The organism is Lactobacillus sp. ESL0261, from assembly GCF_003693025.1.
Taxonomy (GTDB): Bacteria; Bacillota; Bacilli; order Lactobacillales; family Lactobacillaceae; genus Lactobacillus; species Lactobacillus kullabergensis.
Genome location: NZ_REHN01000012.1, coordinates 57,672 through 115,342, shown reverse-complemented (window position 1 = coordinate 115,342; position 57,671 = coordinate 57,672). Strand labels below are relative to the sequence as shown.

Below are 57,671 nucleotides of genomic sequence, written 5' to 3'. Positions count from 1 at the left end.
GTAAAAGAAAATATACTTTAGTTACAATTAAAGATTAGTCTAAAACAGTCTGTTGCAAAGATGGCAATAGACTGTTTTTAGTTGTGAATTATAAAGTGTATAATAAAAAGCACTTTAATTTCTGTTCTGAATTTAAAGAGGAGGATAAAAATGCGTGCACGCGTAATACTTTATAATAAAGAAAATAAGGCTGTTTTATTAATCCACAGATTTAAAAATGGTCGTAACTACTGGGTAATACCTGGTGGTGGAGCTAAAGGACATGAAACTCCAGTTGAAACTGCAATCAGAGAAATTGAGGAAGAGTTAAATATTCAGCTAAGACCAACTGATCTGATACATTTTTTTAAATATGAAGAAAAAGAGTATGAGGAATTCTATTATGCTAAAATTCCATATATTGTTGCTCCTAAAATCAGTGGTGAAGAAAGAGAGCGGTCGAGCAGCAATAATGTTTATCAACCAGAATGGGTGGCCGTTAAAGAGCTGCCAAAGATTAATTTAATGCCTCCTGAAATTGCTGCCAAAATAGTAACTCTGATTTGACAAAAAAATTCTGTAATTTCATACTATTATGTTAGTGAAATATTTATCTGAATGCTCAGATAGGAGAGTAAAAATGGCTGACAGAGAAATGTTAGTAACTACTACCGAAAATATACCTGGTAGAAAATATGAAATTATTGGTGAAGTGTTTGGTTTAACGACTCAGTCCAAAAATTTTGTTAAAAATTTTGGTGCAGGATTAAAATCTGTAGTTGGTGGTGAAATTCACAGTTATACCAAAATGCTTGAAGATTCACGCAGTCAAGCTGCAGAGGATAAGGGTGCAGACGCAATTGTAATGATGCGTTTTGACTCTAGTTCAATCAGTGGCGACATGCAGTCAGTGGTTGCTTACGGTACCGCTGTGAGATTTATTGCAGACAACGAATAGATATAGTATTATTTGAAGTATTCGCTCTATAAGAGATGGATGCTTTTTTATTATTGTTGATTTGCCACTTTAGCTCAGAAGGTAGAGCACCGCCGTGGTAAGGAGGAGGTCCTCAGTTCAAATCTGGGAAGTGGCTTATTTTTTTGGCAAATAATTATGGCTAATGTTTCTATTCGTATGTGATGCAAAAACATAAAGCAGCTTTTAAAGCTGCTATGATAACATTTATAAACCACTTTATGTATAAAACTTTGTCTTAAATAAGTTGAAATAAATCAATAATCTTATAATTTTATGTTGCCTAAATTACGCGCTAATTATATAACTAATAGTATAAGACGTGAAATTTATAATAGGAAAAATTATTGACATGTATATTAAAGTAAGGAAGTTTATTTGCTATGAAGAAAGTTAAATTATTTAAGAAAATGTTAATTGCAGGAGCGATGTTAACTATCGGTTCTGCTTCATTAGGTGTAAGCGCTCAGCCTATTTTGGCAAAATCTCTGCCAGTTGCCACGACAAAGGATTATAACAAGTTGCAGAAGCTTTCTAAAAAGCCTGGTGCTCATTACATTAAAAAGAGGAAATGGTACGCCAGCTTTGTCCCGGGTGATAATGTCCAAGCATATCGGCATTTAACGTCACATAAACTATTGGAAACTAGATCCGATCCTGGAGTTGATGATTGGGATATTTTTATAGGTGCTGGAACAATTAATGGTACTCGTTATTTCATTAGCAATATTAAAGAAAAAGATGGTAAAACGAAATATATAATTCCAGCAGCATATTGTCAGGTGCCTTACGGATACCAACTTAAAAAAGGACATGCCGTAGTTCACGATTACAATGGGTCTTTAGCCAATGCTTATAATGGTTATAGTGAAACTGATCATCAATATGGTAAGACATTAACTAAAGAAAATATTATTTATAGTAATAAGGAAGATGCCACATTTACTGTTTCCTTGAAGCAAGATGGTCAAACTAAAGGAAAACACAAAGGCTTTTGGATTGGGCGTACACCGATTAAATTCAGAGTTGATGGCACAAATACTTATGAAAACTATTACCCCCTTTATAACTATGTCGCAAATGGTGAATTGATTGTTAGTTATATTAAAACCAAAGATTTGAGTCAATTTAAACGCGCAACAGTTAAATATGATCACATTGGCACAATTACTAAGAGCCATAAATTCAAGCCTGCTCATAAAAAACTAAATATTTAATACGAGTTAAAAGAGAATTAATTTAACAGTATTGTTAGCTCGTTATGAAATAAATTTGGTCAAATTAAAAAAAAGAGATAGACTATTAAACTAGTAGTATAAATTACTAAAGTTAATAGTCTGTTTTTTTATAATATAAAGGGTAATAAAGCTAGTAATAACTGTTGTCGTATTCATAAAAATTAAAATAACTAAGCATTTTGGTGCCTAAGGGACTTTAAATTTGCTTAAGTAGAAACCAAGTCTTTATTGGAACTGCTTATTTTATGAAAAAGTATTTTACAAATTAGAAAGGAAATTAACTTGGATTTAACTAAAGTAACTGATTTTGTTAAAGAGCAGCTGAAAAATGAAAAAACAGGGCATGATTTTTATCATGGACAACGAGTAGCTCATCTGGCCAGCAAAATGTATTTACAAGATAATCCTGATGCACATGAAGATAGCCGCGTGGTGGCTATTATTCAAACTGCGGGATATTTACACGATACTATTGATGAAAAAATCTGTGCTGATCCTGATCAAGTTCTTGCCCACATTAAAGAACTGCTTCCTAAGGTGGGTTTTACTTCCCTAGAAGTCAAAGATATTTTATTCACTATGCAACATATGTCTTTTTCCGCTAATATAGAGCATCATTATCAGTTGCCAGTATCAGGAGAGTATGTGCAAGATGCTGATCGCATTGAAAGCTTGGGTGCAATTGGCATTGCCCGTGCGTTTACATATGGCGGTGCTCATGGCAATGTTATATACGATCCCAGAATCAAGCCACAGAAACTTGTAAGCCATGATCAATATCGTGAACATACAGAAACAACAATTAACCATTTTTATGAAAAACTGTTTCAATTGGCTGATTTAATGAATACTGCTGGAGGTAAAAAAGAAGCGCAAAAAAGAACGGAATTTATGCGTGATTATGTGAAAGAATTTATGACTGAATGGAATGTTTAAGCTGCATGTAGTCGCATGTGGCTTTTTATTTTGCTCTTTTTAAAAACACGAACATTAAAAATCACAGCAAGTCTAACTGACTGGAAAATTTGATTTGGGGATTTTCCATTTTTAACAGTGCCCTCTTGCGTTCAAGACCACCGGCATAACCAGTTAAAGACCCATCACTGCCAATTACACGGTGACAGGGAATAATTAAACTAATTGGATTATGTTTGACTGCATTGCCAACAGCGCGCGCCAAATTTATCTTATTTTGTCCTTTTTGTACGCGATTAGATAATTCTTTATAAGTGGTTACTTCACCATAAGGTACTTTTTGTAGTTCTTTGAGCACTTTTTGGCTAAAAGTAGACACATTGGGTTTAATTGGTACAGCAAATGGATCAGGAGTTTGGCCAGCAAAATAGTTCGTTAGCCATTTTAGAGCTTGTTTAATAGGTCTAGTTGCAAAAACTTCGGCAACATTCAAATCATAGCCGGCACCAAAATATTTTTGACCGTTAAACCATAATCCTAATAAATTATTTTCGTTACTTAAAAGCGTTAATGTTCCTAATTCTGATTCGAAAAATTCTTTATATAGCTTCATTTTATTTCTTCTGTAATAAATAAATTTTTTACTGTATTATACGTTAATTCCTGAACAATAGGTGATTTCAATTTTTAGCACTAAAGCTTACTCAAGATTTAGCAGCTTAACCAGTTCTATACGAAAATTTTAACTTTTTTCATTGTTGTATACAAAACATTATGAATAAAGCTTAGTTTCGCTTTCATGAAAAAATAGGAATGCTATCAGATCAACACTTTATCTTGTAGTGATTTTTTGACAATGGTACCAGATGTGGTATGTTAATTAATGTAAAAAAATAGGAGGTCACAAGATGAAGTCAAAATTTAGAAAGTTCTTTTCCATTAGTGCGGTGGTAGTCGCTGCAGGATTAGCGCTTACAGCATGCTCAGGTAAAAAGCAGGGAGGTAGTAGTAATTCGAGCAGCAGTGCCAAGCACTCCATTGCGCTAATTACTGATACTGCTGGGGTCAATGATAATTCTTTCAATCAGTCTGCATGGCAAGGATTTAAAGAATACGGCAAAGATCACAGTCTTAGTCGTGGACGTAATGGCTACCAGTATTTTCAATCTGGCAGTGCTGCAGATTTTGAACCCAATTTTGATCAAGCAAGCAAAGCTGGCTATCAGACAATTTTTGGTATTGGCTATAGCTTAAAAGACGCTGTCAAAGCAGCTGCTAAAAAGAATCCTAAAAAGAACTACGTTATTGTTGACGAAGTAATTAAGGGGCAGAAGAATGTGGCCTCCGCCAATTTCAAGAGTGAGCAAGCTTCTTACTTAGCGGGTGTTGTAGCAGCAACTGAAACAAAGACCAACGTAATTGGTTTCATTGGTGGTGCTCATGGCAATATTATTGACTTGTTTGATGCTGGTTTTACTAAAGGTGTTAATGATCAAGCCAAAAAGCTGCATAAAAAAATTACACTGCTAAATCAGTATGTGGGTGATTTTAAGAGTGCAGACAAAGAAAAAGCCATTGCTCAGTCAATGTACGCTAAAAAAGCTGATATTATCTTTCATGCTTCTGGTTTAGCAGGCAATGGTCTGTTCCAAGAAGCTAAATCTATTAATCAAACTAGAACAGGTGCTAAAAAAGTCTGGGCTATTGGTGTTGACTCTGATCAATCACATTTAGGCAACTATAAAACTAAAGATGGTAAAAAAGATAACTTCGTTTTGACTTCTGTGATTACTGGTGTCAATGTTGCTACCCGAGATATTTCTAACCGTGCTTATGAAGGTAAATTCCCAGGTGGCCAGCAATTGGTTTATGGCCTAAAAACCAATGGTGTCTCAATCAAACGCGGACAAATAAGTGCTAAAGCTTGGCAATATTCACGTCAGGCACGTAATGAAATAATTAAGGGCAATATTAAAGTGCCAATTCACCCAAGTAAATAGTTCGTTGATAATCCGATTTCTTTATCTAAATCTTACTAAAAAAATAATTATCTTGAATTAATACGTATTTTATTATAATATTAGTTATGAAAAGTTCGTATTTTGTGGAGGGTAATATAAATGGGTAAGAAATTTACGAAATTTTTGTCATTAGGAATCTTAATGGCTTCATTTACTTTGTTTTTGAATGCTTGCTCGGGAAAAAAGCAGGGAACAAGCAGTCAAAACAAGAAGGACAGTATTGCGTTAATTACGGATAGCAACGGTATTAACGATCAGTCCTTTAATCAGGCTGCTTGGGCCGGTTTTAAAGATTATGGTAAAGAACATAACTTTAAACAAGGCAAAGGCTACCAGTATTTTCAATCTAGCAGTGCCACTGACTATACGCCTAATTTTAATCAGGCTGCCAAGTCTGGTTACCAAACAATATTCGGTATTGGCTATATGTTAAAAGATTCAGTTAAGGCTGCTGCCAAGAAGAATCCTAAGAAAAATTTTGTAATTGTTGACGATGTGATAACTGGTCAGAAAAATGTAGCTTCTGTTACTTTTAAGAGTAACGAATCATCATATTTGGGTGGTGTAGCTGCAGCTTATTCAACTAAAACTAATAAAGTTGGTTTTATCGGCGGAGCAAAATCTGCAATCATTGATACTTTTGAAGCAGGTTTCAAACAGGGTGTAAAAGACGCTGCCAAAGCTCAACATAAAAAGATCAGTGTCAGCACGCAATATATCGGAAACTTTACTTCAAATGATAAAGCTAAGTCAATTGCACAATCTATGTACGCTGACAACTGTGATGTAGTCTTCCAAGCTGCCGGTTCTGCCGGTAGTGGAGTTTTCCAAGAAGCTAAAGCACTTAATCAAACTAAGTCGGAAAATAAAAAGGTTTGGGTAATTGGTGTTGATGTTGATCAGGAAAACCTGGGAAACTACAAAACAAAGGATGGTAAAAAGGCTAACTTTACTTTAACTTCTGTATTGAAGGGACTAAATGTTGCAACCAAATCTTTAGCTGATGATGCAGCCAAAGGTAAGTTCCCTGGAGGAAAGCACCTGGTTTATTCATTAAAAGGCAATGGTGTTTCAATTACTAAAGGCAATCTGGCACCAAAGGCATGGATTGCAGTACAAAAGGCTAAGCAGCAAGTAGTTTCCGGAAAAATAACAGTAGCGCAGAATTAAAGTAAATTAACGTTTAAAACTCTTTGTGTAAATTTATGCAAAGAGTTTTTTTAGAAAAAGGAAATTTACGCAAAATGAAAGATATGACGAACGTAATAGAGATGCGCCATATTGTGAAGGATTTTAACGGTTTTAAAGCCAATAATGATATTAATTTGACTTTAAGGAAAGGTGAAATTTTAGCTCTTTTGGGAGAAAATGGTGCAGGTAAATCAACTTTAATGAGTATTTTATCTGGCTTGATTACCCCTACCGCAGGTTCAATTTTGGTTCGGGGGAAAAAGGTTAATATTAAAAATCCAACTGTCGCAAAAGATTTGGGTATAGGCATGGTACACCAGCATTTTATGTTGATGGATTCCTTTACTGTTTTAGAAAATATCATTTTGGGTCATGAAACTACCAAGGGTCCTAAACTGGATTTTAAAAAAGCAGAAAAGCAAATAATGGCCTTGTCTGAGCGTTATAACTTAAATGTTGACCCATTGAAAAAGGTCAGTGAGATTACGGTTGCTCAACAGCAAAGAGTGGAAATTTTGAAAGTTCTTTACCGTGGAGCAGACATTATGATTTTTGATGAGCCCACTGCTGTTTTGACCCCCCAGGAGATTACAGAATTTATTCAAATACTGCATGAACTGGCAAAAGAGGGCAAATCAATCATTTTAATTACACATAAACTGGAAGAAATCGAACGAGCAGCTGATCGTGTAACTGTGATTCGTGCTGGTAAAAGCGTAGGAACTTTTGATGTCGCTAATGTTGATAATAATCGTCTGGCAGAATTAATGGTGGGACGTCACGTTAACATGCAGGTTAATAAGTCCACAAAAAAAGGTGGACGCACAATGTTGCAAGTTGAAGACTTACATGTTAAAAACAAACAAAATGTTGCGGTAATTAAAGGTTTGTCTTTTGAATTGCATGCTGGAGAAATATTGGGAGTCGCTGGTATTGATGGCAACGGTCAGGATGAACTTGTCAGAGCTTTAACCGGTTTGCAACATATTGATTCTGGCAAAATTTTGATTGATGGTGAAAATATGACTAATCGTAAGGTACGGCAAATAACCGAAAAGGGCGTGTCATATATCCCTGCTGACCGACAAAAATATGGTTTGATCCTGCCTTTTTCAGTTTCTGATAATTTGGCTTTACAAACTTATTATAAGGAACCATTTTCTCGCCATAACGTGATGCATTATGATGTAATTCATGAACATGCCAAGAAATTAATTAAACAATTTGATATCAGAACTACAAGTGAAAGAATGCCTGTAAGTGATTTATCTGGAGGTAACCAGCAAAAAGTCATTATTGCCCGTGAATTGAGTCGCGACAGTAATTTAATTATTGCTTTTCAGCCGACTCGTGGCCTTGACGTTGGTGCCATTGAATATATTCATAATCAGCTCTTAAATGAGAGAGCTCAGGGCAAAGCAATTTTGTTAATATCTTATGAGCTTGATGAAATTATGCAATTGTCAGACAGAATTATTGTGCTTCACGATGGTAGAATTTCTGGTGAAGTCAAGCCAGAAAATACTAGTGATGAAGAATTAGGTTTGTTAATGACCGGCGTTAAGAAAGAAGGTAATGCACTTGCTTAAAGTTACACTAAAAACCAAGAAAATCTTAGTGCCAATCATTTCTATTTTGGCAGGCTTTTTAGTCGGAGCAATCATCATGCTGGTTTGGAGTTACAATCCGTTTCAAGCATATGCTTCAATGTTTTCCAGTGCGTTAGGAAACATGAACGGCATAGGTGAGACGATCCGTGAAGCTACCCCGCTGATTTTTACCGCTATTGGTTTTGCTATAGCTTCTACTGCCGGTTTTTTCAATATTGGCTTGCCTGGTCAGGCTCAAGCTGGCTGGTTATCTTCTATCTGGGTGGTTTTGGCTAATCCTAATATGCCTAAGGCAATTTTGCTACCTTTGGCAGTAATAACAGGCATTCTGGCTGGCGCACTTGTTGCTGGTATTGCTGGTTGGCTCCGTGCACAATTTGGGACTAATGAAGTCATAACAACCATTATGATTAACTATATTGTGCTTTATTCGTGTCAATATTTAATGCAACAGGTTATGTCATCTAAATTGCGTATTGATACTGATACTACTAAAACAATTGCTGATAATGGCAGCTTGAAAATTGGATGGCTTAGCACAATGTTTGGTGATTCACGCATTAATGCAGGTGTTTTTATTGCTTTGGTTGCAGTTTTTTTATATTGGTATTTAATGAGAAAAACTACTACAGGTTTTGAAATTCGTTCAGTTGGTACCAATGCTGAGGCGAGTCGTTATGCAGGAATGTCAGCCAAAAAGAATATCATGCTTTCTATGTTATTATCTGGTGGATTTGCTGGCTTAGGCGGTGTTGTTCAAGGTCTTGGCACATATCAAAACTATTTCACCCAAACGACCAGCTTAGATATCGGGTGGGATGGTCTGTCCGTTGCTCTTCTTGGTGGTGGGACAGCTGTTGGCATTTTACTGGCTTCACTATTATTTTCAATTTTAAAAATTGGCGGTCTAGGGATGCAAACCATTGCCGGTATTCCTTATGAAATTGTCTCAATAGTAATTGCTGCTATCATTTTCTTTGTTGCTATTCAATATGTAATTGGATTATTGTTTAAAACTAAAAGGGCTAAAGAAATCCAAAAAGATACAGCGACTGAAGAAACTGAACCAAATAATGTTACAGTGAGTTCTACAAAGACCCAGGGAGGACAAAATTCATGAATTTAGTTACAATTTTAGCGTTAATTGTGTCATCGACTTTTGTCTATTCAGCACCATTAATTTTTACCGCTTTAGGCGGTGTTTATAGTGAAAATTCAGGTATTACCAACATTGGCCTTGAAGGAATAATGACAATGGGGGCTTTTTCTGCCATTGTGTTTAACCTGACTTTTGCTTCTACTTTTGGTAAAGCAACTCCTTGGATTGGTCTTCTTGTCGGGGGCATTGTTGGCTTATTGTTTTCGCTGCTTCATGCTGTAGCGACCATTAATTTTCACGCTGATCACATCATCAGTGGGACTGTCCTCAATCTTATGGCGCCACCATTAGGAGTGTTTTTAGTCAAAGCTATATATGATAAAGGTCAAACTGAAAACATTACTCAGAGTTTCGGCTACTTTAGTTTTCCTGGATTAGCAAATATTCCTGTCATTGGACCAATTTTCTTTCAAAATACTTCTGCACCTGCCTGGCTGGCAATAATTGTGTCAATCGCACTATGGTGGATTTTGTATAAAACTCGCTTTGGCTTGCGTCTGCGTTCCTGTGGTGAAAATCCCCAAGCAGCTGATACTTTAGGGATCAATGTTTATGGTATGCGCTACGCTGGCGTGCTAATATCCGGCTTTTTAGGCGGAATTGGCGGAGCAGTTTTTGCGGAAGCAATTTCAGGCAACTTTTCAGTTTCTACTATCGTGGGGCAAGGTTTTATGGCGTTAGCAGCCATGATTTTTGGTAAGTGGAATCCATTAGGTGCAATGCTAGCGTCACTCTTCTTTGGTTTTGCCCAAAGTATCAGCATTATTGGCAATCAGCTACCATTCTTTAGTCACATTCCTGCTGTTTACATGCAGATTGCTCCTTATGTAATTACCATTTTAGTTTTAGTTTTGTTCTTTGGAAAATCCGTTGCTCCAGCAGCAGATGGTCAGAATTATATTAAGTCAAAATAGGAAAGAATAATGAAAGAAATATATTTTAATCACGATGGTAATATTGATGATTTAGTATCATATTTGTTACTCTTGCAAGCACCGGATATTAAATTGCTAGGTGTTAGTGCAATTGATGCTGATGGTTACGTTGACCCGGCTGTTGAGGTGTGTCGAAAGATGACAGACCGGTTTAACCTAAGAGGCGATCAATTAGAAATTGCCAAATCAGATTCAAGAGCTGTCAATCAGTTTCCGGAAGCCTGGCGTAAAGCAGCATATTCATTTAATTACCTGCCGTTATTAAACGAATCTGGGAAAGTGATTACTAAAATTGCAGTAAAACCGGCTCATTTAGACATGGTTGAAAAAATTTTGGCAGCAAAGCAGCCTGTCACGTTAGTTATGACGGGACCTTTAACCGACTTGGCTCGTGCGCTGGATACTAATCCCAAAATTGCGGATAAAATTGAGCAGCTATACTGGATGGGCGGCTCTCTTGATGGTCATGGTAATGTTGTTCAGGTTAATGTTGATGGTACGCAAGAATGGAATGCCTTTTGGGATCCGTTTGCTGTCGATAGGGTTCTGAAATCAAATATTCCTATGCAAATTATTGGTCTTGAAAGTAGTGAAGAATTACCATTAACTGATGAATTAAGAATGCATTGGGCCAGTTTGCGTGAACATCCAGCTGTAGACTTGGTTGCGCAAGGCTATTGTCTGTTGGTTAATCCCCCAATTCCAAGCTCGCAACTTTATTTTTGGGATGTATTAACGACAATTAGTGCTCTTTATCCGGAAGTCGTTTTGGTCACTGAAAAGCACAAGGTAAAGGTGGTTACACAGGGATTGGCTGCAGGACGAATGGAAGATGATCCTAACGGACGCGAAATTACTTTGGTAACTAAAGCAAATAAAGATTTATTCTTTAAAAAATTTGATGAGCTATTATTACGTGGCAAGTAAATAATTATTTGTAATATAAAAAAGACGAAATTCGTTTTTGAATTTCGTCTTTTTATTAGTTATAAATTCGCTTAAGCTAGTGAATCCCAAGCTGGTAAGTCTGTAATTGGACCTTCAGCAATAGCTACTTGTTCTGGTGTCAAGTACTTTTTGTGGACAACAACTTCATAAACATAGTCATTGAACCAATCATTATTCATAACAAAGAAACCCTTGTCGCCGTTCTTTTCGCCCCAGGAATTTTCAACTTTCCATTGACGCACATGGCCACCATCTTCATCAACACCAACAAAAGCCATAGCATGAGTTGAAGCGCCAGCACCGGTACGCAAGCGGTCAGCTTTGGACATCTTGAGGTCAACACCAAAGAGATCACTTAGTTTATATAAGTCGCTGTCAAGATATCCCTTTTTACGATCGCTTTGTTCACCAACATCATTACCAAACCAAACAGCTTCACCATCTTTTAATTGGTTAACAGCTGCAGTTTCCAAGTATTCCATTGGGACATTCAAGAATTTGATGCGATATGACCCTTCAACGTTATCTTCAAATGGCAACCCATATAATTTATCATATTCATGATCTGGTGCATTAGACAATACAACGTAATCATTAAAGTCAACATCGCCCATGTATTTATGCAAAAATTCTAGTGGGGTTAGATCTTTATCCAAGTGATATTTCTTGTCATCATCACGGTATTCCAAGTCAAATTTCTTAGGTGGTTCTCCAACAGCAATTGCTGTTATTTGGTAAATTTCACTTAAGAACTTCTTACGGGCTTTTTCTATTTCATCATCTTTACCGTCTTGCTTTAATTTGCGTAAAACCAGAGCGTCTTTTTTCAGTTTATCGCCCAAAGCTTTACCTAAACCGGCAGTGTTATTGGTATTAAAACTTTCAGGCATTGCATAAGAAGGCACAACACCGTATTTTTCAATTAAAGCTGCACCCATGTGGAATTGACCACCGTCTCCGCCAGCGCCGTTTAAATAAGCTTTTACTGTACGGGAATCAAGTGGTTCATCGGCAGTAGCTAAAATATTGTCGTAAAAAATATTTGCCCGTTCAACTTTATCCCAGAAAAAGTTGTAGCTTTGTGAGAAAGTAAAATTCTTGCAGTGATATTTTTTACCAAAATAATGCCGTAAAATATTAAGGGTGGCAAATTCCCAGCAACGACCTGATTGGCGCTGGTTAGTAACATTTTCAGTATCCAGCTCTGTTGAAAACACACGGGTCAACTCGCCTTGAACACGTTCATTGTAAGACGCTGCAAGAACACCGCTTTTTTGAGCAGCTCGTGCAACAACTTGATTTTGCGGTTTTTCATTAAAGTTTTCCGCAAACTTTTCCAGTTCTTGGACAGTTAATTTATGAGCCATGAAATATATTCTCCTTTTTTAATCTATTTTTAAATTACTTTATATTTTAAGCTAAAAGAAAAGCGAGTTCAATAGCTGAACCCACTTTGGCTTTATAATCCTAAAATTTGCTTCTTCTTAGCCGAAAATTCTTCTTCAGTCAATATTCCCTCATCAACTAACTCTTTTAATTGCTTTAACTCTGCAATCATATCTTGAGTATTTTCTGTTGTATTTTGTACTGGGCACTTTGAATACTTTGTTGATAATTTTTCGACCTGCTTTTAATAGTATCTGCTAAAATTGGTGCAGCAGTTTTATCTAAATCGTTAAGAAAAATATTTGTTGCTCCATTAGTTATTTGAATGTCAGATAAGAAAAGTCGCGTTTTTATTGATACACCATTAATCATATTAAGTGGTATATCTGTAAAATCTCCCCCAATAAACATGTTCTTATTAATTATCATTACACGCATGTTTGTACAAATTATCAGTGCAGTATGATTATCGTAATTGCCACTAGCTGCATACTGGATACTCTCACCGCCTGCGATATCAATATTATCTGACAGGGCTCTTAATTCTTTATTGTTAAACCAAAAATCAAAAACTTTCTTATCAATTAATTGTTTTTTAATTTCATCTGGTATGTTCAATTTATTTATTTTTTTAGCAGCACTCGAAGCTCGATTTTCTATGTATATGTCATTATTTTTGCTCAATTTATACTCCTCCTAAGGAAAACTTGCCCTAGGTTTAACGTCACTGGCTGTGGTGGACTGGGCAGCTATTATTTGAGGTTAATAACTAATAATCTTGAAATTGGGAAAAGAAGAGAAGAAAGAGTTAAGCCTAAACTTTAGCAGTCCTAGTATTAACAATGACAAAGGTGCAAAATTTTAAATATTAAATTTTACTAATATTATTAGATTAAAACTATTGCAAATAGATATCAATTGTCTTTGCGAATTTTAAATACTGCATAAAAGAATCTATAGAAGGAAGTACGTGCAAAAATAATATTTAAAATAACAGGTTCTGTTAATAATCCTGGAATTTTAAATGAAACATAGTCTCAAAACTTTACTACTAAATCTGCTGCTAAAGAAAAATCTAAAAAGCAGCTGGAAACAAAATAAGCCATCCCGACTTTGATCAGGATGGCTTATTTTGGTGCTTCTGATATGTTTTATTTTAAAAACAGTTCAGACAAATTTAAATAGACTTTCTGCTATTTCAGTGAGTTAATATACTTTGATAATTTGAAGACAATTAGTCAATTTGGATTGAGTTATCGCTTGCGCCAGCTTGTTGCTTTGGCAGGGTAATTGTCAATACACCGTTATCGTATTTGGCATGAATATCACTTGCAACTACGTTTGGTAATCTGAAGCTGCGTGAAATGTGACCTTCACTTCTTTCACGGTGAATAATGCTGTTATCCTTGGACATATCTTTAAATGACTTTCTTGAACCTGATACACTTAAAATACCATTATTGTAATTTAGGTGAATTTTATCCTTGTCCATTCCAGGCATGTCAACTTTGATTACATATTCTTTGTCGTTTTCAACAACATCTGATTGCATTAATTTTGCTACTTCGTTATCATCGAAAAATTTTCTTGGAAGATCAAACCAATCGTTCATCGCATCGAATAAATCATTGTGCCGATTCATCATATCATTTGCCATAGTAAAAAACTTCCTTTCAAAATTTATATATTTGTAACAGAAGACTTTCATTTCTTCCTTACAATTATTATTATAGTATGCAGATTCATAAAAAGGAAATATTTAGCACTATTATTTTTAGAGTGCTAATTTATAAAAATTAGAACCTCCATAACAGTAATTATAGCTTGTGGATAATATTGAAAAGAAAAAATTAGGAGAGAATATTTTGGTTTATTATCAAAAAATGACGCCTCAAGGCTATCAAAAAATTAAAGATGAAATTGCTGATTTGAAAAAGGATAGACCTAGAAAAATTAAAATTTTGCAGGAAGCACGCTCCTTGGGTGACTTGTCTGAAAATACCGAATATACAGAGGCAAAACGTGATTTAGGACACCTTCAGAGTCGTTTGCGTTATTTGGAAAAGCAGTTGAAATATGCAGAAATTGTTGAAAAAACAGCTGACGGCAAGGTAGATCTGGGCAAAACGGTTACATTAAAATTTGGTGATGATGCAGAAACTGAGATTTACCAAGTTGTTGGCCGAATGGAGGCAGATATCAGTGCTGGTAAAATAGCTTTCGACTCGCCATTAGGTCAGGCTATCATGAAAAAGAAAGTTGGCAAAACTGTTAAAGTGGAGGCTCCGGCAGGGGAATATCAGGTAACGATTGAAGCAATTGAATAATTTTTCACTTGATTATTCGAACTGGTGTTTGTATAATTTATTTTAGCGAACATGAGTTTGCATTAGGAAGTGAAAGCAATGTATGATTATCGTTATGAGCCCCATCGTTTAATTTTTATGATTGATAACAAATCATTTTTTGCCAGTTGTGAGGCACTTCAATTAGGTCTAAACCCAATGAAAGCTGTGTTAGCAGTTGTTTCGCATCAGCCACATACAAATTATGGCTCGGGGCTAATTATGGCAGCCTCACCTTTAGCAAAGAAAAAATATGGGTTAACTAATGTTATGCGGGTACGTGATTTACCTACGAAAAAAGAAGCGCCAGACCTTATTTTGGCAGACCCACATATGAATTTGTATATTAAACGTAGCATGCAGGTATTGAAAATTTTTCAGAAATATGCATCAGATGAAGATATCCATGTTTACTCAATTGATGAAAGTATGATTGATATGACCAAGTCTTGGCGTTTGTTTGGGGATGATCCTTATCTGGTTGCTCGCAAAATTCAGGTAGAAATAAAAAATAAGATTGGTCTTTATACTACTTGCGGAATAGGAGAAAATCCCCTGCTAGCTAAACTGGCAATGGACATTTCTGCTAAACATCGGTGTTCGATGATTGATTATTGGCATTATATTGATGTACCCGATACAATTTGGCAAATTAAAGATATGGAAGAAGTTTGGGGGATTGGCAAAAGAATAGCTGCACGTTTGCGCCGCCTGCATATTAACAATATGTATGAATTGGCTCATACTGATCCAGCAATTTTAAAAAATGAGTTTGGCGTGATTGGCGAACAGCTATTTGCGATTAGCTGGGGAGTTGATCGTAGCATTATTAGTGAAAAATATTTTCCCATAATGAAAAATTACGGCAATTCACAGATTTTAAACCGTGATTATACGAATCAGCGAGAAATAGAAATAGTTTTACGTGAAATAGGCGAGCAGGTGGGTGCCAGAATAAGGGCACACCGTTTACAAGCAGGCTGTATCAGCTTGTTTGTTGGCTTTTCTAAGTACGAACAAGATGGCAGTCGTAAGGGCTTTAATGTGCAGCAAAAAATTTGCCCTACTAATGATAATGATTTATTAGTTGAAGAAATACTGGCTCTTTTCCGTAAAAACTGGCATGGAGAAACGGTCCGAGCCTTAGGAGTCAATTGTAGTCGCTTAGAACCTGATAATTGCCAGCAATTAACTTTTTTTGTTTCGGCCACTGAACAGATAAAAAAACGTACTATAAATATAACTGTTGACAAAATCAGAAAAAAATATGGTTTTACCAGTTTAGTCAAAGCCTCAAGTTTGTCTAAGGGCGCTACGGCAATAAGGCGCAGCAGTTTAGTTGGTGGACATAATGGTGGAAATGCATATGAATGATTTTGATAAAGTAGTTCAAGACTTTTTTAAGAATTACCAAGATCGCAAAATGAAAAAGTGGCAGGGTTTCTTTTTGAGCGATCATACTATGGCAATTAATAAAGATAAGCAAAAGCGCAGCGTGAAGCATCCCGTTAAAGATACTATGAGTATAGAAGAAATAAGCTTGCAGCTGCTCAAAGCATATGGCAATCACCGCATGGTACATCTGCAGGTTAAAGTTATGAACAGCGATAATCAATTACCAGCTGATATTTGCGGCTTTGTCAATGGTTATAGTGAAGACGGCATTATTGTTGACGGACAAAAAATTGCTTTAGAAGATATAAATAATATCAGTGTAGATTAAGAAAAATTACCTTGATATTTTATATAGATATCTTTTTTTGCTATAATATGGAACTTGTAAGGTACATAATAGTATAGAGGTAATTTTTGTGAATACACCAGCATCAAGGCAAGGCAATATCATACGCTATCTTATTTATTTCATTAGCTATTTGATGGTTGCCGGGGTGATTAAGTTAGTTACTGCTAATTCACCAATTCATATTTGGGATCTAATTTTATTTGCAACTATCTCATTAATGGTTTCACTGTTTTTTATTTATCGCTTTAATAGGGAACAACGCTTTTTTGACCGTAGTTTCGCGGGATCTTGGCTTAGCAATTTTGGCTTGATCGTTGGTTTGACTGCTGTGGTAACAGCATTGCGTATCAGTGTTTCCTGGTTGCAATCCTACGGCAGACTTAAATTATATAATTTTCAAATTGCATATTTGCATCATGAAACAACAATAACTTACTGGTTTTTAGTAGTTGCAATTGGTATCGTTTTACCAATACTACAAGAATTTTTAATTACCGGCTTTTTATTCAATTATGCTTTTAGGAGCAACACTGTTTTAACTGCAATTCTAGGAATATTGACTTCGGGAATTCTGTTTAGTTTACTTAATTGGCAAAGCTCACTGCCACTATTATTAATTAATATAATTTTTGGAGCACTTTTTGCTTGGTCGTACCTTTATACGCAAACTTTATGGATGCCAATCTATTTAGCAGTGCTAAATGGAATTATTTTACTGATTATGACTTAATAATCGAAATTAGAAAAAGTCAGGAAATAATGTTTCCTGGCTTTTATTTTTTATTCAAAAGTTGTTATCACCCTGTTAAGTTCTACAAATTATTTTTTGCAATACAAGGGAACTAATCTTGCACCCTAATGATTGCATTGGAGATCTTGATTATTTATTTGCACATTTTAATGCCCAGCTAACAAGAAAAAGTGCAATTACCTTTTAAAAAGATAGTTGTAATAATTTATAATTAAAAGTTAAATTTATTGCTGGTAACTAATAATTCGGCAGCTAAAAAGCAATGACTTTGATGGCCATTGCTTTTTAATTAAGCGGATAGCGTGAATCGAACCCGCATCTTCAGCTTGGGAAGCTAACATTTTACCATTAAACTATACCCGCATTACTCAAACAGTTTACCATGTTTCGTTTTCGAAACCAAGTTTTGTTTTTTAAAATTTTACAAGTAAGCTGCTAGCTGAAGGAAAAATTTCCTAAAGCAGCGTCATTTTTTAAGAGTTCCAGTCTAAATTTGCGTAATAATAAATAGGAGCAAGAAGTTATTTGAATTAAGTTGGAGATATAGTTGTCACTTTTTAGGTGGTAACTTAACAGAATTAAGACTTAACTGGCTGCGATCAACTAAAGATGAAAAGTTCTGGAATAGCCATTGGCGCAACTCAGCAGCTTGAATGACTAAGGGCATCCGGTCATGGACTGGGGCATAGGAAGCATTAGGTTTAGTAGTAACCATTGAAAAATGATCCTTTTGGTAAATCCCGGCAATTAGTGTCAGAGCAGCATTTGCATTCTTGAAACTAAAGCGTTCATGATACCTGTGTTCATTTCCAGCTTCATAGGTATCATGACCAGATTCAAAGAATTGACTGGCAATAATAATGCAGCGAGACTTGGCAAAGGAAGAGTCCCACATGGAATGTTTTTCTTCAAAAAAACGTTCAATACGGGCATTAAAAACTACTTTTTTGTGATCATACGGACTCGGATAACCCCAAGATTTAGGCAACAATTGTAATTGATTATCTGTGTAGACTAGTACCGGGGCAATTCCCTTAGGAAAAATATTTTGATTTTGGGGCAAATTACTTGCTGGTTCTATTAGTGGTAAATTTAAGTCGTTTGCTAAGTATTTTTTAATTTCTGCCAGGCTTGGCAGCTGAAATTGATTGCACATTTTTTCCTCCGTGTTTAATCATTACGTGATTTTTGGTAGAATTATTATATTAAAAAGATTTTAATTATTTAAGGAAGGCAGATTATGATGAAAAAGAAAGTTATCCTTACAGGTGACCGCCCAACAGGAAAATTGCACGTAGGACACTATATTGGCTCACTAAAAAACAGGGTCAAATTACAAAATTCCGGTGAATATCATCCTTATATTATGATTGCTGATACGCAAGCACTGACTGACAATGCCCGTAATCCTGAAAAAATTCAAAAAAGTTTAATTCAAGTAGCGTTGGACTATTTAGCAGTTGGCATCGATCCTGAAATTTCTACAGTTTTTATTCAATCACAAATACCGGCTTTGTTTGAATTGACAGCCTATTATATGGATTTAGTTACAGTTAGCCGCTTAGAGCGTAATCCAACTGTTAAAGCTGAGATCAAGCAAAAAGGTTTTAACGATTCCATTCCCGTGGGCTTCTTAAATTATCCAGTATCACAGGCAGCTGATATCACAGCCTTTAAGGCAACTTTGGTACCCGTTGGGGATGACCAAGAGCCGATGTTAGAGCAAGCACGTGAAATTGTGCGCACTTTTAACCGCGTTTATAACTGCAATGTCTTAGTAGAACCTAAAGGCTACTTCCCAGAAAAGGGTGAGGGGCGCTTGCCTGGTCTAGATGGTAATGCCAAAATGTCCAAATCCTTAAATAATGCTATTTATCTGTCTGATGATGCCAAGACCGTTGAACAAAAAGTAATGTCAATGTATACTGATCCCCAGCACATCCATGTTGAAGATCCAGGCAAAGTAGAGGGCAATACTGTCTTTACCTACCTTGATATTTTTGATCCTGACAAGAATAAGGTAGCGCAATTGAAGGAAGATTACCAAAAAGGCGGCTTGGGTGATGTCAAAATTAAGCGTTATTTAAATACAGTCTTGGAAAATGAATTGACTCCAATACGTGAACGGCGCGCTAAGTACGAACAGAATACATCTGCTGTCTATGATATGTTAATTGAGGGCTCTAAAAAAGCAAACGAAGTAGCAAACCAGACCTTACAAGAGGTAAGGGATGCAATCGGTTTGAATTATTTTAAGAGGTAAAAAAATGCGTAAGCGAATTCCTTGGAAGCAGTACTTTATGATGCAGGCCTTAGTAATTGCTCAGCGCTCAACATGTGATCGGGCATTAGTAGGCAGTGTTTTGGTAAAAAAGAATCGGATCATTGGCACCGGTTATAACGGTTCTGTTACGGGACAACCTCATTGCGATGATGTTGGACACCAACTGGTTGATGGGCACTGCGTGCGCACCATTCATTCTGAAATGAATTCACTGATTCAATGTGCGCGTAACGGCGTTTCAACCGATGACACAGAAATTTATGTCACACACTTTCCCTGTTATAATTGTGCTAAAGCATTAGTGCAGGCTGGAGTGAAAAAAATCAATTATTACTTTGATTACAATGACAGCCCACTTGCGATTAAACTTTTTAAAGACTGCGGGGTTCCTTATGAACAAATTAAGATCGATCGGCAATATGTGGAGCAACTGGCCCATAAACTGGAAGACGCTGAAAACTAAACTAGTATTATTTACTGCTTTAATTGGTATTTTTCTAACAATGACCGGTTTTTCAAGTCCTAATATTAAAGATAACAGCAATCTGCTTGAGCGTGAAACCAGCAAATTAATTTTAGCGAAAAATGATCGTTATTTTCAAACTAGTGAGCAGCCACAAATTATTGTAAAAACGGTGAATCGCACTGATCACTTGACACCAGCAAAGTTAAATAAGTATAAGCGGACGGTTTTTATTGTTGTTGGCACTAAAAATAAAAAGCGCAACGTGCAAATTTATTCCAGTAAAGACTTGCACAGCGCATTTTCGGCCGATGTGCGAGGCAATATCATTCGATCGCAATCAGATAAATTGCGTAGCACTAATAAAAAGAAATTTAATGAAGGCTTGCGTTTCGTATTTAGAGCATGTGCCACTACTATTGATCAACGTTACCAATATTCACTGGATAAGTATGATTTGACCAGTGATGAGCGGGCACAGCTTTCTCACCCTCACAGGTTGGCCTTGCCTATAGCCTTGGCGCTTGCTTTATTAATTGGCGGTTTGATTTATTTCTTCAAAAATAATTTGAACCTAAAAAAAGAAAAATAAAAAAAGATAAAAATATTGACTTTATCATGTGTTATGTATTACACTCACAATGCAAATTAAATAAACAACAAATAAACTGTTAGGTGAGACTCCTACGTGAACAAATGCTATCGCCCGGAAACATCCAGAGATGCCAACGGGTCAAATAGTTTTCGTCGATATAAGGCGAAAACCAGATAGCTAGCTGTAAGACTTACGTCACGTAGTGTTAAAACTGAACGATGAGTATAATAATACCTATTGAAAAGGGACGCCAAGCGGTTAGCATGGGCGGCTCTTTTTTAGTTTGTTTGAATAATTCTGTGATGAGGAGTGGGGATAATGCTAAAAAAACCAAATGGCACAACTAGCAACAAAGATTTGGCATTGGTAAAGGCAATAGCCAAGGAAAGCAGATCAGAGACTTTAGCGAGACTACATGCGAGCAGTAACGGGTTAACCAGCAAGCAAGCTGAAGAAAATAGAGAAGAGTACGGATCAAATACTATTGCTTCAAATAAGCATAACTCTAAGTTACGTTTTTTAGCTGAAGCTTTTATTACACCTTTTACACTAGTTTTATTGGTTTTGGCAACATTATCTTTGTTTACTGATTATATTTTTGTGCCAGCTGGTGAAAAGGATTTGACAACCGTTGCAATTATGCTAACGATGGTTTTAATTTCTGGTATTACCAGTTTTGTCCAAAACGTTAGGTCTTCAAATGCGGTAGATTCACTATTAAAAATGGTTTCTGTCACAACAGATATTATTCGTGATGGCAAAGACCAGGAAATTGATACTAGTGAAGTAGTGGTAGGTGATGTGATTCGCCTGGCTGCTGGAGATATGGTACCGGCCGATATGCGCCTTTTGACTAGTAAGGACCTCTTTTGTTCATCTAGTTCTTTAAATGGTGAATCAAATCCAGTAGAAAAGATTGCTACAGAAAAACCTAAACTTGGTGCTGATCGCGACTATCTTGATTACCCCAACATTCTCTACGAGGGCACGACAATCGTATCCGGCTCAGGTTTGGGCATTGTCTTTGCTACTGGTGAGAGAACTATATTCGGCAAACTGGCTCATGATATTTCACATAATGATGTTAAGAATACTACCTTTGACATTGGTATCAAAAATGTTTCTAAATTATTGATTATCATGACTGCGATCATTGCACCTTTGGTCCTTATCATTAATGGCATTACCAAAGGTGACTGGGTCAATGCTTTAATTTTCTCAATTGCTACAGCTGTTGGCTTAACCCCTGAGATGCTGCCTGTAATTGTGACCACCAATCTGGTCAAGGGGTCAATTGAGATGTCCAAAAAAGGCACAATTGTTAAAAAGATGAATTCAATTCAAAACTTTGGCTCTGCTGATATCTTGTGTACGGATAAAACGGGAACATTAACGCAGGATAAAGTAGTTTTGGAACGTCATTATGATCTCAACTTAAGAGAAAATCCGCGTATTTTGGAATTAGGTTATCTTAATTCTAATTATCAAACGGGAATGAAAAATCTGATTGATAAAGCAATTATTGAAGCTGCTGGCGATGAACTAGACATCAGTGAAATTCAGCGTGATTACAATAAAATTGATGAAATTCCCTTTGATTTTTCCAGAAGACGCATGAGCGTAGTGGTGGAAAACTCTGATGAGCAACATGGTGAGCACCTGTTAGTAACTAAGGGTGCTTCAGAAGAAATGATGGCTGTGGCCACTAAACTTGAAGTTGACGGGCAAATTTTACCTTTAACTCCTGAACGGAAACAAAAAGTAATGGCCAAAGTGAACGATATGAATGATGATGGTTTGCGCGTTATCATGCTGGGCTATAAGCGTAATCCTGCTCCTGTTGGCGAATTTTCGGTTAAAGATGAGAATGACCTTATTTTATGTGGTTATCTGGCCTTTCTTGATCCTCCTAAAGAGAGCGCTAAAGATGCATTAGCTCGTCTAAAATATGACGGCATTAACGTTAAAATTTTAACAGGTGACAATGAAGCTGTTACCAGAACTGTAGGTCTGCAAGTGGGTTTGAATGTTGACACAGTTTATTCAGGTGCAGATTTAGAGGGTAAGAAACCAGAAGAATTAGCTAAAATGGTGGAAGAGTGCAATATTTTTGTCAAACTATCACCAGAAGATAAAACCAAAATTATTAACCTGCTAAAGCAAAACGGTCATACAGTAGGCTACATGGGTGATGGCATCAATGATGCTCCAGCGATGAAAGCGGCTGATGTCTCAATTTCTGTTGATACTGCTGTGGATATTGCCAAGGAATCAGCTGATATTATTCTGCTGCATAAAGATTTGAATGTACTAGAAGAAGGCGTGAGAATCGGGCGCAAAGTATTTGGCAACACTATGAAATATATCAAGATCACGCTTTCTTCCAATTTTGGTAATATCCTGTCAATTATGGTAGCTTCTTCTTTCCTGCCGTTCCTGCCAATGCTGCCATTGCAGCTGTTAGTTCTTGACCTGCTCTATGGAACTAGTTGTCTGTCACTGCCATTTGATGATATGTCTGATAAGTTTTTAAAAGAGCCACGTACCTGGTCAACCAAAAAGCTGCCTAAATTCATGTTTTATTTCGGCCCAACTTCATCTGTTTTTGATATTTTGACATTTGCCTTATTATTCTTTGTGATTTGTCCCCAATTAACAGGTGGAAATTACAGCGCACTGGGAGCAACACAAAAAGTGGCATTTGTGGCACTTTTCCATACTGGTTGGTTTATTGAATCACTTTGGACTCAGGAAATGGTGATTCATGCTTTGCGTGATCCACGTTTGCCGTTTATTAAACAGCATGCTGCACCTGGAGTAACTTTAGCTACATTTGGAGCTGGAGTAATTGGAACATTGATCCCATTTTCATTTTTAGCAACAAAACTGGGTTTTGGCAAGATGCCAATTGAATTCATGTGGGTAGTATTTGGTATACTTGTTCTATATATTTTACTGACTACAGTTATCAAGCATTTCTATTTAAAGAGTGAAAAATTTTTAATCTAAAAATAAGCCTAAAATGCTAAATATCTACTAAAAAAGAGGACTCCGTAAGGAATTCGCTTTTTTATTGGTGTAGTATAATATAATATAATTAAACAAAAATTAAGGAGAAAATGAATATGGCTGATAAAAAAACTTTTTATATTACAACACCAATTTACTATCCATCTGGCCGATTGACTATCGGTAATGCGTATACTACTATCGCTGCAGATGTAATGGCGCGCTACAAGCGTAGTCAAGGATACGACACCTTCTTTTTAACCGGTACTGATGAGCATGGGTTAAAAATTGAGCAGAAAGCTGAGAAGCAGGGAGTTAAACCGCAAGAATTTGTAGATAAAATGGTAGTTATTTATAAAAAGTTGTGGAAAAGCCTTGATATTTCTTATGATAAATTTATTCGTACTACTGACAAAGAGCATGTAAAAGGCGTCCAAAAAATATTTGAACAGTTGCTAAAACAGGGGGATATCTACCTTGGTGAGTATACTGGCTGGTATTCCGTAGAAGACGAAGAGTACTTTACAGAATCGCAATTGGCTGAAGTTTATAAAGACGATGATGGCAATGTGATTGGTGGTAAGGCGCCATCAGGTCATGAAGTGCAGCTTGTTAAAGAGCCTTCATACTTTTTTAAGATGAGTAAATATGCTGATAGACTTTATCAATATTATCAAGATCATCCTGATTTTATTCTTCCTCACACTCGTGAAAAGGAAATGGTCAACAACTTCTTAAAGCCAGGTCTTGAAGACCTTTCAGTTACTAGAACTACTGTTTCCTGGGGTATCCCTGTACCAAGTGATCCTAAGCACGTTGTTTATGTTTGGATTGATGCCTTATCTAACTATATTACAGCTTTGGGATATGGTTCGGATGATGATTCGCTATTTAAGAAATACTGGCCTGCAGATGTTCATCTGGTAGGTAAAGAAATTGTGCGCTTCCATACTATTTACTGGCCAATTATGCTGATGGCCTTGGGATTACCGTTACCTAAGCATGTTATTGGTCACGGCTGGGTTTTAATGAAAGACGGCAAGATGTCCAAATCAAAGGGTAACGCTGTTTATCCTGAATCTATTATTAACCGTTATGGCGTGGACGCATTGCGTTACTATTTGATGCGGGCCTTACCGTTTGGTTCTGATGGTGTCTTTACTCCAGAGGACTTTGTTGAACGGGTTAACTATGACTTGGCCAATGATTTAGGCAACTTGCTTAACAGAACTGTTTCAATGATCAATCAGTATCAAAATGGAAAAGTTGAACCCGTTGCGCAAGAGCAGGATGACTTGGGTAAGGATTTAGCCCAAACTGCAGCAGACGTCATTGCCAGCTACAAAAAAGAAATGGATACTCTGCACTTTACTCAGGCAATCGAGGATATTTGGAAGTTTATTAATCGTGCTAATAAGTATATTGATGAAACTATGCCTTGGAATTTGAATAAGGAAGGCAAAACAGCTGACTTAACTCGTGTAATGTCAAACTTAGCAGAAAGTTTGAGAATTATTGCTTTGTTGATTGCTCCAATTATGACCAGAACTCCAGTTGAAATGTTCAGACAATTAGGTCTTGACTGGAAGAACGATGAAGAAAAGAAATTTGAATTTGGTGCATGTGCTTGGAGTATTAATGTTATTTCTGATCCAAAACCGATTTTCCCAAGAGTTGAGCCTAAAGAAGAAATTAAATACATTCAAGATGAGATGGCTAAAGCTAAGCCAAAGAAAGAAAGCCGCAATGAACAAGGTAAAGATAAGGAAATTTCAATTGACGCTTTCGATAAGGTAAAAATTCAAGTTGGCAAAATTTTATCTGTTGAGCCTGTTCAAGGGTCTAAGAAACTGTTGCAATTCCAAATGGACTTTGGCAATGGTGATGAAAGACAGATTTTAAGTGGTATCCGGCAATATTATCCTAATGCCAGTGAATTATTGGGTAGAAAAGTTTTGGCTGTAACTAATCTTAAGCCGCGCAAGATGCTGGGTCATTTGAGTCAGGGTATGCTCTTGTCCAGTGAGAAAAATGGCAAAGTAAAATTAGCTTTAGTTGGTGACGAGCATGAAGTCGGGGCACAACTAAGTTAATGGAGTTAATTGATAACCATACTCATTTACAGGATGAGCCGTTTCGCGGTAAAGAAGAATTTTATCTTGAACGTGCGCAAAAACTGGGTGTGACTAAAATAATTTGTGCAGGGCAGGATCCTGATTTTAACAAGCGTGCCATTGATTTAAGTCAACGTTTTACGCAAGTCTATGCGATGGTGGGCTATTGTCCTGATGTTGCCAAAGATTATGACCAAAAAGCAGAAGATTTACTGATCGAGCAAGTGCAGCTTCCCGGGGTTGTGGCCGTAGGTGAAGTAGGACTTGACTATTATTGGGATGAATCTCCGCGTGACAAACAAAGAGAAGTTTTTGCCAGGCAGGTTGAACTGGCCTATAAATTAAAAAAGCCAGTTGATATCCACACTAGAGATGCGTTTGGGGATTGTTACGAAATACTAAAAAACAGCAATTTGGAATATGGTGCAATTTTGCATAGCTTTAACGGTGACATTTCATGGCTGACCAAATTCTTAGATTTGAATGTATATTTTTCTTATTCTGGGGTTGTTTCCTTTACTAAAGCGGTGGAGGTACATGAAGCAGCTCAAAAAACTCCTTTAGAACGGTTATTGGTTGAAACTGATGCACCTTATCTCACTCCTAAACCATACCGCGGCAGGCAAAATGAACCGGGTAATGTTTATTATGTGGCACGTGCAATTGCTGAATTAAAAGGTCTTCCGCTAGATGAGGTTGCTCAGGCAACATATGCAAATACAATGAGGGTCTATGGACTTAACTAAAAAACATTTTGATGCCGTCGTAGTCGTTGAGGGAAAAGACGATACAATTCGGCTTAAGCAATTTTTCCCAGGTATTGAAACAATTGAAACCAATGGTTCAGATGTTCCTGAAACTGTACTTGCGGAACTGCAGGAATTGGCATGCAAAAGAGAAATTATTGTTTTGACTGATCCTGATTTAAATGGTGAGCGAATAAGGCGTCTGGTGACTCAGGCAGTACCAACAGCTAAACAGGCTTTTATTACTCGTAAAGAGGGAGAGCCTCATAAAAAAGGTTCCCTTGGCGTTGAACATGCATCAAAAGAGGCTTTAAAAAAAGCTCTGAGTGATTTACATGAAAAAAAGGTGCCAAATACTGATTTAACAAGAGAAAAGTATCAAAAATTGGGTTTAGCAAGTGGCCCTAATTCACGCAAAATACGTGAAAAAGTTGGCAATAAACTGCGTATTGGTTATGGAAATGGTAAGCAGTTTTATCACCGTTTACAAACTTTTGGTATTTCACTTTCTGAACTTAAAGAAGCAGTTGAGGAGGTACAAGATGAGCAGTGAGATTCCCATTGGTTCCCCTGTTAGAACCCAGGCAATTATTAATCGCTATTTTATGAAAGTTAAAAAGAGCCTGGGTCAGAATTTTTTAGTAGACCTGGACGCTCTTCATGGTATTGTCAAAGCGGCAGCAATTAAACCCGATGACCAGGTAATCGAAATTGGCCCTGGGATTGGCTCCTTAACTGAGCAATTACTGGATGCCGGCGCAAAGGTTTTTGCTTATGAAGTTGATGAAAATCTTTTTAAAGTATTACAAAATGAATTACCGAAAAAAATAAACGGTTATCCTTTGGATCAACGTTTTAAATTAAAGATAGAGGACATACTGAAGGCTGATTTTAAGCAAGATTTGAAAGATTTTTTTGATTTAAGCAAACCGGTCAAAGTTGTAGCGAATTTGCCTTATTACATCACAACGCCAATTATTTTCTTCCTTAATAATTCTGAATTAGAATTTGCTAGTTTAACGCTGATGATGCAAAAAGAAGTGGCAGATCGTTTAAGTGCTCATTCAGGAACAAAAGAATATGGGCCTTTAACAATCGCCGTTCAAACAGAAATGGCCGTTAAGTCATTTATGACTGTAACAAGTTCTTCCTTTATTCCCAGACCAAAGGTTGACTCTAGTGTCGTGGTTTTAACACCTTTGCCCGCAGAAAGTAAAATCGATATAGCTGATTCTAAGCACTTTAATTGGGTAGTTAAGATGTGCTTTGCACAAAGGCGGAAAACATTAAATAACAACTTGAAAGCACTCATACCGAACAATGAAGATCGAACACATTTAATTAAGTCGTTAGGCGTCGATTCCCGAGTTCGTCCTGAACAGCTGACTCTTAAGCAATTTGTCCAAATTGCTGCAAGTGTCCCAGTTAAAAATTGACGAAAATATTCTGTGGTTGTTTTTAAAAAGAATTGAAAAAATAATAATAAAGTGGTATAATTCACTCCAAAGGAGTTGTTTTCATTGCCAACATCTATTATGACCATTAAGAGTAAGCTGGATTCACATTTGGGTGATTCGTTGACTGTAGTTGCAAGAGCCGGACGTAAGAAAGTTACAAAAAGACGTGGAATTTTAAAGAATACTTTTCCCGCAGTTTTTGTAGTTGATTTAGACCAAGATTCAAACAATTTTGAACATGTTTCTTATAGTTATACGGATTTGTTAACCAAAAACATTACATTAAAATTTGATAACGCTGTGCAGTAAAACTAAAGCGATATCTAAATAATACTTTTTGGCATTAACATTTGGTAAAATGTTAGTGCCTTTTTTTATGGTTAAGTGTATAGTAGTAACTGGCAAAAGACAAACAATAGGAGGGTAATTCTATGAAACGTTCAGAGAGATTAGTTGACATGACTAAATATTTGATGGAACGACCACATGACTTAATTCCGCTGCCATTTTTTGCAAAAAGATATGGTGCAGCAAAGTCTTCGATCTCGGAAGACCTTGCCATTTTGAAACACACTTTAGCAAATAATCAAGATGGTATTTTAGAAACTGTAGCAGGTGCGGCCGGTGGTGTGCGCTATATTCCTTTTTGGGGTAAAAAGCATGCTCAGAAGTATTTAAATGAACTGGCCAGTCGTATTGAAGATCCTGACCGTATTTTAGCGGGAGGTTTCGTTTACCTGTCCGATATCATTGGTAATCCGCAAGACTTAGACAAGATAGGTAAATTAATTGCTACCAGGTATGCATATTCTGACATTGATGTTGTAATGACTATTGAAACTAAGGGTATCGCTTTAGCACAGGCAGTTGCACGCTATTTAAATGTGTCATTTATCATTGCACGTAAGCGTTCAAAAGTCACAGAAGGTGCAACGGTTTCAGTAAACTATATTTCTTCCTCACTTGATCGTGTTTCTAAAATGGAATTGCCAACTAGAGTGTTAAAAGAAAATTCTAATGTTTTGCTGATAGATGACTATATGATGGCCGGCGGTACTTTAACAGGAATGCAGCAATTAGTTAGAGAATTTAATGGTAATATTGCTGGTGTTTGCGTTTTATGTGAAGCTGATTTTGATGATGTTAAATTAATTGAGGGCCATCTTTCTTTAGTAAAAATCAAAAGAATTGACGACAAGAAGAAAGTCATTGTGGCAGAGCCAGGTTCGTTAATTGCGCACACCGATTTTGACCGCTTTTAGTTTATAAGATGATATACTAAAATATAATAATAATCTAGGAAAATAAAAGAGGCTAAAATTAATGAAAAAGTTTGTAATTGTTCTGGCAGCAGGCAAGGGGACCCGGATGAAATCAAAATTGTACAAGGTCTTACATCAAGTATGCGGCAAGTCAATGGTCGAATACGTTGTTGAAGCAGCGCAAGCAATAAAACCAGACAAAATAGTTACAATTGTGGGTAATGGTGCAGAAGAAGTTAAAAAGGTTCTTGCTGATAAGTCTGAGTTTGTTTTACAAAAAAAGCAGCTTGGTACGGGCGATGCAGTTTTAACTGCTGCAGATGAGTTAGCAGCAGAAAAAGGTGCTACTTTGGTAATTACAGGTGATACGCCATTATTTACAAGCCAAACTTTTCAAAAATTATTTAATTACCATCAAAGCAAAGGCAATGCGGCTACTGTGTTGACAGCCCAAGCTCCAAATCCTTATGGTTATGGTCGCATTATTCGAGACGATCAAGATAATGTTTTAAGGATTGTTGAACAAAAAGACGCCACAGCAGATGAATTAAAAATCAACGAAATTAATACCGGTGTTTTTTGTTTTGACAATCAGTTGTTATTTAGTGCCTTAAAAAAGGTCGATAATCAAAATGCTCAAGGAGAATATTATTTAACTGACGTGCTAGAAATTTTGCGTAATGAAGGTCAAAGAATTGGTGCATACAAAATGCCAGATTTCAGCGAGAGCCTGGGAGTTAACGATCGATCAGCTTTGACTCAAGCTACCAAAATTATGCAAAAAAGGATTAATAAAATGCATATGGCAAATGGTGTAACTTTCATTGATCCTGATACGGCTTATATTGATGCGAATGTTAAAATTGGCTGTGATACGCAGATTGAAGGCAATGTCGTAATTAAAGGCAATACTGAAATTGGGAGCGACTGTTTAATAACTTCTGGCTCCAGGATTATTGATTCCAAAGTTGGTAACAATGTTACTGTAACTTCTTCAACAGTTGAACAAGCTGAGATGGATGAATTTTCAGATGTTGGCCCTAATTCCCATTTGCGCCCTAAAGCAATCCTAAGAAAGGGTGTCCATATCGGAAACTTTGTAGAAATTAAAAATGCTGAAATTGGTGAAAATTCTAAAGTAGGTCATTTGACTTATATCGGGGATGCTACTTTGGGTAAAGATGTTAATGTTGGCTGTGGCACTATTTTCGCTAATTATGACGGCGTGAAAAAAGATCATACTAATGTGGGTGATCGTGCGTTCATTGGCTCAGGTGCTACTTTAGTTGCACCAGTTAATATTGCTGACCATGCCTTTGTGGCAGCAGACTCAACAATTACCAAAGATGTGGCCAAATATGATATGGCGATTGCTCGCGGTCGTCAGGTAAATAAACCTGATTACTGGCATAAATTGCCCCTATCTAATGATCCTGACTGGAAATAAAAAAGAACTAAAAAAATAGCTCCAGAGTTTTAAACTTCTGGAGCTATTGATGTAAAATTAATTATTTAAAATTAGCTTTTTTAACAAACTTATTTTTAGCAATAATATAGTATTTCTTGTTGTTTATTTTGACAGGATCGCCATAGGTTTTAACTGCTTTACCTTTCTTCAAACCTTTTTTACTAATTCGATTGCCATGTTGACTATAAATATAAGCGTTATGCTTTAATTTGATCTTTTTGGAATCGATATTAGCAGCAGAAATGAATAGACCATCTTCCAGTTCGTAGAATGACCTGCCATTAATCAATTGCTTGTTAGCGGTATTTACACTTGAACCAACGAGAATTACTAACTTATTGGCACGTTTTCCTTGCTTATCATACAAATATGAATTGTGCATAATTTCTTTTTCGACTACTGGTTGTGGTTTTTCGGTAATCGGAGCTGTGGTAACAGTAGCAACAGATGCTTTTTGGACTGCAATATTTGCGGCTTTAACAAAACGGTTTTGAGCAATAATGAAGTACTTCTTGCCCCGAATGGTTACTGCATCACCATAAGTATTAATGTTATTGCCTTTTCTTAACACACCAGCTTTCTTAATCCGTTTGCCATGTTTATTGTAAACATAAGCATTATGTTTTAATTTTCGGCTTGTTGAAACTACGTTGCTAGTAGCAACATAGTAGACTTGGTTCTTATTGCCCCTATCAACCAGAATGTAATAGTGTTTCCCATTAATTACTTTTGTACCGTACGAAGTAATGACTGAGCCGGCACCAAGGACAACCTTATTTACACGCTTGCCATTTTCATCATATAGGTATGCATTATGCATTAGAGCTAATTCTTCGCTGTGACTTAAATCAAGTTTTGACTCCTCTTTTTCTTCTTTGTCGACAGTATTAACCGGGTTAGGGTTGAATGGAGCAGGGGCAGAGCTGCTACTAGTATTAATGTTATTGCTATGGTTATCATCATTTTCTTGACTGTTGTCGTTACTATCAAGAATATGGTCAATTGTATCAGAATCTGTACTATCGAGATAAAGTTGATTAATTGCATCATCACGGAGTTTAGTAATGGTCTGACTATCATTAACTTCAGGCTGATTAATAGCATCTTTAGCAGTATTCATATCAGTATCAATTTGGTTAATAATAGCTTTCTTTTTCTGCTCAGTGTAATTGCTAGAGGACTGAATTTCACTTATAGCTGCTTTTTGTGCCTCCGCTAGAGCCCCAGCAGCGATTGCCTTTTCACCAGCTAATTCTGTTGCAGCAAGATTATCCGAGTTGCCAGGATCATTGAGCGCATCTTTAGCATTTTCGTATGCTTGATCAACGCTAGTAGTGTTTGCTTTATCCTTAAACCTGTCTATAAGAGCTTTAACTGCAGAATCATAGGCAGCTTTCAGTCTTTCTCCTTGTACTTCGCTATTGTTGTTTAAAACATCATCAAGTTCTTTACTATCGCTTACAATAATACTGCTTATTCTGTCAACTGCATCCTTTCTGGCAGTTTCTATTTCGGTTGAATCTTGAACTTGACTAATAGTGCCCGTTTGCTCCGAGTTGGCTTTAGCTGCTTCTTGGTCAATGCGGTCTTTTACTGCCTGTTTTTCAGTATTAGTATAATCGGTACCATCCTGATGCTTTAATTTATCAACTTGGTTTTTAGCGTTAGTAGCGGTGTCAGTGACCGAACCTTTAGCTATTTCTTTTTCAGCTGCAATCTTATCAGCTGCAATATCTGTAGGTGAATCACCATTGACACGTGAATGTTCTTTGTAAGCTTGATCAACGCTGCTGGTATCGGCATTTTCACCAAATTTTTCTTTTAGTTCAGCGACTGCTTTTTGGTGTTTATCAGCCAAATCGTTATTAGCCTCTGCTTTAAGTAAACTAATGGATTCATTTTTGGCAGCATTACCAGCGCTGTCAATATCTGCTTTGGCGGTTTCTGTGATTTTATCAATCTGGTTCTTTTTGTCAGTTGTATCGCCTTTAGGAGCATTAACTGCATCAATTTTATCCTTAGCCTTTTGACTATCATCTTTAATTTGCTCTTTCAGCCGGTCTTTTAATTCAGTAGATAATTTATTATTACCGTCAATTTCCTTAGCAACTTTATCAGCTTTTTCGTCAATGTCAGCTTTAGCATTTTCCTTATTGATAGTAGTCATAACCTCATCATAAGCGGCACTGGCAGTCTGGATGTTTTGAGCTTCATCAATAGCTTTTATTTGTTCATCAATGTGATCTTGCACTTCTTGAGCCAGTTTATCTTTTAATCTGTCTTTTAATGTCTTGTAGGCGTTTTTGATACCAGTCACGCCATCAGCACCTGCAAAAGCATTTTTTTGCTCATCATTAAACCATTCTGGTTCAGTGCCGGTTTCAGGTTTAGTTAACAGACGATCAATGTTTTGACCAATGGTTGCTTCATCTGGGATGTCGCTAATTGCTGTAGTCTTTTCTATATCCTGGAAACTCTGTTGATAAGCATCATCAATTGCAGCTTTAGCTGCCTTCTTCTGCGCGGCAGTTAACTGAGACTGATCAATTATATTATGGGCCTTAGTTTGTTTATCCTTTAGAATACCTTCAGCTTTTGTCTTTTGACCAGCTAGGGCAGCTTGATCTTTAATAACACTAAACTTGTCAACTGCTTGATCTCGTTTGCCATTTATTTGGTCTTTTGGCTCTGTTTCAGATTGTTGAACAGAATTAATGTCAGTTTTTGCTTGTTCAACAATAGTTTTAATTTGGTCTTTCTGCTTTTGTTGCTCCTCTGGTGACAAACCTGATTTTTCTATTGCGTCATTTGCTTCTTTTTGAGCTTGTTCGATCTGAGAGATTGCCTCTTGTTTAGCTTTGACTATTTCTGCTTTTTCTTGTGCAACTTGGAAAATACGGTCGATTTCTTTTTTACCGAAATTAGGAATTTCATCCTGTTGAGCTTTACCTTGTTGGGCATTTTGAGCTTGTGCTAGTGCATTTTCGTAAGTATTATCAAGTTTAACACCCGCAATCTTATCTATAGTTCTATTGACGGCTTCATCAAGTTGCTTTTGCAATGAGTCAATTTGATTTTGCTCTAGGTTGGTTGCCACACTGGCAATTTCACCTTTATTTTTAAGGTATTCCTTAAACTTGTTAATCAGATTATTTTTTTCCGCAGTCAGTTGACTTAGAAACTTGGCCTGATCAATATTTGTTTTGGCATCTTGTTCTAACTGCGACAGCTTATCACTTGTACCGCCATAAATTAAACTAATAAAGTTATTTAAAACTCGTTCAATATCATTATATCCGCTAGCGACATCATTACCGGCTAAGTCTAAACCATCAATATCAGTTTTGGCACTTGCGGCATATTCTTTTAAGCCCTTAACTATTTGATTTTTATTATCAAAGTCATCACCTAATTTGCTAATTGTGGCAATGCCCTCACTTGCCGCTGTTTGAATTTGCGTAATAGTGTTTTGCTTATTATTTCTAGCGGCAATAATATTAGCAGCAGCTTTCTTTTGTTCTTGGTCTATTTGGGCTTTCATTTTGTCAGCGACAGCGCTGTCTTCAGTTTTATCAGCTTTAGCCTTAGAGCTAATGGTAGCAGTTTGTAGATCGTTTAGGGCTTTAGTTAAGGCTTCTTCTTTATCAATATCACTGCCAATGTTGTTAAGAGCAGTCTCACTTTTACTTCTGGCATCATTGATTTTATCTTGAACAGTTGCAGCAGAAATCTTGGTTTTAGCAGTGCTTAAAGCTGCGCTAATAGCAGTGCTTAATTCATCAACCTGATTTTGATCAAGTTTATTTTGCAACAGGTCATTCTTTAAGCGTTCGTTTAATTTCTCCGCTTGTTCGACCAGTTTATTGTATGCGACATTTTGTTCTTCCAGTAAAGCAGCATTATTCTTGGCATTTTGCTCCATACCATTAATTGCATCTTCACCTGCTGTCTTAGCTTTTTCAACTTCAGCTGGAGTTTGCGCTTGATTAATATTTTGGATAGCCGTTTCTTTATTTGAATTAATTTGTTCAATCAATTTGGCTTTTTCTTCGTCACTTAAGGCTGACTGGTCAATACTATTGATAGCATTCTTAGCTGTTTCGGCAATATCTTCTAAATATTTATTGGCATTATTCTTAGCAGCTTGTAATTGGGCAGCACTCAAAGCTTTGTCAATGTTAATAATTCCAGTATTCTTAGCAGAATCTATATCGTTTTCAGTTTGTTGACCATTAACTTGGTTAACAGCTAAATTTTTAGCTTCCGTTGCCTGACTCTTATATTTGTCCTTTTCTTGGTTGCTTAAACCTGCAATTTGGTCAATTTGAGATAAGATTCCCAGGACATCAGGATTATTAGTTTGGCCGTTGAGTTCTTCAGTAAGCTTTTTAATAGCAGCGGCTTTAGCCTGTTTAATTTCCTGAGCATATTTATCATCTGCAGTAGACTTAATAGCTTTTATCTGCTTAATAGCAGTATCTTTAATGTCCAAGACTGAATTACTTTCTTCGGCCGCATCAATTGCTGAATTAGCAGTATCAATGATTGAATCAACGCTATCTTGATCTGCCTTATCTTTCAGGCTATTCTTGATTTCGTTAGCAGCATCTTTAATAGTTTTTCTAGCTTGCGCTTTGGTAATTGCCAAGTTGCCGCTTGCTTCAGCTTTATTAATGGCAGTAATAGTATCGGTAGTTATTTTATTGACGTCATTTTTGCTTTTGACGTTTTGCAATTTGTTGATGGCATCAGCAGCAGCCTGATTAATATCTGTGATTGCCTGATCATATCGGGGTTTAGCGTCAGCCTGTTCTTCTTCACTCAGTGAATTATAGGAGGAATTCAACCTATTAATTGCTTCACGAGCTGCGTTTTCTATAGTTTTTTCGCTGTTATTGTTGGCCTCTGCCAAATCCGCAGCAGTAGCATCTGCTATTACTTGGTCAATAGCATTTTTGCCGTCGCTTTTAGCTTGATCAACTGCATCATTAGTCTTTTGCAACTCTATATTTAGTTTAGCCTTATCCCGTTCGTCATTTATTTTTGAGATAGTCTCGCTCTTATCAGCATCAGACATTGAAGACTGATTAATGTTGTCAATTGCTTGTGTAGCAATTTTATCAATTTCGTTCTTGGCGTTATTAATATTGGTATCAAGGCTTTGAGCATCCCGGATTACCTTACGCATGTTATCGTTGCCTGTTTGCTTTTCAGTATCAACTCGATCAATAGGAGCATTCTTAACTTTGTTAACTGCATCATTGTAATCATCGTTTAACTGCTTAATTAGCTCGTTTTTTGTACTACTATTGACATTTTGTAAACCTAAAATTTTATCGTTTACATCATTGTAAACGCTCAATAATTCTTTCAGGGCAGCATTTCTAGTTGACTCTAGGGCTGCTTTATCGCGAATTTTATTTAAGGCCTCGCGACTAGCATTAGCTGCTGCAGCAATTTCTTCTTTAGTCGTGGCATTTTGAATATTAGTTTTTGCTGTAGTTAATGCTGTAGCAATTTCTCCATAATAGTTATTCTTTTCTTGACCAGAAAGGTTAGGATTTTGTTCTATATCTGCACGAATTTTTTCAGCTAAAACGTTTAGTCCAGTATCTTGGTTAGTTAATGCCTCATCTTTTTGTTGCTCTAAGAATTTTGCTTCTTCGCTTGCAATACTGCCAGCAACACTAGCCATAGTAGCAACGCCGTCATCTCTATCTTTAACTACTTGATCATTGGTAAAGTCACTATAAACCTTGTTAGTTGCTGTTTCGTAAAAGCCATTAATCTTACTTGTTAAGGCGTCTTTTTGCTCGCTATTAATTTTATTATCTTCAAAAGCCTGATTAATAGTGGCTAAGTCTTTTTCTCTTTCGGCTTGCAAAGCTTTATTTGCTTGAGATTTAGCGACCGCCAATTGAGCAGCTGCTAAGTCCTTGTTGATACTATCTTTAGCAGCTTGCTTGGCAGAATTAATACCATCAGTGTCTTTAGCTGCATTAATTTCGGGTTTGGCATTAGCTAAGTCTTTAGCAATCAGTTCTTTAAAATGTTGTTTATCTTCTGGGCTTAAATCGGAGTCAGCAAAGCCATCAATTTTGTCTTTAGCTGCTTGAGCTGCATTTTCAATTTCTGTAATTGCAGTTTTGTGTTGTTGATCTAAATTATTGGTAGCAGCATTCGCGGCATTATTCTGATAGTCTGTAATATTTTTAATAGCATTGTCTCGATCTGTTTCAATTGCATTTTCATCTTCGTCTTGAGAAACATTGGCAATCCCTTTATCGGCTGCAGCGTTAATTAGATCCTGATACTTAGTACTATCTGCATCACTCAGGTTCTTGTTGTCCTTAATCGCAGCAATTGCTTTGTCTCTAGCAGTTTGAATATCCGTAATAGCTTGATTGCGTTGGCCCTTGATGTTCTGTTCGTTAAGCAAATCGTTTAATGCAGCAGTACCTTCTTTGGTAGCTTTGTCAATGTCTGCTGGAGTTTCTCCGTTATCAATGCGGTCGTAATATCCCTGATCTCCAGTAAGCAATTCACTGGCTTTATTGGAAGCATCGTCTTTATTCTTGGCCGTTAAATTAGGATTATTCTGAATTTTGTTAACAATGTCTTGTTTAACTGTTTCCAGTTGCTTTTTAGCAGCAGCCTTATAAGCACTCAAAACGTTCTGCTTACCGTCAATAATATCCTGGTTAATAGCGGTAAGTGAGTCATGGCTATCAATCGTGTTGGCAGCATTAGTGACCGCGTTATCAATATTAGACTCTTGCTCAAATCCTAAATTGTTTTTAGCTTCAGTTGCATCTTGCTCAATTTGCTTTTTAGCAGCAGCCTTATAAGCACTAAAAACGTTCTGCTTACCGTCAATAATATCCTGGTTAATAGCGGTAAGTGAGTCATGGCTATCAATCGTGTTGGCAGCATTAGTGACCGCGTTATCAATATTAGACTCTTGCTCAACTCCTAAATTGTTTTTAGCTTCAGTTGCATCTTGCTCAATTTGCTTTTTAGCAGCAGCCTTATAGGCATTTAAAACGTTCTTTTTACCATCAATAATATCCTGGTTAATAGCGGTAAGTGAGTCATGGCTATCAATCGTGTTGGCAGCATTAGTGACCGCGTTATCAATATTAGACTCTTGCTCAACTCCTAAATTGTTTTTAGCTTCAGTTGCATCTTGCTCAATTTGCTTTTTAGCAGCAGCCTTATAGGCATTTAAAACGTTCTTTTTACCATCAATAATATCCTGGTTAATAGCGGTAAGTGAGTCATGGCTATCAATCGTGTTGGCAGCATTAGTGACCGCGTTATCAATATTAGTTTCTTGGTCAACCCCTAAATTACTTTTTGCTTCATCTGCGTCTTGTTTAACTTGCGCTTTAGCAGCTGTCTTATAAGCGTCTAAAACATTCTTTTTACCGTTAATAATGTCTTGTTTAATATCAGTAGCAGAATTGTGACTGTCAATCGTGTTACCGGCATTGGTGACTGCGTCATCAATATTAGTTTCTTTAGTTACTCCTAAATTGGTCTTAGCAGTATCTGCATCTGTATTAACTTGTGCTTTAGCATCTTCTTTAAAAGCGTTTAAAATATTATCCTTTTTGGATTTTAGTATTTGGGTAATATTTTGGCTACTGGCAGCATTATCTTCAATTTTATCAATTGCCGCTAAGGCATCTGTCATGGCGGTTTCGGCTTTGCCAACTTGACCGAGGACATTTTCATAGACTTTAGTATAACCAACAATTTCTGCTTTAGTAGCTGCTTTGTTAATTAAACTTTTAGCAGCAGCTTTTCTCTTATTGATAATTTCGTCATCATCAGTGCCGTAAATAGATTTACTGGTATCACCAGTTGTAGTTGTCGTATCAGCAACCACTTGGTCTATTTCATCAAGATATTGTTTTTGTTCATCCTCAGGTAAACCAGAGTTTTTAATCCGCTCTTTAGCTTGGGTAGCTGCTTCATTAATATCTTTTGCTGCTTGGTCTTTTACTTTATCCGTATGTGTGCCATTAATCTTATCAATACCATTGTTAAGATTATCTTTAGGATTATTGCTGTTAATAATATCTTTGATAGCTTGATTTAAAGCATCTTGAATTTCAGGTCGATCATCACCATACTGTGCCATTTGCTTTTTAGCAGCAACTTCTAATGCTGCAATTGCATCAATAGTATCTTGCACACTTGGGAGTAGAGCTTTGGCTTCTTTTTGATGGTTATTAATAGCCGCTTCATTATCGTCTTGATCAAGATCACCGTCAGGAGTAACAATTTCTTTTGGCCGCTTGAGCTTGTCTTTTATACCGTTAATTAACTCGTCAACGGGCGATTGGACGTTGTTATCTTTAGCAGCTTCAGCAATAGCATTTTCCACGTTTGAAATTGCTTGCTTGATGTCTGTTCTGGCATTTTCACGATAATCTTTACCAATTTGGTTGATGGCATCAATCCCGTCACTAACAACCTGATCGAGGTTAGTAACGTTTGTTTCGGGAGCATCAACAGTGCTTATTGCCTTATCTTTTGCTGCATTTATTTTTTCTGTCTGTGAAGGGAACTTAGAAATTTGCTCATTAGTCTGGCTAGCTAACTTATCTTTTGCATCCTTTTTGGCATTTTCATACTCTGCTTGACTTTGGGCTGTTTGTATAGCCTTCTCAACCAAGTCTAAAACGGTCTTTTTTCTATTATTTACTTCGCTAATCGCAGTCTTGGAAGGTTGCACCCCGTAAACTGATTTGCCGGAATCATAATTGCTGTCCGTACTATTTGCAGCATACTTAGTGGCTTCATTCAGTGCGTCAGTGAATGCTTTTTCCTGATCTGCAGTCAAATTATTTGGCTTATCGGCTTTAGCTTTGTTAATGGCATCTTTAATTGCCTGAGCTGCTTCTTGTTGTATTGCACTAAATGGTTTAATTCCCAGACTAACTGTAGTAGGGCGAACGCCACAGGCAATATCTAAGGGACTGTATTCAATAAAGTTCGCATGTGGAGTTAGTTGAATTGTAGCGTCTTTAGCCATTTTAGTGGTGATTTCAGCAGGAATAGTAATGGTAAAGGTACCATCTGGAGCTACTTTAGCGGCAAATTTTGTTGGTAATGCTGCCAAATCATTTGCTTCACCGCGATAAGTATCAACTGTTTCAGCGTATGGATTAGCTATGGTGGAATCAATAACAGCTTGACCATTTCTGTATACACCACTATCTTTAAACCTGGCTAAAACATAGGCTTCGGTACCACCAGGTAAGATATTTTTAAAAAAGCTGTCACTATCAGGACCATCTTTTGCAGGATCATAGTATAATACATGGCCTTTGACCAGCTTGGAACCATCTTCCTGACTAGTTACCGTCACATCTTCTGGGTCTATGTCTAAGAAGCCGCTTTGATTAGCCGGTGTAAATCTGATGTTATTGTAGCTTGGGTTGTCTTTATCGGAAAATGCTGCTTCCACGATGGCTCGAAAGAGCTGGTCATAGCTTTGATGATTGTAATTTTGTAGCAATTCCTGGAAGTTTTTAGGTGCTTTACTAAGAATAGCGCTAAGCTGGGGACTATCTTTTTTGACTTTTTCCAAGTCGAAGATCCTTTGACCGTTTAATACTTCCAGTTTGTTAACTGCGACAGTTTTAGCAGTTTTTTCGACTTGTAAAACATGAAAAGGCGGCAAGACTAAGTTGCTGCCAAGAGCGGATCCATTTAAAAGTTCACCAAGGTTTAAGGACTGGCGAACATTTGTGACCGTGATTTTATTATCACCGATAATGCTGGTGCGGTCATTGTTATTCAGATAGGCGTCTAACACAAGAGAAGTCGGGTTATTAACAATCAGTTGCCCAGTATTGGCCACATCTACCAATTTTATTGCACCAGTACCGGCATCACCAACTAATTGAATTTCAAAGCCGCCGTTTTGCACGTTAGCTGTACCATCAATTTGCACTAGTGAACCAGTATAATTGCCCATGTTTTGTCCAGTAATCTTGAGAGCACCGCCAGAGTTAATAGCAAAATCGCCCCCAATATAAATCAGGTTTTGCTTATTTTTAGTTGAAATATTACCATTCGTGTTAACGGTAATTGCACCATTTTTGCTAATATTTACCTTTGATTTGGCGTTATCTAGGTAAATAGCTCTGGCTTGACCATTATTTTGTTTGCCCACATAATTAATTCCTTCACTTTGTCCGATGTTAATGTTCACCTGACCGTGAACAGTTACTTGCGCATCGTCACTAATGAAGATGGCACTGACTGGATTGCCGTGTTCACTGTTATTAGCACCATTTGAGCCATCATACGTCTTAAGTGGGGTCAGGTTAACAACTGCTCCTTGTTCAACATTAAGAGAATTGCCTTCTCCTCTCATTTCAATCAAGGTGCCGCCAAATGTTGAACCGTCAAAGTGGCAACCCGCTTTAAAAGTAATGCTATTATTGCTATTGGTGAATTCTAAAAGTTGCTGATTATTACCGTCAAACCAACCGCCAATATTGCTTGGAATTTTGACAGTTTCAGCGTGAATTTTGCCTTCAAAAATAATGTCAGTATTATTTTTGGTATATGTTAATTGTGAACCATAAAAATCAATATTTCTAAAAGTGATTTTAGCTGTTTGTCCTCTATTCATATTAGAGGCATTAATGACACCATAGTAGTCGGTACTTTTAAGTATTAAGTTCTCGTAAGTAATATCTAGAGAAGAGTTACTGGAAAGAGTAGGGTGGTTGCTCTTGAAATCAAGGGTATATTTAGCATTACCTGCAGACTTAATTAATAAATTTCTGCCCTGTAAAGTATAGCGATTATGACCTGTCTCTTTGTCAGCACTAATATTATTGGTGATATCAATCTCGCTTACATTACTATCTGCTAGAGCTCCAATAAAGTCCTTCCAGTTACCCACGCTTCTTTTTTCGCCAACATCTCTTAAATCTCTATTGGTGATTTCAGCAGTTAAACTGTCTTGCTTTTGCTCAGGTTGAACACTATCCGAAATATTAACTACGGTAGAATCAACCATTCCATCTTGGCTTTTTTGCGCATTATCGTTTTGCATGTTGCCAGTGACAGAATTCTGTTTGTCATCTTTAACCGCGTTGGTGTCTTCGCCGTCCGTTTTGCCCCCTGCATTACTTTGCTCATTGTTGCTGCTATTTTCCCTTAAAAAAGAACTTAAGCCAGAAAACGTTCCTAAATTTGGTTCGCTTTCTGGCTTTGTGGTTTTGGTCATATTATTAGTAGCAGTAGTTGAATTTTGAGCAGCATTATCCCTAGGAGTAGGAGTGGGAGTTGCCTGAGCGTCAATTTTTGCTGTTACTTTTGACTTTTTGCTTATTTGTTGGGGCGGAACAACAGTATCAGCACTAACTGCTTTACTGCTAAGTCCTAGGTAAGTAAAGCCAAGCAATACTGAGGCAGCGCCAATACTCAATTTACGAATTGAGAAATGGTCTTGCTTAGCTTGCATTGCCATTTTTTTCACCCGTTCATTGTTATTATTCTTTCCTAACATACAAATGTCCTTTCTTATTTTCAACTACTATACAATTATCAATTTAGTAGATGCCTATATAAATGTCAATTATTGCGATTATAATATCATTAGTTTATAAATTAAGAACTTAAAGAAATTTGACTGAATAAAAAGTGCTATATAGTGTAATAATAAGCGCAAACAAGGTGATGAATTTGTAATAGCAGAGAAGCTAATAATGAAATTGATATCATAAAATAAATTTGATATAAAATATATTTATATAGTATTTTAAGTATATTGCATTTTTTAAGCTCAAATCTATTAAAAAACAGAAGCAAAATATAAAAGCTAATTGAATGAAAAACTTATAGTTTAGTTTTAAAAAATTTTGCAGTTTTTTTACATTTATGCAAGAGTATTAAGAAAAGGTTAGCAATGCTTTACTTTATTTGTATCAGCCATTTTTTAGTATACAATATTATGTATTGATAGAATTTTTATAAATAACGAGGTAGAGAAGCAAAATGAAATTTAGTCATAAATTTATGATGGTATCGGCTGCTGCGTTAATTGGTGTCAGCCCTGTAATAGGAGCAGGTCAATTTACTGTTGTGCAAGCGGCTGACAAGGTTGCAACTAAGAAAAACAACAATTCAAAGCAAAATACGATTAAGTTAAGTCATAATGCTTATGTTTATGACAAAAATGGTAAAAGATTAAAGACTTATATGGGTAGTGCTAAGAATACCAAAATTGGTAAAGGCATCACCTTGACATTTAGTGAGAAAGTTACAATTAAAAATAAAGAATATTATAATTTGGGCGGTAATGCATACGTTAAGGCAGCCAATGTTGGCTATGTCAATGGCAAGAAGGTTGTAAAACCTGCAGCTACAGCGAAAGCCAAGATAAAGCATAATGCCTACATTTATGATGCAAAAGGTAAAACCGAGAAAAAGAAGATAAAAAAGGGTCAAACAGTTACGGTTGACCAACTTATTTATATCGGCAAAAAGTTGTTTTACAGAATTGGCGGTCAAAGCAACCAGTTTATTAAGGCAGCTAATGTTGGAAAAACTACAGGTGCTAAGTTAAAGCCAGTTAATAAAAAGCCAAGTAAAGATGATAATTCACCAAGTGATAACCAGAACGATCCTACTGTGATTACATTAAGTCATAATGCTTATATTTATGATGGCAATGGTCATTCGACTAAAACTTTGATTAGAAAAGACGAAAAGATTACAGTTGATCAACTTAAATATATCGGCAAAAAGCTGTTTTATCGTATTAAAGACGATAACTTCCCTGGCGAAGATCAATGGGTTAAGAAGAATAACGTTGGTATAGTTTCTGGTAAACAATTGCAGCCGACAAATTCTAAGCCAGAAGATGATACGGACATCACGACAATTACTTTGGCACGTACTACTAATGTTTATAACAGCAAAGGTGTGGCTCAACCAACCAAAACTTTTGCTAAAGGTCACAGAGCACGAGTTACCGAATTAAGGTACATTTGGGTAAAGGATGATAATAAGGCTGAATTGTTCTACAAATTACAAAGTGACAAGAACGGTTATATTAAGCAAGACGATATTAGTAAAGTTAGTGGTGTTAAACTAACTCCAGTCAATACTCCTGATACAGCTAAAGATGAGACGGTTACTGCTACTTCAACTGATAAAAAGAGCTTACAAGACTTGTTAGCTCAAGATGCGGCAGTTAAAGCAAGTGATTCCTATAAACTTTCTGCTAAAGCTTTGCGTAGTGCTTATGATTCGGCCATTTCAACTGGTAGTCAAGTTAATACAGCTATTGCGACTGTAGCGCAAGTTAGTGATACAGTAAACCAAATAAATAATGCGAAGGCTGCTCTAAATGGCAAAAAGGTTGTCGTTAGTGATTTGAAAAATTTGACTATCAATGAATCTAATGAAATAGTTGATTTGGTTGCCAGTGTAAACGGCGTTGATAAAAGTGCAGTTCAGTTTAGCAACAATAATACAGTTTTGACTGTTACAAGTGCTAATGGTTTCCAGCAAACTTTAAATATTTCAGACTATGCTACATCAAATAAGTAGTTATAACATATTAAAACAAGACGACATCCTTTGGGGATGTCGTTTTTAATTTTTATGTAATTTTGCAGTGAATTAGCTATGTACTTTACTTAATAAAGTCATTTTTATATAATATTATTGAAACGTTTCAAAGAAATGAAATGAGGTTAGGAAATGGTAAAAAAGGTTTTCCCGAAAAACTTTCTGTGGGGCAACTCCACATCTAGTATGCAAACTGAAGGAGCTGTCAAAGAAGGAGGCAAGGGTAAGTCAGTTTATGATACTTATAGAGCAAAAGATGGCACTTCAATTTGGGATACAGCAATCGATGAATATCACCGCTATCCAGAAGATCTGGATTTATATGCTAATCTAGGGATCAATTGCTACCGCTTCCAAATCTCTTGGAGTAGAGTTAATCCTTTGGGTGATGGTGATTTTAATCCTGAAGGAATTAAATTTTATTCAGACTTAATTGACAACTTACTTGCAAGAAATATCGAACCAATGATTTGTCTTTACCACTTTGATATGCCATTGAATTTGGCTCAAAAATATAATGGTTTTAGCAGCCGCTATGTAGTTAATGCTTTTGTTCGTTATGGCAAAAAAATGATTGATATTTTTGGCAAAAGGGTAAAATACTGGCTAACATTTAATGAACAAAATCTTTATTTTATGCCTGGAGCAGCAAAAATTGCCGGCAAAATAAAAGGTGAGGAAACAATCGCTGATTTGTATATTATTAGTCACCATTTGATGCTGGCTCATGCGCAAATTGCTAATTACTTACATGAAAAAACAAGTGCTAAAATTGGTGGTATGTTGGCGTATAGTGAAGTTTATCCAGCTTCATCAATGCCTAAAGATATTTTATATGCTCGTCAAATTGACGAATTTCTTAATAAAAACCTGCTCGATGCCTTTGTTTTAGGACATTATTCAAATGAAGTAGTTAATTTTGTCCAAAAAAATAATATTCAAACTGGTGTCCTACCTAGTGATCTTGCAGAAATCAGTAAAATGAAAAGTGATTTTATCGCATTCAGTTATTATCAAAGTTCGACAATTAGCAGCACTCTTGTACCCGAAAAAACTGCTCCTAATTATTACTTTAAATTTGGTGGAAAAGAGAATCCATTTTTACCAGTAAATGAGTGGGGTTGGTCGATTGATCCTGACGGCTTTAGAGATGTTTTGACTAAAACTTATAATCAGTATCATGTACCTTTGTTTCCGATCGAAAACGGTATTGGATTGCGGGAGACATATTACGGTAAAGAAATTCAGGATAATCAGAGAATTGAATACCATAAAGAACATTTACGTGCTTTAGAAAAAGCAATAAATAATGATGGTGTTAAGGCTCTAGGCTATTTAGTCTGGGGGTTAATTGATATACCCAGCTCTGGCGGAGATATGGCTAAACGTTATGGCATGGTTTATGTTAATCGCACTAATACCGACTTATTGGATCTTAAACGCATTCCTAAGAAGAGTTATTGGTGGTTTAAAAAGGTAATATCAAGTAATGGCGCAAGCCTGAATTAAAAAGAAGGCACAAATATGAAATTAGCAGTTTTTGATATTGGTGGAACTAATATCAAGTGTGGTAGTTTTCAGGACAATAAGATAGCTAGCATAGAAAAATTTGCGACACCCAAGACTTTTGCAGGTTTGAAATTGCAAATGCACCGCTTCATTGATCAGCATAATTTTGACGGCATAGCTATTAGCGCACCTGGTGCTGTTGATAAGTCAAGTGGCACAATTAAAGGCATCAGTGCAGTTCCCTATATTCATGACAGACCAATATTTAAAGAATTACAAGAGGAATTTTCTTTACCTGTCGCAATTGAAAATGATGCTAATTGTGCTGGTATTTGTGAGGTCAATATCGGTGCCGGTAAAAAATTTACCAATGTAGCTTTCATTATAATTGGCACAGGTATCGGTGGTGCAATTTTTATTAATAAAAAATTATATAAAGGCAATCATTTATTTGGCGGAGAATTTGGCCTTATGCAAACCAGTGATGGTGGAACTCTGAGTACACGGGCAACAATTGTTAAAGCTGCATCTGCATATGAAAGACAAACTGGTATTGATAACATCGATGGTGAAAAACTATTTCTATTAGCAGACCAAGGAGATAAACTAGCGCAAGACCTGATTGATAAAGTGTACAATTATTTAGCTGTTGGTTTGTACAATATTGAAGTCTCTTTTGATTTTGATGCTTTAATAATTGGTGGTGGTATTTCAGCCCATAAAGGTTTTAGTGCCGAAATATCTAAACGTTTGTATGCAGAATTGGTAAAAAATAAAGTAAGCGAAATAATGCCTGAAGTCAAAGAGTGTCAGTATCATAATAATGCGAATTTATATGGTGCTGCATATAACTTTATTTCGGATTATGCTATAGAGGTGGGAAATGGCAACAATTAAAGATATTGCTAATAGGTCAGGTGTATCAGTTGGTTCTATCTCTCGTTATTTAAATGGTATTCATTTAAAAAAAGAAAATGAAGAGAAGATCAAGCAGGCTATCAAGGAATTACACTATATACCAAATCAAACCGCTAAATCTCTTAAGATGAATAAGTCCTTTTCAATTGGAATATTGGTAGATAATATGGATAACTTCTACAGCTCTCAATTAATAGCAGCTTTAGAGCAATTGTTCGATCATGCCGGGTATTTTTTACTTTTAACCAGTCATCGTAATAATGAAAAAACTTTTGAATTTAAACTAGCAAAACTAATTGAGCGATCTGTTGATGCTTTAATCATTTTGAAAGCAGAAAGTAAGTGGCAATCTTTTCAAAAAGTGGGACAATTGCCATTACCCGTTGTTTCAGTTGAAGCTTCATTGCTAGATAAAAGAGTGCCGGAAATCATGAGTGCAGATATGATGGCTTCGCAAAAGGTTGTCACTAAAATACTGCAAAAAAGAAATAAACCTGCATTTTTGATTCCCACCGAAAGTGACTATGTGCTGCAACAACGGCTTGCGGGTATTAATGCTGCTTGCAAATCAATGGGGGTAACACTTACTCCTAGTCAAGTAATTTATGTTAATTATGGTACAACCGAAGCTTATGAAGCAGTTGCAGGATTGAATGAAAAAGGTTTTGACTCAATTTTTGTCACTAATTATACTAACGCTATTCAAGTCGTTCAAGGAGTTCGTGACTGTGATAAAAAGGTAGGAACTGATATAGCTGTAGCTGGATTTGGCTATTCCCATTTATTACAAAATATGAAATTACCGGTTACTTTAATAAAACAACCAGTTGAGAAAGTAGCAGAGAAAGTGGCAGAAACAGTATTAAAGCTGCTTGCTCATCAAAAAGTGGAAAAGCAGGTTTTTATTCAAGACAAGATATTTTGGCAAAAGGAGTTGCAAGATGAATGAGAAGAATAAGAAGAGACAGGATATAGTTGAAAATAAGGGAACCCAACAGGAAAGTTATCAAGACCTACCACAAGTAATTCAAGATAAATTAGAATGGTTTCAAAATCAAAAATTGGGTATTATTTTTCATTGGGGTTTATACGCGCAAGCAGGTGTTGTTGAATCATGGCAATTATCAAAAGAAGATGATTGGGCTCGTAAACACGGTGCCTTTCGCAAAGATCTAAAAGAATTAAGACATGATTATTGGGCATTAAATCATGAATTTAATCCAGTGAATTTTGATCCGGAAAGTTGGGCTAAAGCAGCAAAATATGCTGGCTTTAGGTATATGATCTTTACCACAAAGCACCATGATGGTTTCAACATGTACGATACCAAATATAGTGACTATAAGATTACCAGTAAAGATTCTGCTTTTCATAATAATCCATTGGCTGATATCTTAAAATATGTTAACGAGGCTTTTCGCAAGGAAGGAATTGCTACCGGTGCTTATTATTCAAAGGCTGACTGGCACTGTCCTTTTTATTGGGAACCTGGCTCTGATCCCCGAGGAAGATATGCAAGCTATGATCCAGCACAAAAGCCTGAGTTATGGCAAAAATTTCAAAAGTTTGTTGAAAATCAGTTAGTTGAAATTTGCCAAAATTATGGACCAATTGACATATTATGGCTTGATGCTGGCTGGGTTAATGGCGGTCACCATGAATTCCTGCCTATGGAGCAAATTGCCAAAAAGATCTGGCAAATTAAAGCTGATACCCTGATTGTTGACCGCACAATTGGTGGAAAATACGAAAATTATGTTACGCCAGAGCAGCAAATACCCGCTGCCCCACCTCAAAAGGTTTGGGAGTCTAACCTAACTTTGGCTAAAAATTGGGGATATGTACCTAATGATCAGTATAAAAGTTTTAGAGAAATACTAGATAATATCATCAAAATTATCTCACTGGGCGGCAACGTCATTTTAGGAATTGGTCCTAAACCAGACGGTAATTTGCCACAGCCTGCCTTAGAATTAATGAAAAAACTAGGGGATTGGCTAAAAGTTTTTGGTGAAGCCGTCTATGATACACGTGGCTGTCCAGAATATGTCAATAAGAACATTTTTATGACAAAGAAAAACGCAGACTACTATTTATTTTATAACAGTGAAGAAGTTAATCACAAAATTTCAATCAATGATTTGCCAGCAAAAGCGAATACGTTTTTAAGCTTAGAATCGGGGAAGCCTCTTTCTGTTTACGATAATATTATTAACTTGCCGAAAACTGCTTTTCCATATGGTGTAATAAAAATTAAAAAGTGATAAAAAGCCTCTCAAAATATTCAAATTTTGTTGAAATCACTTACATTTTTTGTTGAAACGTTTCCAATTTAGAGTTATAATATTGTTGTTGAAACGTTTCAATTTTTTAGGAGGGAAGAAAATGAATTGGATTGACAAATTTGCAAATAAGTTGTCCCCGTTAGCAGGAAAACTTAACAATCAGAGGCATTTAGCCGCGATACGTGATAGTTTTATTGTTACAATGCCATTAATAATGGCAGCTTCAGTTTTTGTTTTATTGAATGCATTATTATTTAGTAATGCTGCAGTAAATAAAGTTATAGATCTAAGTAAATTAGCTGATTTAGCTACAATGGTAAATAATGCTACTTTGGGTATACTGGCAATTTTGGTTGCATACAATATCGGTGTTAATTTAGCTACTTGGTATGTTGAAAATAAAAGGGTAAATTCTAAAGCATTCACACCTACTCATGCTGGTGGTCTGTCTGTGTGTTTAATGTTTCTAATGATGCCTGTTAGAAATCAGGTTACATTAGTTTCTGGTAAAACAGCATTAGCAGTTGATGCTTTTCCTCAAAGTTTAACTTCATCATCAGGTTTATTTTTAGCAATGTTTGCTGGAATAGTAGGGACTGAGCTGTTTGTTCGTTTTTCTAAATATGAAAAACTTCAAATTCATATGCCTGATTCCGTTCCTCCAGCAGTTGGATCTACGTTTAATTCTTTAGTACCAGAGGTGCTTGTTATAATTATAATGGTAATTCCTATATATTTAATTACAACATTTCTTGGAAAAAGTATACCAGAACTTATTTCTATTATTATTCAAACACCATTAAAAGGATTGGTTCTTTCTGGACCAGGGATGATTTTAATTCAGTTCATATCTGATACTTTGTGGGTTTTTGGATTACATGGTTCAAGTATTCTTTCGCCAATTACTGTCGCACCTCAGTTACAATCAATTCAAGAAAATATTCAAGCTTTTGCAAATCACAAGCCAATTCCTAATATAGTTAACGCACCTTTTTTAGGATCTTATGGATTATTAGGTGGCGGTGGATGTGTCATGGCACTGATTATTGCCATATTTTTAGTATCGAAAAAAGAGGATAATCGTAATGTTGCTAAATTAGCAATTGGACCAAGTGTTTTTAATATTGCTGAACCAATCATGTTTGGATTACCAGTAGTAATGAACCCATTATTTATGATTCCCGTGGCTGTTATACCATCAATTAATCTAACCTTGGCATATATTTTAACTAAAATTGGTTTATTAGGAAAAATGGTGGCGATTTCTCCATGGATTACTCCACCTGTGCTACAAACATGGGTTTCAACAGCCGGAAATATACCGGCAACATTGTTCACAGTAATATTATTAATAATGGATGTTATCATTTATATACCATTCGTGATGGCAAGTAATAAAGTTGTTGAAAAATCTTAAGAGTATAGATATGAATGATTATCAAAATTCTAATTTACCTATTCAAAATCGAGTAAATGATTTGTTAGGAAGAATGACATTACAAGAAAAAATTGGTCAGGTAAACCAACATTTATATGGTTGGAAATGTTATCAAAAAAGTTCAAAAGATAATTATAGCTTAACGAATTATTTTAAGGAACATGTCAAATGGGGAAATGGAATAGGTGCCTTATATGGCGTTCTGAGAGCAGATCCTTGGTCGAACGTTAATTTTAAAAACGGGATTTCTCTATATAATAGCCAAAAGTTAACAAATAAAATCCAGAAATATGTGATTGAACATTCCAGACTACATATACCTGTATTATTTGTTGAAGAATGCCCCCATGGGCATCAAGCACTTGAGAGTCCATCTTTTCCTACTAATATTGGAAAAGGTAATAGCTTTGACTCTTCTCTAATCAAACAAATGGCTGCGGCAGAGTCTGATGAGTTAAAAGCTAAGGGTATCAATTTAGCACTTGTTTCCACTTTGGATTTAGCTAAGGATCCCAGATGGGGAAGAACTGAAGAGTGCTTCGGTGAGGACCCATACCTATCGGCACAATTTTCTGAAGCAATAGTTCAAGGATTTCAAGGAGATCTAATTAATGAAAAAAATAAGATTGGAGATAAGATAGTTAACTCAGCTGAAAAACATGTTGGTGTAGTTCTTAAGCATTTTATTGCACAGGGAGAAGTGCTTGGAGGACATAATTCAGGTTCTGTTAATTTGGGAAAAAATGAATTCATTAATGATTATGAATCTTTGATCCACTCATGCAGGAATGCAGCCGGTATTATGGCTGCTTATAATGATATAGATGGTATCCCTTGTCATGTTAATGAATGGTTGCTAAAAGAAAAACTGCGTCAGGATCATGGCTTTCAAGGGATAGTCATGGCAGATGGGACAGCTTTGGATCGGTTAAGTGATTTTTATCCTGATGAGTCTCAGGCTGTTAAGGCTGCTCTTTCAGCAGGGATAGATATCAGTTTATGGGACAATTTATTCCTTAATATTGAAAAAGCAGTGAAAATTTATCCTGAATTACTAAAAGATTTAAATCAGTCAGTTTCACGAGTTTTAACTATTAAATTTTTATTAGGATTATTTGATAACCCGTATACTAATGTAACAAGTGAAAAAATTGACCAGATATTGCAAAAAGAAAACGAAATAAATAAGCAGTTGTCACTAGAAAGTATGACACTTGTCAAAAACGAACATAATATTTTGCCAATTAAGAAAAAAACGAAGGCAGTAATTGTAGGTCCTAGTGCAGACTCTTGTTACAACTTACTTGGTGATTATAGCGCACCACAAAAACCAAAAATTGAACAAAATACAATTTATAGTGCGCTAAAAGAAAAAATGCCTAGTCTTAAATATACATTAGGGTGTCAAGTTAGATCGAAACAGACAATGAAACAAAAATTAATGGTAGAAGAAGAATCCAAGGACTCAGATTTGGCAATATTAGTCCTTGGTGGCTCAAGTTCAAGGCGTTTTGATGACAAATTTTTTGATAATGGTGCGTTATCTTCAAAAAGCGTCAATATGGATTGTGGAGAAAATGTTGATGTCGCTTCTTTGCAACTTGGCGGTTCCCAAATTGAGTTATTAAAGCAATTGAAAAAAAGCGGGAAAAAAATAATCACCATCTTAATTCAAGGTAGACCTTATGATATAAATGAGATTTTATCGTTGTCAGATGCTGTTTTGTTAAGTTGGTATCCTGGCATTTTAGGACCACAGGCAATCACTGATATTTTATTGGGTGACTATAATCCTGAGGGAAAATTAAGCATCAGCTATCCTATAAATTCGAGTCAACTCCCCGTATATTATTACCAACGTGATGCACCAAAAAATGAAAATTACTATGATCAATCGGGAAATCCCAAACTTGAATTTGGTTATGGACTACACTATGGTCAAATAAAAGCAGATATTATTAGGTTTTCATTCACTAGTATGTTTTCCGGTGCAGTTACTATTGATCTTTTGAATAAAAGTAAAATGAAAGTACACGAAACTTTATTAATGTTTGCTCAGGTAAAAAAAGTGGGCGAAATACCACAAAAATGGCGTTTAATAAAATTTGAAAAAATTAGTTTGAATGCTAATGAAAAGAAAAAATTGACACTAAACTTTAAAATACCAGTGTATTGCTCTATTGATGAAATTTATCAAACAAAAGTTAAATTATATAATCAGGTTTTTGAAAATAATAAGTTATAAATGTGAATTACTAATTTTAATAAAAATAGTATTTAGATTATTTAGAAGTTAGATTAGATGCTTATACATAATAAGAGTAATATAGAAGTGGAAATAAATAATTCGCTTATAAATTAGGAGATAAGTATTATGTTATCAAATTCCAGTCAAACTATAGAAAACGAACGAACTATCAGATATTACTTTAACTCTTGGCTTAAAAAAGATTTTTCTGCTCTTGATAGCTGGTTTAACCAGGATGTCTATTACCGTGAATGCTATGGCGCTACTTATGAAGGGTTAGATGAGTTAAAAGCCTATATTAATTCGAAGTCTAAAGAGCAGACAGTTTTAAAATGGGATATTTTTAAAATTGAACAAACTGATACTGGTAAATTTGTTGTTACTTGGTATTTTGATGCTGTAGAAAAAGAAGAATATTGCTTCGATGGGGTGTCACTAATAGAGTTTACTGGGAATAAGATAAAGAAGGTTGTGGAATATTCAACTAAACATGAAACCTTTCGTCCATTTAAAGAAAAAATCTAAATCAAAGACTTTCTCATTGAGGGTGACAAACAATAGATGCATCTTTTTATTAAATAATAATTAAAAAGATGCATTTTATTAGTAAAAAAATATGGTATATACCATTTTGATCACCTGACTAATATCGATTAGAGAATATTGAACTATATTGGTGTAGACCAAAGCCATAAAACGTACAGCCACAACAATTTACGCTTTTAAAATGGTAAACGTTTCCATTTGCTATGGTATAATGCAAGTGTAGTGAAATATTAGTAGGAGGAATTATTATGAATGCTATAATTAACTGGCTAAACAAGCATCTCGTTCCTGTTGCGGCTAAGATCGGCTCTCTTCGCTGGCTTGTTGCACTGCGTGATGCCTTTATCTCCATTATGCCTATTATGCTGGCTGGTTCAGTAGCTAGTGTATTAAATGCCATCTTTAGGGATGTTCCCACTAACCTAGGATGGATGGGCGTTGTTAACTCAATGCAATGGCTCATTAGTATTAATGGCCTGGTTTGGACAGGTTCAACAGCGATTCTGGGATTGCTGTTTGCCTTCACATTTGGCTATCAAATGTGTATCCAATATAAAGTTGAACCAATCGCAGGTGGCCTGCTTACATTAGGTACCTTTATCATGAGCTTGCCTCAGAGCTTTTCAGCTGACTTAAAAAATGTTCTTACCAAGGGTGATATAAAAACCTTAACTGCTGCTAATATGGCTGTTAATGGTAAGAATATTAGTGCTTGGGGCTGGTTCAATTTTAATAAGTACTTTGGTGCTTATGGCTTCTTTACCATAATGATTATGGGTGCTATTTCTGTTGCAGTTTACATTGCTTTAGTTAAGAGACATATTACTATTAAAATGCCTGACAGTGTTCCACCCGCAGTTTCCAATGCCTTTACAGGTATTATTCCTGCAACTGCTGGTTTGTTCGTTGTTGGTATTATTAACTATCTATTCAGTCTTAGAAATACAACGGTAATTGACTTAATTGCCAAAACAATTCAAGAGCCGTTAATGAAGATGGGGCAAGGTTATGGTTCATTATTACTGATAGTGTTCCTAGTTCAACTATTTTGGTTCTTTGGTATTCATGGCACCAATGTCTTGGCTCCTGTCACAGAAAGTATTTGGACTACCGCATTGATTGCCAATACTAATGCCCATAAGATGCAAAAGGCATTACCGTATATGTGGACTAGAAGTGACTTTGACCTTTATGTTTGGATCGGTGGTGCAGGTTCAACTCTGTTACTTATTTTAGCCGTTCTTGCTTTTTCAAAGCGTGAAGATGAACGTGCCGTTGCTAAGATTTCACTTGTACCTGGGATCTTCAACATTAATGAACCTATGATGTTTGGTATGCCAATCGTTTTAAACCCAATTTACATTATTCCATTTGTTCTTGCTCCACTAGTTATGGTATCAATTGCATATGGTGCCTTAAGTCTTGGCTTGGTAAACAGAGTTGCCGTACAGACAACCTGGGCAATGCCGCCATTTCTTAATGCTATCATTGCTACTATTGACTGGCGTTCAGTTATTTTACAAATTGTCAATATGGTCGTTGGTTTCTTGATTTATGTGCCATTTGTAATTGCTTCTAATAACGTTGACCCTCAAAAAGTTAATAAAGTTTAAGGAGCAATAATTTTATGAAACAGTTGGGTATTTCACTTTATCCTGAGCAAAGTACATTTGAGCGGGATAAAGAGTATATGGATTTGGCTCATAAGTATGGTTACAGGAGAATTTTCACCTCACTTTTGCAGTTAAAAAGTGCAAGTGGTGAAGATATACTTGCAAAATTAAAAAAAGATGTTGCTTATGCAAACGATTTGGGTTTTAAAACTGTAGTCGATATTAATCCAGTTTTGTTTAAAGACCTAAAAATTGATTATAATGATCTAGTTTTCTTTCATGATCTCGGAGTCTGGGGCTTGCGGTTAGATGAAGGTTTTAGCGGCATGGAAGAAGCTGCCATGACTCGTAATCAATATGGACTCAAGATTGAACTGAATATGAGTCGAGGTACTAATTATCTTGACAGCATTATGGCTTATAACCCGGAGAATGATAATCTAATTGGTTGTCATAACTTTTATCCACAAGAATATACGGGTTTAAGTGAAAAGATTTTTAATGAATATTCACAAAAGTATCGTGATTATGGATTGCATACTGCTGCGTTTATTTCATCTAAAAATGCTAAATTTGGTCCGTGGCCTGTTCATGAAGGGCTTCCAACAATGGAGAGCGATCGTAAGCGCAATATTTTTAGTCAGGTTACTCACTTACGCTTGAGCAAAATGATTGATGACATTATTATTGGCAATGCTTTTGCTAGTGAAGACGAATTAGCTGCAGCAGCAAATGCTTTTAACAGTGCTTATCCTACTTTGAAAATTAAGTTTGAAGATGATGTTTTACCAATTGAGCAAACTATCTGCTTAAAAGAGCCCCATTTATACCGCGGTGATGCATCAGAATTCTTATTACGTGATACTAAACCTCGTGTTGTTTATGCTAAAGAAAATATTCCAGCTCATAATAATGACAAAGCCTCTTTTGCAAGAGGGGATATAGTTGTTGTTAATGATCAATATCCGCGCTATAAAGGAGAACTGCAAATTGTGTTAATGCCGTTTGAAAATGACGGCAGACGTAATCTTGTGGGACACTTATACGCAGATGACTTAGACTTGCTAAAAGCCGTAAAACCTTGGAGTACATTTATAATGAAGCAAAGCTAATTCATTTAGTTTAAATATTCAAGCTGTGAGCAGATTAACTCACGGCTTTTTGTTTGTGTACATGTTTTAACAAAATAAAATAGTATAATGGTCCATGTAAGTGATTTCACACTAAGGGAGAAATAGAATAAATGCTGGGTTTTTCGATTTATCTAAACCGTGATCTAACGGCTGATGATTATAATTACATACTTGCGATGCGCAATGCGGGATTAACAACTATTTTTACTTCACTTCATATTCCTGAAGATGATCCCAAAGTAATATTAAAAAGATTAGCAGAGCTGACCAAGTGGTCTAAGAACTTAGAAACTGCTGTTATTGCTGACGTTTCTGAAAGTGGTATGGCAAGGCTAGGGCTGACACTTGAAAATGAAGAGCAGATTGAAAGCTTCGGCTTGTCTGGCCTTAGAATAGACGATGGCGTGTCTCCATCTACTGTAGCAAAGCTTTCACAGAAAATGCCAATTGCTCTGAATGCTAGTACTATCAATGAAGATGACGTCACAGCTTTACGAGAGCATGGTGCCAACTTCGAAAATTTGCAAGCTTGGCATAATTTTTATCCGCGACCAGAAACCGGTCTAGATTCAAATTGGTTAAAAGAAAAAAATGATTGGTTACATCACATGAATTTAGAAACAATGGCATTTGTTGCAGGTGATGATGTTCTGCGTGGACCTATTCACGCTGGACTGCCAACTCTTGAAAAGCAAAGAGCAGAGAATCCTTTAGCTGCAATGTTGGAATTAAAACACTTAGCTTGTGACCATGTTTTTATTGGGGATGCTTCTTTATCACCGCAAATGATTGATAGTTTTAAAAATTACACTAAAAAGCAGATTATTACACTTCGCATTGATGAAAACTTGCCTGAACTATTTAATTTTGAATGGCATAATCGTCCGGATGTAGCGCGAGATGTAGTAAGGTTAACGGAGGGGCGTAGCCGTCAGTTATTTGATGTCGCACCCCAGGGAAATCCTGGGACTCGATCAAAAGGGACAATTACCTGTGACAATAAATTATATTTGCGTTATCAGGGTGAATTACAAATAACTAAACGTGATTTACCAGCTGACGAGAAAGTTAACGTATTGGGACACGTGGTAGCTGATGATTTACCACTTTTGAATCAAATAGGTGCAAGGCAAAGCATCATTTTCATTGCTGCAGATGAATAAAATTTGTATGGGGTTTTATACTCTATCTTTATTAAAATTGGTATAATCCATTAAAATATGATTTTTAGTAATTAATTATCATAATTTGCAAATTGGTCTATTGAAGAATATACTTATTTTGTCTTTATAAAAGGAGGAAAAAATGAGTACAGATAAATATGCCGAAATAGGCCAAGAAATCTATGATCATATTGGTGGTATTGCAAACGTTAAATCTTTATACCATTGTATGACCAGAGTGAGAATTACGGTCAGGGATAAATCTAAAGTGGATTTAGCTGGTTTAAAACAAGTTAAAGACATTTTGGGAGTAGTTGATGGTGAAACACTGGAAGTAGTTTTAGGTCCTGGTGTAAATGCTAAAGTTGCTCAAAGCATGGTTAATGCAGCTGGGGTAAATGAAAATGATCCTTTTCCAGATGTAACAGCTAAGGAAAGCTCTTATCAAAAAGACAAGAGCGAAGTTATGGAGAAAGCTGAAGAAGTTCACGCAGCCCATAAAGCCAGCTTAAAGAAAACTTGGTGGCGTGCAGTCTTACAACATATTTCGGCTATCTTCATACCTTTAATTCCAGCATTTGTTGGTGCCGGTTTAATTTCTGGTGTATCAGGTA

General features: G+C 36.2%; 45 protein-coding genes, 2 tRNA genes and 1 riboswitch (2 of these 48 cut by a window edge). Of the genes, 39 read left to right on the top strand and 8 right to left on the bottom strand.

Annotated elements, in window-relative coordinates; genetic code table 11:
* From tyrS to F5ESL0261_RS08390, 6 genes are all read left to right on the top strand, one after another.
* Positions 1-38 carry the final stretch of a tyrosine--tRNA ligase gene (tyrS, locus tag F5ESL0261_RS08415; RefSeq protein WP_122052883.1) on the top strand. Its footprint begins 1,228 nt before the window's first position, so 38 of the gene's 1,266 nt are visible here — the last part of the coding sequence; its start codon lies beyond the left edge, outside the window; its stop codon occupies positions 36-38.
* A gap of 112 nt (positions 39-150) precedes the next feature.
* Positions 151-546 (top strand): NUDIX domain-containing protein, encoded by a 396-nt coding sequence (locus F5ESL0261_RS08410; protein WP_122052882.1) that lies wholly within the window; start codon positions 151-153, stop codon positions 544-546.
* Positions 547-634: 88 nt separating this feature from the next.
* Positions 635-937, top strand: coding sequence for a heavy metal-binding domain-containing protein (locus tag F5ESL0261_RS08405; RefSeq protein ID WP_122052931.1), 303 nt, complete (start codon positions 635-637; stop codon positions 935-937).
* Between the two features lie 63 nt (positions 938-1,000).
* A tRNA-Thr gene (locus F5ESL0261_RS08400) sits at positions 1,001-1,073 on the top strand.
* A gap of 265 nt (positions 1,074-1,338) precedes the next feature.
* On the top strand, positions 1,339-2,172 hold the full coding sequence (locus F5ESL0261_RS08395) for a hypothetical protein (RefSeq protein ID WP_122052881.1): 834 nt from the start codon (positions 1,339-1,341) through the stop codon (positions 2,170-2,172).
* Positions 2,173-2,475: 303 nt separating this feature from the next.
* Positions 2,476-3,129, top strand: coding sequence for an HD domain-containing protein (locus F5ESL0261_RS08390; protein ID WP_122052880.1), 654 nt, complete (start codon positions 2,476-2,478; stop codon positions 3,127-3,129).
* Between the two features lie 61 nt (positions 3,130-3,190).
* Here the strand turns inward: F5ESL0261_RS08390 and F5ESL0261_RS08385 are convergent, their stop codons facing one another.
* Positions 3,191-3,721, bottom strand: a complete 531-nt coding sequence (locus tag F5ESL0261_RS08385) for a methylated-DNA--[protein]-cysteine S-methyltransferase (protein ID WP_122052879.1) — start codon at positions 3,719-3,721, stop codon at positions 3,191-3,193.
* A 295-nt stretch (positions 3,722-4,016) separates the two neighbouring features.
* On the opposite strand from F5ESL0261_RS08385, the gene F5ESL0261_RS08380 reads away from it, so the two are divergent.
* From F5ESL0261_RS08380 to F5ESL0261_RS08355, 6 genes are all read left to right on the top strand, one after another.
* A complete protein-coding gene (locus F5ESL0261_RS08380; protein ID WP_045928588.1) occupies positions 4,017-5,108 on the top strand; it encodes a BMP family protein in 1,092 nt (363 codons plus the stop codon).
* A gap of 120 nt (positions 5,109-5,228) precedes the next feature.
* The gene (locus F5ESL0261_RS08375) at positions 5,229-6,299 is read left to right on the top strand and encodes a BMP family protein (protein ID WP_122052878.1); all 1,071 of its coding nucleotides are present in this window, start codon (positions 5,229-5,231) and stop codon (positions 6,297-6,299) included.
* Between the two features lie 74 nt (positions 6,300-6,373).
* The gene (locus F5ESL0261_RS08370; RefSeq protein WP_122052877.1) at positions 6,374-7,909 is read left to right on the top strand and encodes an ABC transporter ATP-binding protein; all 1,536 of its coding nucleotides are present in this window, start codon (positions 6,374-6,376) and stop codon (positions 7,907-7,909) included.
* A complete protein-coding gene (locus F5ESL0261_RS08365; RefSeq protein ID WP_122052876.1) occupies positions 7,902-9,050 on the top strand; it encodes an ABC transporter permease in 1,149 nt (382 codons plus the stop codon). Before F5ESL0261_RS08370 ends, F5ESL0261_RS08365 begins: the two co-directional genes overlap by 8 nt.
* Entirely contained in the window at positions 9,047-10,003 is a 957-nt protein-coding gene (locus F5ESL0261_RS08360; RefSeq protein WP_122052875.1) for an ABC transporter permease, read from the top strand. Before F5ESL0261_RS08365 ends, F5ESL0261_RS08360 begins: the two co-directional genes overlap by 4 nt.
* Before the next feature lie 9 nt (positions 10,004-10,012).
* The gene (locus tag F5ESL0261_RS08355) at positions 10,013-10,951 is read left to right on the top strand and encodes a nucleoside hydrolase (RefSeq protein ID WP_122052874.1); all 939 of its coding nucleotides are present in this window, start codon (positions 10,013-10,015) and stop codon (positions 10,949-10,951) included.
* Between the two features lie 71 nt (positions 10,952-11,022).
* Here F5ESL0261_RS08355 and F5ESL0261_RS08350 read toward each other — a convergent pair whose 3' ends face one another.
* From F5ESL0261_RS08350 to F5ESL0261_RS08335, 4 genes are all read right to left on the bottom strand, one after another.
* Positions 11,023-12,339, bottom strand: coding sequence for a C1 family peptidase (locus tag F5ESL0261_RS08350; RefSeq protein WP_122052873.1), 1,317 nt, complete (start codon positions 12,337-12,339; stop codon positions 11,023-11,025).
* Positions 12,340-12,431: 92 nt separating this feature from the next.
* A complete protein-coding gene (locus tag F5ESL0261_RS08345) occupies positions 12,432-12,530 on the bottom strand; it encodes an SHOCT domain-containing protein (RefSeq protein ID WP_122052872.1) in 99 nt (32 codons plus the stop codon).
* Positions 12,527-13,042 (bottom strand): PH domain-containing protein, encoded by a 516-nt coding sequence (locus F5ESL0261_RS08340; RefSeq protein ID WP_122052871.1) that lies wholly within the window; start codon positions 13,040-13,042, stop codon positions 12,527-12,529. Before F5ESL0261_RS08340 ends, F5ESL0261_RS08345 begins: the two co-directional genes overlap by 4 nt.
* Positions 13,043-13,592: 550 nt before the next feature.
* Positions 13,593-14,015, bottom strand: a complete 423-nt coding sequence (locus F5ESL0261_RS08335) for an Hsp20/alpha crystallin family protein (RefSeq protein ID WP_034978036.1) — start codon at positions 14,013-14,015, stop codon at positions 13,593-13,595.
* A 208-nt stretch (positions 14,016-14,223) separates the two neighbouring features.
* On the opposite strand from F5ESL0261_RS08335, the gene greA reads away from it, so the two are divergent.
* The 4 genes from greA to F5ESL0261_RS08315 all read left to right on the top strand — a co-directional run bounded on the left by greA (position 14,224) and on the right by F5ESL0261_RS08315 (position 17,177).
* On the top strand, positions 14,224-14,685 hold the full coding sequence (gene greA, locus F5ESL0261_RS08330) for a transcription elongation factor GreA (RefSeq protein WP_122052870.1): 462 nt from the start codon (positions 14,224-14,226) through the stop codon (positions 14,683-14,685).
* A gap of 78 nt (positions 14,686-14,763) precedes the next feature.
* A complete protein-coding gene (locus F5ESL0261_RS08325) occupies positions 14,764-16,077 on the top strand; it encodes a Y-family DNA polymerase (RefSeq protein ID WP_109586710.1) in 1,314 nt (437 codons plus the stop codon).
* Positions 16,070-16,426, top strand: a complete 357-nt coding sequence (locus tag F5ESL0261_RS08320; protein WP_081945320.1) for a hypothetical protein — start codon at positions 16,070-16,072, stop codon at positions 16,424-16,426. The genes F5ESL0261_RS08325 and F5ESL0261_RS08320 overlap by 8 nt, the downstream gene beginning before the upstream one ends.
* A gap of 88 nt (positions 16,427-16,514) precedes the next feature.
* Complete coding sequence (locus F5ESL0261_RS08315; RefSeq protein ID WP_122052869.1) at positions 16,515-17,177, top strand: CPBP family intramembrane glutamic endopeptidase; 663 nt, start codon at positions 16,515-16,517, stop codon at positions 17,175-17,177.
* A 313-nt stretch (positions 17,178-17,490) separates the two neighbouring features.
* Here F5ESL0261_RS08315 and F5ESL0261_RS08310 read toward each other — a convergent pair.
* Together F5ESL0261_RS08310 and F5ESL0261_RS08305 are read right to left on the bottom strand one after the other, a co-directional pair.
* Positions 17,491-17,561: transfer RNA gene (locus F5ESL0261_RS08310), tRNA-Gly, on the bottom strand.
* Positions 17,562-17,748: 187 nt separating this feature from the next.
* Positions 17,749-18,354, bottom strand: coding sequence for an SOS response-associated peptidase family protein (locus F5ESL0261_RS08305; RefSeq protein ID WP_122052868.1), 606 nt, complete (start codon positions 18,352-18,354; stop codon positions 17,749-17,751).
* Between the two features lie 87 nt (positions 18,355-18,441).
* Between F5ESL0261_RS08305 and trpS the strand changes: the two genes are divergently transcribed.
* From trpS to glmU, 11 genes are all read left to right on the top strand, one after another.
* Positions 18,442-19,461, top strand: coding sequence for a tryptophan--tRNA ligase (gene trpS / locus F5ESL0261_RS08300; RefSeq protein WP_122052930.1), 1,020 nt, complete (start codon positions 18,442-18,444; stop codon positions 19,459-19,461).
* A 4-nt stretch (positions 19,462-19,465) separates the two neighbouring features.
* Complete coding sequence (locus tag F5ESL0261_RS08295) at positions 19,466-19,945, top strand: deaminase (RefSeq protein WP_045928576.1); 480 nt, start codon at positions 19,466-19,468, stop codon at positions 19,943-19,945.
* Entirely contained in the window at positions 19,875-20,537 is a 663-nt protein-coding gene (locus tag F5ESL0261_RS08290; protein ID WP_370448920.1) for a TPM domain-containing protein, read from the top strand. Before F5ESL0261_RS08295 ends, F5ESL0261_RS08290 begins: the two co-directional genes overlap by 71 nt.
* Before the next feature lie 68 nt (positions 20,538-20,605).
* Positions 20,606-20,771: riboswitch (M-box (ykoK) riboswitch) on the top strand.
* Between the two features lie 87 nt (positions 20,772-20,858).
* Positions 20,859-23,549, top strand: coding sequence for a magnesium-translocating P-type ATPase (gene mgtA / locus F5ESL0261_RS08285; protein WP_122052867.1), 2,691 nt, complete (start codon positions 20,859-20,861; stop codon positions 23,547-23,549).
* Positions 23,550-23,665: 116 nt separating this feature from the next.
* Positions 23,666-25,642 (top strand): methionine--tRNA ligase, encoded by a 1,977-nt coding sequence (gene metG / locus F5ESL0261_RS08280; RefSeq protein WP_109586705.1) that lies wholly within the window; start codon positions 23,666-23,668, stop codon positions 25,640-25,642.
* On the top strand, positions 25,642-26,409 hold the full coding sequence (locus tag F5ESL0261_RS08275) for a TatD family hydrolase (protein ID WP_122052866.1): 768 nt from the start codon (positions 25,642-25,644) through the stop codon (positions 26,407-26,409). The genes metG and F5ESL0261_RS08275 overlap by 1 nt, the downstream gene beginning before the upstream one ends.
* Positions 26,396-26,962: a ribonuclease M5 gene (rnmV, locus tag F5ESL0261_RS08270; protein WP_045928571.1), complete on the top strand. Its 567-nt coding sequence runs from the start codon at positions 26,396-26,398 to the stop codon at positions 26,960-26,962. The genes F5ESL0261_RS08275 and rnmV overlap by 14 nt, the downstream gene beginning before the upstream one ends.
* Positions 26,952-27,845: a 16S rRNA (adenine(1518)-N(6)/adenine(1519)-N(6))-dimethyltransferase RsmA gene (rsmA, locus tag F5ESL0261_RS08265; RefSeq protein ID WP_122052865.1), complete on the top strand. Its 894-nt coding sequence runs from the start codon at positions 26,952-26,954 to the stop codon at positions 27,843-27,845. The genes rnmV and rsmA overlap by 11 nt, the downstream gene beginning before the upstream one ends.
* An 84-nt stretch (positions 27,846-27,929) precedes the next feature.
* Entirely contained in the window at positions 27,930-28,175 is a 246-nt protein-coding gene (locus tag F5ESL0261_RS08260) for a Veg family protein (RefSeq protein WP_034978009.1), read from the top strand.
* A 122-nt stretch (positions 28,176-28,297) separates the two neighbouring features.
* Complete coding sequence (purR, locus tag F5ESL0261_RS08255) at positions 28,298-29,128, top strand: pur operon repressor (protein ID WP_122052864.1); 831 nt, start codon at positions 28,298-28,300, stop codon at positions 29,126-29,128.
* Between the two features lie 61 nt (positions 29,129-29,189).
* Positions 29,190-30,575, top strand: a complete 1,386-nt coding sequence (gene glmU / locus F5ESL0261_RS08250; RefSeq protein WP_122052863.1) for a bifunctional UDP-N-acetylglucosamine diphosphorylase/glucosamine-1-phosphate N-acetyltransferase GlmU — start codon at positions 29,190-29,192, stop codon at positions 30,573-30,575.
* 61 nt (positions 30,576-30,636) lie between these two features.
* Here glmU and F5ESL0261_RS08245 read toward each other — a convergent pair whose 3' ends face one another.
* Entirely contained in the window at positions 30,637-42,096 is an 11,460-nt protein-coding gene (locus F5ESL0261_RS08245; protein WP_233560916.1) for an SLAP domain-containing protein, read from the bottom strand.
* A 527-nt stretch (positions 42,097-42,623) separates the two neighbouring features.
* Between F5ESL0261_RS08245 and F5ESL0261_RS08240 the strand changes: the two genes are divergently transcribed.
* The 12 genes from F5ESL0261_RS08240 to F5ESL0261_RS08185 all read left to right on the top strand — a co-directional run.
* Positions 42,624-44,183, top strand: a complete 1,560-nt coding sequence (locus F5ESL0261_RS08240; RefSeq protein ID WP_122052861.1) for an SLAP domain-containing protein — start codon at positions 42,624-42,626, stop codon at positions 44,181-44,183.
* A 153-nt stretch (positions 44,184-44,336) separates the two neighbouring features.
* Positions 44,337-45,713, top strand: coding sequence for a glycoside hydrolase family 1 protein (locus F5ESL0261_RS08235; RefSeq protein WP_122052860.1), 1,377 nt, complete (start codon positions 44,337-44,339; stop codon positions 45,711-45,713).
* Positions 45,714-45,728: 15 nt separating this feature from the next.
* A complete protein-coding gene (locus tag F5ESL0261_RS08230; protein WP_122052859.1) occupies positions 45,729-46,610 on the top strand; it encodes an ROK family protein in 882 nt (293 codons plus the stop codon).
* A complete protein-coding gene (locus tag F5ESL0261_RS08225; RefSeq protein ID WP_122052858.1) occupies positions 46,597-47,580 on the top strand; it encodes a LacI family DNA-binding transcriptional regulator in 984 nt (327 codons plus the stop codon). The genes F5ESL0261_RS08230 and F5ESL0261_RS08225 overlap by 14 nt, the downstream gene beginning before the upstream one ends.
* Complete coding sequence (locus F5ESL0261_RS08220; RefSeq protein ID WP_122052857.1) at positions 47,573-48,895, top strand: alpha-L-fucosidase; 1,323 nt, start codon at positions 47,573-47,575, stop codon at positions 48,893-48,895. Before F5ESL0261_RS08225 ends, F5ESL0261_RS08220 begins: the two co-directional genes overlap by 8 nt.
* A 121-nt stretch (positions 48,896-49,016) precedes the next feature.
* Positions 49,017-50,333 carry a PTS sugar transporter subunit IIC gene (locus F5ESL0261_RS08215; protein ID WP_122052856.1) on the top strand — a complete coding sequence of 439 codons (1,317 nt, stop codon included), beginning with the start codon at positions 49,017-49,019 and terminating at the stop codon, positions 50,331-50,333.
* Between the two features lie 10 nt (positions 50,334-50,343).
* Positions 50,344-52,599, top strand: coding sequence for a glycoside hydrolase family 3 N-terminal domain-containing protein (locus tag F5ESL0261_RS08210; protein ID WP_122052855.1), 2,256 nt, complete (start codon positions 50,344-50,346; stop codon positions 52,597-52,599).
* 129 nt (positions 52,600-52,728) lie between these two features.
* Complete coding sequence (locus F5ESL0261_RS08205) at positions 52,729-53,127, top strand: nuclear transport factor 2 family protein (protein WP_122052854.1); 399 nt, start codon at positions 52,729-52,731, stop codon at positions 53,125-53,127.
* Between the two features lie 269 nt (positions 53,128-53,396).
* Positions 53,397-54,761, top strand: coding sequence for a PTS sugar transporter subunit IIC (locus tag F5ESL0261_RS08200; protein ID WP_122052853.1), 1,365 nt, complete (start codon positions 53,397-53,399; stop codon positions 54,759-54,761).
* 14 nt (positions 54,762-54,775) lie between these two features.
* Positions 54,776-55,873: a DUF871 domain-containing protein gene (locus tag F5ESL0261_RS08195; protein ID WP_122052852.1), complete on the top strand. Its 1,098-nt coding sequence runs from the start codon at positions 54,776-54,778 to the stop codon at positions 55,871-55,873.
* Positions 55,874-56,004: 131 nt separating this feature from the next.
* Complete coding sequence (locus F5ESL0261_RS08190; protein WP_122052851.1) at positions 56,005-57,057, top strand: DUF871 domain-containing protein; 1,053 nt, start codon at positions 56,005-56,007, stop codon at positions 57,055-57,057.
* A 142-nt stretch (positions 57,058-57,199) separates the two neighbouring features.
* Positions 57,200-57,671 carry the 5' end (the start) of a glucose PTS transporter subunit IIA gene (locus F5ESL0261_RS08185; RefSeq protein ID WP_122052850.1) on the top strand. Its footprint extends 1,493 nt past the window's final position, so the window shows 472 of its 1,965 coding nt (coding positions 1-472); its start codon is at positions 57,200-57,202; its stop codon lies off the right edge, out of view.

What these genes read in the sequence shown, in the direction of transcription:
- F5ESL0261_RS08235 (WP_122052860.1), top strand. Translation starts at nt 44,337, where the DNA reads ATGGTAAAAAAGGTTTTCCCGAAAAACTTTCTGTGGGGCAACTCCACA.
- F5ESL0261_RS08370 (WP_122052877.1), top strand. Translation starts at nt 6,374, where the DNA reads ATGAAAGATATGACGAACGTAATAGAGATGCGCCATATTGTGAAGGAT.
- F5ESL0261_RS08245 (WP_233560916.1), bottom strand. Translation starts at nt 42,096, where the DNA reads ATGGCAATGCAAGCTAAGCAAGACCATTTCTCAATTCGTAAATTGAGT.
- F5ESL0261_RS08225 (WP_122052858.1), top strand. Translation starts at nt 46,597, where the DNA reads ATGGCAACAATTAAAGATATTGCTAATAGGTCAGGTGTATCAGTTGGT.
- F5ESL0261_RS08275 (WP_122052866.1), top strand. Translation starts at nt 25,642, where the DNA reads ATGGAGTTAATTGATAACCATACTCATTTACAGGATGAGCCGTTTCGC.
- F5ESL0261_RS08320 (WP_081945320.1), top strand. Translation starts at nt 16,070, where the DNA reads ATGAATGATTTTGATAAAGTAGTTCAAGACTTTTTTAAGAATTACCAA.
- F5ESL0261_RS08290 (WP_370448920.1), top strand. Translation starts at nt 19,875, where the DNA reads ATGAACAAATTAAGATCGATCGGCAATATGTGGAGCAACTGGCCCATA.
- F5ESL0261_RS08360 (WP_122052875.1), top strand. Translation starts at nt 9,047, where the DNA reads ATGAATTTAGTTACAATTTTAGCGTTAATTGTGTCATCGACTTTTGTC.
- F5ESL0261_RS08210 (WP_122052855.1), top strand. Translation starts at nt 50,344, where the DNA reads ATGAATGATTATCAAAATTCTAATTTACCTATTCAAAATCGAGTAAAT.
- F5ESL0261_RS08230 (WP_122052859.1), top strand. Translation starts at nt 45,729, where the DNA reads ATGAAATTAGCAGTTTTTGATATTGGTGGAACTAATATCAAGTGTGGT.
- F5ESL0261_RS08305 (WP_122052868.1), bottom strand. Translation starts at nt 18,354, where the DNA reads ATGTGCAATCAATTTCAGCTGCCAAGCCTGGCAGAAATTAAAAAATAC.
- glmU (WP_122052863.1), top strand. Translation starts at nt 29,190, where the DNA reads ATGAAAAAGTTTGTAATTGTTCTGGCAGCAGGCAAGGGGACCCGGATG.
- F5ESL0261_RS08215 (WP_122052856.1), top strand. Translation starts at nt 49,017, where the DNA reads ATGAATTGGATTGACAAATTTGCAAATAAGTTGTCCCCGTTAGCAGGA.
- F5ESL0261_RS08195 (WP_122052852.1), top strand. Translation starts at nt 54,776, where the DNA reads ATGAAACAGTTGGGTATTTCACTTTATCCTGAGCAAAGTACATTTGAG.
- F5ESL0261_RS08325 (WP_109586710.1), top strand. Translation starts at nt 14,764, where the DNA reads ATGTATGATTATCGTTATGAGCCCCATCGTTTAATTTTTATGATTGAT.
- F5ESL0261_RS08410 (WP_122052882.1), top strand. Translation starts at nt 151, where the DNA reads ATGCGTGCACGCGTAATACTTTATAATAAAGAAAATAAGGCTGTTTTA.
- F5ESL0261_RS08205 (WP_122052854.1), top strand. Translation starts at nt 52,729, where the DNA reads ATGTTATCAAATTCCAGTCAAACTATAGAAAACGAACGAACTATCAGA.
- F5ESL0261_RS08355 (WP_122052874.1), top strand. Translation starts at nt 10,013, where the DNA reads ATGAAAGAAATATATTTTAATCACGATGGTAATATTGATGATTTAGTA.
- F5ESL0261_RS08335 (WP_034978036.1), bottom strand. Translation starts at nt 14,015, where the DNA reads ATGGCAAATGATATGATGAATCGGCACAATGATTTATTCGATGCGATG.
- purR (WP_122052864.1), top strand. Translation starts at nt 28,298, where the DNA reads ATGAAACGTTCAGAGAGATTAGTTGACATGACTAAATATTTGATGGAA.
- F5ESL0261_RS08395 (WP_122052881.1), top strand. Translation starts at nt 1,339, where the DNA reads ATGAAGAAAGTTAAATTATTTAAGAAAATGTTAATTGCAGGAGCGATG.
- rsmA (WP_122052865.1), top strand. Translation starts at nt 26,952, where the DNA reads ATGAGCAGTGAGATTCCCATTGGTTCCCCTGTTAGAACCCAGGCAATT.
- F5ESL0261_RS08350 (WP_122052873.1), bottom strand. Translation starts at nt 12,339, where the DNA reads ATGGCTCATAAATTAACTGTCCAAGAACTGGAAAAGTTTGCGGAAAAC.
- F5ESL0261_RS08405 (WP_122052931.1), top strand. Translation starts at nt 635, where the DNA reads ATGTTAGTAACTACTACCGAAAATATACCTGGTAGAAAATATGAAATT.
- F5ESL0261_RS08200 (WP_122052853.1), top strand. Translation starts at nt 53,397, where the DNA reads ATGAATGCTATAATTAACTGGCTAAACAAGCATCTCGTTCCTGTTGCG.
- F5ESL0261_RS08190 (WP_122052851.1), top strand. Translation starts at nt 56,005, where the DNA reads ATGCTGGGTTTTTCGATTTATCTAAACCGTGATCTAACGGCTGATGAT.
- F5ESL0261_RS08380 (WP_045928588.1), top strand. Translation starts at nt 4,017, where the DNA reads ATGAAGTCAAAATTTAGAAAGTTCTTTTCCATTAGTGCGGTGGTAGTC.
- mgtA (WP_122052867.1), top strand. Translation starts at nt 20,859, where the DNA reads ATGCTAAAAAAACCAAATGGCACAACTAGCAACAAAGATTTGGCATTG.
- rnmV (WP_045928571.1), top strand. Translation starts at nt 26,396, where the DNA reads ATGGACTTAACTAAAAAACATTTTGATGCCGTCGTAGTCGTTGAGGGA.
- F5ESL0261_RS08240 (WP_122052861.1), top strand. Translation starts at nt 42,624, where the DNA reads ATGAAATTTAGTCATAAATTTATGATGGTATCGGCTGCTGCGTTAATT.
- F5ESL0261_RS08385 (WP_122052879.1), bottom strand. Translation starts at nt 3,721, where the DNA reads ATGAAGCTATATAAAGAATTTTTCGAATCAGAATTAGGAACATTAACG.
- F5ESL0261_RS08295 (WP_045928576.1), top strand. Translation starts at nt 19,466, where the DNA reads ATGCGTAAGCGAATTCCTTGGAAGCAGTACTTTATGATGCAGGCCTTA.
- F5ESL0261_RS08375 (WP_122052878.1), top strand. Translation starts at nt 5,229, where the DNA reads ATGGGTAAGAAATTTACGAAATTTTTGTCATTAGGAATCTTAATGGCT.
- F5ESL0261_RS08220 (WP_122052857.1), top strand. Translation starts at nt 47,573, where the DNA reads ATGAATGAGAAGAATAAGAAGAGACAGGATATAGTTGAAAATAAGGGA.
- trpS (WP_122052930.1), top strand. Translation starts at nt 18,442, where the DNA reads ATGAAAAAGAAAGTTATCCTTACAGGTGACCGCCCAACAGGAAAATTG.
- F5ESL0261_RS08345 (WP_122052872.1), bottom strand. Translation starts at nt 12,530, where the DNA reads ATGATTGCAGAGTTAAAGCAATTAAAAGAGTTAGTTGATGAGGGAATA.
- metG (WP_109586705.1), top strand. Translation starts at nt 23,666, where the DNA reads ATGGCTGATAAAAAAACTTTTTATATTACAACACCAATTTACTATCCA.